Raw genomic sequence first — 49,751 nt, 5'->3', positions numbered from 1 at the left:
CCGGTGGCGCGGTCGCGCAGCCAGGCAACTGTCTCAGGATGATCATGCCAACCCTCCGCAATGGCACTGCCAGCTGTACGGCGAACGATCCAGTGCTTGTCGCGCACGGCGTGGTCACGAAGCCAGGGAAGAGTCTCGGGGTGATCAGACCAGCCCTCGGCAACGGACTCAAGGGCTGCGCTACGGACTAGCCAGTATCTGTCCTGGGCGGCATGGTCCCGAAGCCAAGAGAGCGTCTCGGGATGATCGCTCCAGCCATCGGCAATAAGTCGAGCTAGATCACTGCGGACGAAATCGCCCATTTCACTGGCAGCGCGGTCGCGCAGCCAGGAAAGCGTCTCAGGATGATCGCTCCAGCCCTCAGCGACGGCCTCTACGGCTCTGCCGCGGACGTACACGTCTCTGTCAGCAACGGCACGGTCGTGCAGCCAGGCAAGTTTTTCAGGATGATCAGGCCAGCCCTCGACAACAGCGTCAAGGGCAGTTCTGCGGACATACACGTCCCTGTCAGCAACGGCACGGTCGCGCAGCCATGCAAGTGTTTCAGGGTGATCCGGCCAGCCCTCAGCGACGGCCTCTACAGCTATAAGTCTTATGACCTTGTCTGCACTTGTGGTTGCGTGCTCTTTGAGAGAGTCCAGGGTAGGTGCAGTAAGGGTCAGTCGGAGGCGAGCTGCGGTGTACTTAATGGATTGGAATACCGCGACGGGCCTCCCTACTGCAAGACGCCATCGTTCGTGCTGGGAGTTATCGAGCCACACACTCTCATGGTTAAAAGGCGGCAGCGCCTCGGTGATTGCTTTGGTGAGGGTTAGATCGTACTCCTGTTCTCTGGCAGCGGCGGTTCTAGTCAGCTCGACGAGGAGTTGGGTGATGGTGGGTGCGAGTGATCTGAGTGTCTGTCGCCGGCGGATCTCGTTTATGGCGCTGAGGGCGAGGAGTTGAGGCATAGGGATTTGCCTATCCAGCCTCCCATAAGGGCCTGTAGCGGCGAGTTGGGAGATAGCTTTTGCGGCAAACGATTCAGGAATCATGCCGGTGAGGAGAAGGAGAACCTCTCGCCAGGCCGGGTCGGCAGCGTGGGTGTCGTAGAGGACGAAAAGCTCTTGATCGGTGAGCTCTCTTCCGGTGAGCCGCTGGCTAATGTCCTCGGCGGCTAGATATTCCAGAAAAGCGCGATGGACAAATCCATAGAGCCCTGCGCCGAAGTTGGACAAGATAAAGTTACGGTGCTGGAACTGGCGAAGCATTGCGCGCGCGGTGTGAACGGCGCGGTCTTTGGGCAGTCCAAATTCTTCAGTGAGATAGCTTTCGAAAGCGTCAGTAAGGTCTCGTGCGGGAAGATGATTGCCGGCGAGGCCGGCAGGTCCGTCTTGCATACGCCGGGCAATGCCGTGGAGCATGCGAAGCTTGTCGGCAGCGTTTAGCTGAGGTAGTGCGGTGTCGTGCGCGCGCAGGTGCTTGTTGACGTCCCAGTGCTCTATCAGAACGGTGACTGCATGCTGATAGACGGCACGACGATCGTGGGGAAGTTCTCGGCGGCGGCCGATGATGGCCAGGATGGTAAGGAGCATGGGATTACCAGCTATCTCGCCGACGGCCAGCGAAGCGCCTATCGCTTCCAATAATCGGTTCCGCATTCGTGCCGCAGTCGCAGGATCTTCAGGGCAACTACGCTGATACCAGGTGGTGATAAATGCGTCGATCTGGGGTGAGTCGAAGTCTTGGAGCATGAACGTGGTGAAGCCGGCCGCATCAAGTGTTGCGCGGTCATAGCCGATGACGCGCGAGGTGACGATAGTGCGCGCGTTCGGGTAGCGGGCAGCGAACCCCTCGATCTGCCCAGCTACGTCGGCTCTGATTTGAGGGTCGAAGATTTCGTCCAAACCATCGAAGATGACTAGAGCGTGTCCACCGTCTTGCAGGTACCGTTCCAGGCGATTTTTGGAGAGTCCGAGGTGGTGGCTGGACCGCATCTCGTCAATCAGGTCCAGGAATGTCTTGCCCCGCCAGGCCGGGTCGGCATAAGTACGTAGTTCCACCAGCAGTGGGAGCCGTCCCACCCACTCCGCTGGTACCTCAGTGGCAAGGGCCTCAGAGCCAGCTTGCTGTAGTTCAGTGACAGCCAAAGCCATCATCACGAAACGAGCTAAAGTCGATTTACCCGCGCCAGGGTCGCCGAGTACGACAGTCCGGCTCGTCCGGCCCAGCGCCTCTAAAACCGGCCGTGCCGGACGCTCTTGATATGTGCGGCGGGCCTCTTCCAATCGGGCGAGGTCGATGCTGTCTGGCAGTCCGGACAACTGCTCGTCCGCCACCAATCGGCGCAGCACTTCACGAGGCAAGTTCAGCAACTCCACCGGTGGCGGATCCTCCCGCACAGACTGCTGAAAATACACCTCATTCAGCAGCATCACCGGATGCTCACCTTGCTCGGTAAGCGGAGTAAGAATTTCCAGATCCACTCGCCGGTATCGGGTACTAACCCGCTCTAAGTACTCTTTCCGTTCCGACCCCAGCCCATCACCATCAGCGCTTTCGATGGAAACGCCTTCCGAGCCTCCATAAACGGTAATTTGCGTAAGCTTCAGATCTCCGGCGACGGTGTTGCCCGTCGCCTGCTGGCCAAGTTCGGTCTGCTGGATAACCCGCTTGCGGAATGGCCACCATCGGCGCCTTTCCCGTGGCTCATCCATGTTGGTCCTGATCGAGGTCACCGGTGACCTGGTTATTGGACGCCTCCTGGACCGTGCGCCCATTTGCCTGCTGACGGAGCGACCCACCAACCGTGTTACCGTCTGCCGTCTGCCGCGCGCCTGTCGCCGCCGTTCCCGCTACAGGAAGCCACCACTGCACAACGGTACCGACAGCCAGGAGCACGCCACCTGAGACCCACCAGGTGACAGCGTCGTGATCGGTGAAAAACCCCGTTGCCACATTCACTAATGCAGCGACCAGGACAGTGCCGACGGCACCTGCCACCCGCTGCATGACGTGACTCATCGCTGCCCCCCTACCTGAACAGAACGAACTCCCGAGTCAGAAAACTCATATCACAATAAGAGCCGGCACTTAGAAGAAATCAGCGCACTGACCGAGCCCTCGATATGACACGAGTGCCGAAGGCCCGCGCAACCCCGCGCAACCTAGTGCCTGTGCGTGCGGATGGCGGAGAGCTAGCCACAGAGAGTGTCCCTGCTGTCCCCATTGTCTCTAGACGTGCTTTGATCAGCCCAAACAGGCGCAACTCTGGGAGCCACGCCGCACAGCCGAGCGTCCCTGCTGTCTCTGAGACTGCGCGGAACGCCAGCTCTGCGTCCTATGGCTGATTTGGCGATGGACCACGCAATGCTTGTCGCGGGGACGGCGTACGACGCCCTCGTCACTGGTAGGTGAGATGCTTGCCGCCGCGGACCTACTTCGCACGCGTCCTGAGTGTGCTATGCGCGGAACACCAGCTGTAACACTTTGGGGGATGTTCCCAGTGTTGCAGCAAGCTTGCCGCCGACGTTGGCAACGCGACCGGGGCATGTAGGGGAGCTAGGGCGCGCTCACCTTGGCCCGCCGTCTGGGTGACGTAGTGAGTGACAACGAGGAAGTTCGATCATAGACGTTGGCGGACGCTGACGCACGGTTAAGGCAGGTCGCTGTCCTCGGTTGAGGAGGACGAGAAGATGCTTGATTTTGCTCGTAATGAAGGGGTCTCGGGTTCGAATCCCGAAGGCGGCTCGCAGTTCAAAAGGCCCTTCCGGGTGATCCGGAAGGGCCTTTTGCGTGGCCGTACGGCAACCGCCTCCAACGATCGAGGCTTTCGTTGACCGGCGCTCTGGCCGGGAACTATCTTCGGGCTCGTCAGCCTGGGGGCGGGCAAGGTTCCCTTCGCCGGGCAGCCAAGGAGTTCCGAGGAAACTGAATTGCGTCGGGGGTCATGGCTCATGTTGGCTCTGCAACATGTCTGAACGGCGGACCGATCGCCTGTTCCTCCGTCGATGGCGGGAGTCCGACTTCGGACCGTGGGCGGCGATGAATGCCGACCCTGAGGTCCGGAAGTACTTGGGCGACCTGCTTACCCGCGAACAGAGCGATTCCGTCGTGTCGCAGTTCCAGAGCGAGTTCGACCAGCGTGGCTACGGATGGTGGGCGGTTGAACTGCTTGCCACCGGCGAGTTCATCGGCTTCGCGGGCCTGGACCAGGTGGATGACGGCATGCCGTTCACGGGGGTGGAGATCGGTTGGCGGCTCGCCCGCTCAGCCTGGGGCCACGGTTACGCTACCGAGGCGGCTCTGGCCAGTTTGACCTTCGGCTTTGAGACTCTCGAACTCCCGGAAATCCTTGCGGTGACAACCGCCACCAACCTCCGGTCCCAAGCGGTGATGCGCCGAATCGGCATGACCTGGGATCCAGGCGACGACTTCGACGACCCCACAGTGCCCGAAGGGCCACTGCGTCGGAACGTGCTGTACCGGATCGCTCGTGATGCGAGGACCTGACGTTGTGCGGTGACCAGAATCGATCGCCGGGTTAGCCGCTGCGCTCGAAGATTCTGCCGACTGCTTGGGTGGGGTTCGAATCCCAGGCCTGATGCCGTTCAGCAACGTCGACCCGCTGTAAACCGTCGGCTACATCTTCATGCACCCGGACCCTTCCCCAGGGTTGTCGTACGCCGCGGCTACAGTCCGGTCGTGGATGACGATCTTAAGAACGGCCTCATCTGGTGGTCCACACACCGCGCCACCGCTGGACTGATCGTGCGTGACGGCGTCGTGGTCGAGTCTGCCCCGTACGTCCGGCGATGGGCACAGGGACGCGACGCCCGCGAGATCTACCGTAAAGGGGAGCAACAGAAAGGCGTAGCTCTCGCCTGGGTGCCGGCGACGGAGACTGAGCAAGCATGAGCCCGCTCTTGCTGACGGAGGTGCCAACGGCAGGCGGTGTGGCAGCCGGTCGAGCGGCCTTCGTCGTGATGACCGTCCCCCTCCGTGCTCCCGGTGGTTCGCCGGGCCATGTCCAGCCGTCGCTGAGAGTAATAGTGCGAGTATTCTCTGTAGCTATGTGGGGGCTGCTACCGGATACACGAGGTGAAGGCTTTGGCCGAGTGCGTGCGGGGTGAGCGCTCCCGCAGCGTCGCGGAGGCGCGGTGTGCGTAGCGATGCGCGGCTCCGGCTCCTGACTCGATGAGCACCGGCGTCCCCGCAGGTGGAGCACCCGGCCTGCGTGGGCGGAAGGCCGCAGACCCCCGCCGGTGGAAGGCGCTGACCGTCTGCCTGATCGCCGGCTTCGTCACGTGGCTGGACATCAGCATCGTCAACGTGGCGCTGCCCTCCATCCGCATCGCGCTGGACGCGCCGCCGAGCGACCTGCAGTGGGTGGTATCCGGATACGCGTTCGCCTTCGGGCTGGTGCTGATACCCGCCGGACGGTTCGGCGACACGCATGGCCGGCGGAACGTGTTCGTGTTCGGCGTGGCCCTGTTCACCATGGCCAGCGCCGCCGCCGGATCGGCCCCCGAATCGAACTGGCTGATCGTGGCACGGGTGGTCCAAGGGGCAGCCGCGGGAGTCGTCGCTCCGCAGGTCACCGGTCTGATCCAGCAGCTCTTCCACGGGGTGGAGCGGGGCCGGGCATTCGGATTTCTGGGCGCCACGATCAGCATCTCCACCGCGGTCGGCCCGCTGCTCGGCGGCCTCCTCATCCAGTTCAGCGGTGGACGGGAGGGGTGGCGCCATGTCCTGCACGTCAGCATACCGATCAGCATCGTCGTCATGATCTTGGCCTACCTGTACATCCCTGGGCGGGTAGGTGAGAAGGGGCAACGGCAGAGCAAGGACCCGGTGGGAGTGCTCCTGCTGGCCGCGGGCGTCCTGCTCCTGCTCCTGCCACTTGTGCAGGGGCGTGACTGGCCGGCACAGCGGACGTGGCTCATGGTGCTGGCCGCAGCGGTCGTACTCGCCGGCCTGGTGAGCTGGGAGCGCTGGTACGGCCGGCGCCACAACCCGATCATTGATCTTTCCCTGTTTCGCAGGGCGTCCTACGCCCTCGGCACGTTGCTCGCCACGCTCTACTTCGGCGGATTCACCGCGATCTTCTACATCGTCACCCAGTACCTGCAGGAGAGCATGCACTATTCCGCGCTGCAGGCGGGTTTGGTCAGTGCGGCATTCGCGCTGGGATCAGCGATGAGCGCCGCCCTCGGGGGCCGGGTCGTCGTCCGGTTCGGCCGCCCGCTGGTCGTGTTCGGGCTGGTACTGGTCACGGTTGGGCTGTCCGCCACGGAACCCACCGTACGTCTGTTGTCCGGCCAGGACACGGCCGTGGCGATCTCGGCGGCGTTGTTCGTCGCAGGGCTGGGCAATGGCCTGATCGTCTCGCCGAACCAGACGTTGACCTTGTCGGCGGTTCCTGTCGCCGAGGCCGGCGCCGCCGGCGGCATGCTGCAGACGGGACAGCGGATCGGTGCGTCCATCGGTATGGCGGCAGTGGGCTCGGCTCATGGGATCTATGCGGCAGCGTTCCAGCACGCACTCCTGGTCAACATCCTGTTCGTGCTGGCCGCGCTGGCCGCCGCGATCATCGACGTGTTCGTCGAGCGCCGCGCCGGCAGGCAGCCCGGATAAGGGTCCGGGCTGTGCGGCCGAGGAGGGTAATTGCTGGGCGAATCATCTACCGGACAGGGTGGTACGGCCTCTGGCGCTGGGACATGTCGTAAATACGGCATTTGAGCCTCGGCCGCGTCGCTCGCCAGGCCGCAACATACATCCGCGAATGATCGCCCGACCATGGACAAGTGATGGACATCATGATCGAGAAGGCGCAGCCGATCGCGTTGCTGCTCGCCCGCGTCGCCCTGGGCATAATTTTCATCGCGCACGGGTGGGAGAAGTTCGCGATGTCCGGAATCGACAGCACCACGGAGTTCTTCGAGTCGGTGGGTGTGCCACTTGCCCGGGCGACAGCCGTGGGGACCGCGACTCTCGAGCTGGTAGGAGGGGTGGCCCTGGTGCTCGGGTTGCTGCTGCCGGTGGTCGGCACGCTGCTGACCCTCGACATGGTGGGGGCGATCGTCTTCGTGCACGGCAGCAAGGGTCTGTTCATCGACAAAGACGGTTACGAGCTGGTCCTGGGCCTCGCGGCGGCCAGCCTCGCCATCGCCTTCAGCGGCGGAGGCGCCCTCGCTGCCGACAGCCTGTGGCAGGGTCACAGGGCGGACTTCGTTCACGGCCGGAGGTGACGACACTTCCGCCGTGATCTCGTGACCCTCTTTGGCTCGCCTCTGGCCGGGGGTCGCTCCGGGGCGATCGCCGTCAGACGATCTATCGCTGGTGGCCCTCCAAGGGCGCGGTCCTCTTCGACGCCTTCCTCATGCTCAGTGAGCAACCGGACGGCGGAGGGAGTGCCCTGCCCGACACCGGTGATCTGGAGGCGGAGCTGAAGACGGTCCTGCGGGCCACGATCACGGAGCTGAACGATCCGCGCTACGACGAGCCGATGCGCGCCCTGAACACGGAGATCACGCATGATCCGGCACTTGCCGCTCTCTACGCGGAACGCCTGGACAGGCCGATGAGGGAGCTGAAGAAGCAGCGGCTGCGCAGCGCTCAGCGGGCCGGGCAGCTTGCTGAGGACGTGGATCTCGACGTAGCCGTCGACAGGATGACCGAGTGGCGATCGGCTGACGGTCGGGTTGGGTGGTGCGCGAAGCCAGGCTCTGCAGGGCGCGTCAATCCATCCAGGTGACGCGAACGATCAGCGCCAGGTGCAGGTGCTCGGCGACGATGAAATTGAGGAAGCCACGGCCCCCGTACAGATCGAGTGTCCGGAGGCCTCCGCCGTGCAATGGGCCTCTGCCGGCCCGGGCGGCGTCCCTTCCGAGGGTTGCGAGTTGGTCGGCCAGCCGCTGGACCTCAAGGGTGACGGTCGAGGGAACCCGGCGATGACGTGTTCGGCGTCAGGGTTGTACTCCCAAGTCCAGGCGTCACTCACCGGCGGCCTCTTGGTGTGCGGCTGTCGTGATCTTGTTGATCTCGGCCAAGGCTGCATTCAGCTTGGCTCTGTCGGTGGTGGTGGCGACTTCCGTCTCCACGGCGTGCAGACGGGCCGCTCCGGCGGGGTAGCGCTGGATCGCCACGAATTCCGCCCATTGGCGCAGGAAGTTCTGCAAGGGTGCCACTGTGCTCTGCCGGGCGGCCTGCTCGGCTGCCTGGTCGAGGTGGTCGACGAACTGGTTGAGGTACGCGGGAGCGATCTGGGCGACTGCCGCCCTGAGCGCAGCGGTGGTCATGGGCGGCTGGGGGATCAGTGCCTCGCCGTTTTCGTGCGGGGTGGACATCGTCGACCTCCAAGCTGTACGCCTGCACGCGACCGCTGCAAGTGACCCTCGCAGCCTGAAAGCGCAGGTCAAAGCCCTCGCTATGGGTTGCTGGCGTGTTCAGGTCACGGGAGGCGGGTGCCGAGTTGCCTCGTCGTCAGAACAGACCGCTGTCGGGTGAGGAGCTCGAGGCTTGGGTGGAGCAGCGTGTCCGCCTTTGTTCCGCCTCTGGCGGGGTGCTGTGGGACAGTGGGCGCGTGGAGGCGGTTGATCAAAAGAGGTCGTGGTTCGACGTCCTGACCGTGGTGCAGCGGGTGGCTGTGGTCGCGGTTTCCGTGGTGGGGCTTGTGGGTGGGACGGCGTTGTTGCTGATGAACCCTCCGCAAGATCTGGCCGCGTTCCTCCTGATCTTGGTTTATGCCGTCTCGGCGGTGGGTGTTCTGGGGAGTGTCCCCTGGGTTCGAGTGCGCCTGGGGAGTGGGGCTCAGCTCTGGCTGGGGTTGGCGCTGACCTTCAAGTCCCTGTCCGGTGAGCTCACGACCCCTGCGTTTCAGGTCGGGGGACTGATCGTCGGGGTCGGACTGTTGGTCCACCTTCTTGTGCTTGCGGTGATCAGGGACAGGAGCTTGAGGCAGGGGCGTCCTGGCGTCGCGGCGTGATCGAGGAAAGAGGCTTGCCTGATCTGTAGGTAGTTCTTCTGGTGTACGAACAGTTGCAGCGGAAGGGCGAACGATGATCGAGCAGGCCAACGCTCCCGAGGGGTACACCACCGTCGCGCCCTGGGTGGTCACCGACGACACGGGAGCTTTTCTCGACTTCGTCGCGCAGGCGTTCGGTGGCGAAGAGCTCGGGCGGGTTCCGACCGAGGACGGCTTGATCGGTCATGGTGAGATCCGGGTCGGCGACACGGTGGTGTTGGCCTTCGACAGGCACGGGGACTGGCCTTACATGCCGAGCCTCCTGCGCGTCTTCGTCGCCGACGCCGACCAGACGTTCTCCCGAGCTGTCGCGGCAGGCGGCCAGGTCGTGACCCCGTTGATGGACGATGCCTTCGGGCAGCGCGGCGGACGTGTCAAGGACCCCTTCGGCAACATCTGGTGGGTGGTCAGCAGGGTGGAAACGGTCGCCGAGGACGAGATGTGGAGGCGACTGCAGCGTCCGGTGTACGCCGAGGCCATGCGGGTCGCTCAAGAGACCCTCGATGCCGAACTCAGCAGCCGACGCGTGGGGCGCAGCAGTGCGCCCGTCAGGACCACCGGCTGACTGACGCCCGCGCGGGGGTGATCGAGCCCGCCGACACCAGTACGGTCAGGGCGTGTCGAGTTGTTCCTTCGGGTACGGCGGGGGTGCAGCTCTGGCTGGGGTTGGCGCTGACTCGTCAGCCTTGGGCTGTGCGACGTTGGAGCAGGTGGAGGCCGGCTGTCACGAGGGTCCAGCCGAGGCGCGACTGCCAGGCGTCGTCGGCTGGGCCGGGGTTGAGGTCGCGTACGGTGGCGTGCAGCCTGCGGTTGGTGGCGGCGCGTAGTTCTCGGGCGGCGCGGCGGCGGTCGGCGGCGATACGCAGCTCGTCGGCTCTCAGGCTGGCGTGACGCAGGTGCAGTTCCGTGTTCATCGTTCCTCCTCGGTGGAATCGCTTGCAACGGGATGCTCACCTTTGAAGACGCGTACTATCGCGTATGAACACGATATGTCGCATCCCCCGCCACGGTCAAGATATGTCGCGTTATGGGTGCTGAAGGTGCGGGGGTGGAATGTGACGGAAAGGCCGCTGCGGCGCGGGCCCCGTCATGCTGCGGCCTCCGCCCGGGAGACCTCCGTCATGGCGCAGGCGAAGCCCGCGCCATGACGGAGCCGACGTGCTAGCGGAGTGCGGTCAGGGCGCGTTCGAGTTGTTCCTTCGGGTACGGCGTTGTCCTGCTGGTGCCGTACACGTCCCAGTAGAAGTGGTTCATGGCGACTGCCGCGGGGGCGTATCGGCGGATCGTCGTGGCGGCGGGCTCCGGGGCGCCCGCGGGCTCGGCGCCGTTCGCGACGGCGCTGATGTACGCGTCGAGCTCCGTCGGGATGCCGGTCGGTGGCGTCTTCACCCCGCAGACGCGCACGACGAGCCAGTTGACCACGCGCATCAGGGCGTAGCCGAGGTCGTGGGTGCGGTGTTCGGCGAGGAAGGCGCGCTCCTGCGCGGACAGGTCGAAGCGGGACGAGGTGGCCAGGCCGAAGTCGGCGATGTAGACGCGGTCACCGTCGGTGAGGAGGTTGGCGTAGTGGCCGTCGAAGTGCATCAGCCCCTGGCTGTTCATGAAGGCCACGTCCCTGAGCAGGCACGACTCGACCATGGCGCTCGCCGCCAGCGCCGCGTCCTGCCCGGCGGCGTGCTGGGAGGCGAGCCAGTTGTCGAGGCGGTGCGGGATGAACTCCTGGAACAGCACGATCGAGGACGAGGCGCCGGCGAGGGCGTGGAGACGGTCGCGTACCGCAGGAGAGCCCTTCCAGTACCGTACGACCGCCTCGACGTCGGCGTGCTCGTCGGTGGGCGCCGGCGCTCCGGGGAGCACCCGCCAGTGGTAGAGCAGCGGGAAGGCCGCGCTGCGGCCGGTGAGGACCCAGTTGGTCGCCATGACGTTGGCCGCGAGCTCCCGCCACGCGCCGAACCCCGGCCCGGCGTGCTCGACGATCCCGTACTGGCAGTACGGGGGCACGTCGAACAGGTTGGCGGTGGACATCACGTTGCCCGGACGGAGTTCCAGGTCGGTCAGCGGGACGCGCTTGGCGAAGACCGGCACGCCGTCGACGTCCAGGAGCACGGAGGTGCCGCCGACCCCCGAGCCCAGGGGCCTTGCCTGTTCCAGGGCCTCGCTCAACTGCCGGTCGCTGTGCAGGGCGAGCGCGCTCGAGACGTCGCCGTACCTGGTGACGCGCTTGTCCAGCCGGGTGTCGCGCAAGAAATGGCCCCCTTAGAGATCAATCGACGCTACACCCGCCGAGCCGGACTAAAGGTTGAAACCCCCCGAGACCTCGATGTTCTGGGCGGTGACCCAGCGGCTGTCGTCGGAGACCAGTGCGGCGATCATCGCGCCGACGTCGTCCGGTTCGCCGACCCTGCCGAGCGCGGTCCGCTCCGCGAGGGGCGCGATGAGCTCGGGGTGCCTGCTGAAGGCGTCGCCGCCGAGCCGGGTACGGGTCGGCCCCGGTGACACGGAGTTGACGCGGATGCCCCGCGTGCTGAACTCCTTGGCCATGTACCGGGTCAGCACGTCCAGACCGCCCTTCATGGCCGCGTAGACGGAGTAGCCGGGCACCAGGCCCGCCGTCGCCGTCGCGCTGCTGCTCGTGTTGACGATGGCTCCGCCGTCCGCCATCAGCGGGAGCAGCGTCCGGGTGAGGAAGAACGGTCCCTTGAGCAGGACGCGCGTGAGCCTGTCGAACGTCTCCTCGGTCGTGTCCTCGATCAACGACATCTCGGAGGACCCGGCGTTGTTCACGAGGCAGTCGAAGGTGTCGCGCTGCCAGTCGCGCAGCACGCCCGCGACCGTGTCGCGGAAGGCCGGGAACGAGCCGGAATCGCCGAGGTCGAGCGGCAGTGCGACGGCCTGGCCGCCGTCCTTCTCGATGGTGGCAGCCGTGTCCAGGCCGCCTTGCGCGTTCTTGCCGTACGTCAGGATGACCCCGGTTCCGCGCCGGGCGATCTCGACGGCGGCGCTCTGTCCGATGCCGGAGCTGGCACCGGTGACGATGGCGATTTTCATGATGTTCTCCTACGGGTGTTATGCGGACAGGGTTCGGGCGAGCCAGTCGGTACGCGTACGGCGGGCCGTGGCGGAGATTTGTGCCTTCGGGCACAGGGCGTCGAAGCCGTGGCAGCCGCCCGCCCAGACGTGCAGTTCGGCCTGGCCGCCCGCCGCCCAGATGCGGGTGGCGTAGTCGGTGTCCTCGTCGCGGAAGACCTCGGCGCTTCCGGTGTCGACGTACGTGGTCGGCAGCCCGGACAGGTCGTCCGCCAGCGCGGGGGACACGTACGGGGGCACGTCGGCGTCGGCGAGGTCGCCGAGTACGGAGCGCCACGCGAACGCGTTCGTCTCGCGGGTCCACACGCCGGGCTCGCCGGCGTACTGGCGGCTGGAGGTGCTGGTGTTGCGGTGGTCGAGCATCGGGCAGAGCAGCATCTGCGCGGCGATAGAAGGCGCGCCGCGGTCGCGGGCCAGCAGGGTGACGCCGGCGGCGAGCCCACCGCCGGCGCTCATGCCGGCGACCACGATCCTGGCGGGATCGATGCCGAGTTCGGTGGCATGCTCGGCGACCCAGAGCAGCCCCTGGTAGCAGTCATCGACCAGGGTGGTGCCGGTGGCCTCGGGTGCGAGCCGGTAGTCCACGGTGACCACGACCGCGCCGAAGCGGTCGAGCCACTCCAGGGGGATGTCGATCTGGGAGAAGCGGTCGCCCATCACCATGCCGCCGCCGTGCATCCAGTAGACGCACGGTGCGGCGCCGGTGGCGTTCGCGGGGCTGAAGACCGACAGCGGGATGGGGGTGCCGTCGGTGGCGGGCACGGTGACGTCCCTGCGGTGCGCGGGCGAGTCGACGGGCGGCGAGGGGAACTGGCGCACTTGCGCGAGCAGTTCCGGGGTGAGTTCCGACATGAGCGGCATGTCGGCCAGCAGGTCGCGGAGTTCGGGGTCCAGGGCGGGGCGCACGGGGGTCATGGGGACGGCCTTTCGTCAGATGGGGGCAGAAAAGGCAACAGAGTGAGCCAGGAGGCTGGGGGTAGGCGGCGGGATTAGAAGGTGGCTTTGCCGCGTACCGGGACGAGGTCTGAGTAGTCGGACTCCTTGGCGAGCAGGTCGCCGATCCGGGCGACGATCGCCTGGGCGGCCTCGCCGGTGAACTGCCGGTGGTGGTCCTCCTCGCTGGTCCAGCCCTCGATGACGTGGACGACGTCGGAGTCGGTTGCGGACCGCGAGACCAGGTAGACGACGCAGTGCTCGCTCGCGGCGGGGCTGCCCTCGTCGAGGCCGGTCAGCAGGAGGTCGACCAGCTGGTCGCCCAGCCCGGGCTTGGCGGTCATGGTTGCGCTGAAGCCGTACATCGTGGATTCCTTCTTCCTGTGGAGTGACTCCATTCAAGCGCTCTGACCTGCGGAAACGTTAGAACTATCCTCGCGCGTATTTGCACGATCCTCTCGCCGGTGAGAGTCAGGGCCGGAAAACGTGCTGCAATGGCGGGTATGCGACTCGACGAGCTCCGTGCCCTGCTCGACCGGCACGCCCGGCCCGACTGGACCACCGCCATCGACGGCGTCCACATCTCGAAGATCGACCGTTCTGAGCCGCCGGAGCTGTCGATGACCGGCATGGTCCTGGCGGTCATCGCGCAGGGCACCAAGCGCCTCGCGCTGGGCGACCGGATCTACGAGTACGGCGCCGGGCAGTACCTGGTCGCGTCGGTCGACCTGCCGGTCACCGGGCAGTTCCTCCAGGCGAACCCTGAGCATCCGGCGCTGGGCGTCGGTCTCACGCTGGAACCGTCCGTCGTCGCCGAGCTGCTGCTCCAGGCGGGGCCAGGGGACCTTCCTCGCGACGGCGGCGGCGCGGCGTCGGGGATCGTCGTCAGCGACACCCCCGCCGAGCTGATCGACGCGGTGATCCGGCTGGTACGCCTGCTCGACGAGCCGCGCGACCGCGCCGTGCTCGCTCCGCTGGTCAAGCGCGAGATCCTGTGGCGCGTGATCACGGGTGAGCAGGGTGCGACGGTCCGCCAGCTCGGCCTCGCCGACAGCAGTCTGAGCCACGTCTCCCGCGCCGTCCGCTGGATCCGCGAGCACTACGCGCAGCCCTTCAAGGTCGAGGACGTCGCGAAGCTGTCCGGTATGAGCGTCTCGGCGTTCTACCGCAACTTCCACGCGGTGACGGCGATGAGCCCCATCCAGTTCCAGAAGCAGATCCGGCTGCAGGAGGCCCGGCTGCTGCTCGCGACCCACCCGGGCGACGTCACCGGCGTCAGCCACCGCGTCGGCTACGACAACCTGTCGCAGTTCAGCCGCGAATACCGCCGCCAGTTCGGCCTGCCCCCCAGCCAGGACGCCACCCGCCTACGCCACACCCCCGCGAGCCTCGTCCCCTGAGGCTGCGGCGGAGTGGGTACGCGCCGCGGCAGTTCTGGAGGCGGCAGAGCGAGTGGCGCGCATTGTGTCCGGGTTCGGCACAATTGCCATGGTGAACGTCGGATTGCTGGGGCCGTTCGAGGCCCGGGACCGTGACGGGGCCGTGGTGGAGGTCCCTGGGGTCCGGTTGCGCGCGCTGCTCGCCGCCCTCGCCCTCGAACCAGGACGTATCGTCACGCGTACGAGGCTGGTCGACTGGATCTGGGGGGCGCGGCCGCCCGCCGACGAGGTCAACGCCCTGCAGGCGTTGGTGTCCAGGCTGCGCAGGGTGCTGCCGGACGGCGTGATCGAGGCCGACTCCGGCGGTTACCGGCTGGCCGTGAAAGCCGACGCCGTGGACGTGTGCCGCTTCGAGCAGCTGGTCGGTCAGGCCCGCGCCGCCGAGCCCGCCGCGCGGGCCGACCTGCTGCGTACGGCCCTGGCGCTGTGGCGCGGTACGCCCATGGCGGACATCGCGCTGCGCGACAGCGACGCGTTCGACGCCGTGGTCGCACGGCTGGAGGAGCTCCACGTCACCGCGCTCGGCGACCGGGTGGAGGCGGACATCCGCCTCGGCCGCGGCTCGGAACTGGTCGCCGAGCTGACCGAGCTGGCCGCCGCGTACCCGCTGCGGGAGGGGTTCGTGGCGGCGTTGATGCGAGCGCTCGCCGAGGCGGGACGCGGCGCGGAGGCGCTGACCGTGTACCAGCGGACGCGCGAACGGCTCGCCGACGAACTGGGCGCCGACCCGTCGGCCGAGCTGTCCGCGCTGCACACCGCGCTGCTCCGCGGCGAACTGGGCGAACGGGCGGACGACCGCAGGACGAACCTGCGCGCCGGGCTGACGAGTTTCGTCGGCAAGGACGACGACGTCTCGGAGGTCGCCGACCTGGCCATGAAGCACCGGCTGGTCACCCTGACGGGCGCGGGCGGCTCCGGCAAGACCCGCCTCGCCACGGAGACCGCGCGGACGATGCTCGCCGAGCTCCCGGACGGGGCCTGGCTGGTCGAACTCGCCACGGTAGGAGCGGGCGGTGAGTTGGCGCAGGCGGCCCTGTCCGCGCTCGGGCTGCGCGACCAGGCGGTGCTCGGCGGCGCGCGCGGCGGGGAACCGATGGATCGGCTCGTCACCGCACTGCGCGAACGCGCGCTCCTGCTGGTCCTGGACAACTGCGAGCACGTGATCGAAGCGGCCGCGGTCTTCGCCGACCGGCTGCTGGGGGAGTGCAGGAGGCTACGCATCCTCGCGACGAGCCGCGAACCGCTCGGCATCACCGGCGAGGTGCTGTGGCAGGTGGAGCCGCTCGCGCCGGCGCAGGCGGTGCGGCTGCTGCGGGACCGCGCCGAGCTCGTACGCAAGGACCTTGGCAACGACCCGGACACCACAGCGGCCATGGCCCGGATCTGCCGGGCGCTCGACGGGATGCCGCTGGCGATCGAGCTGGCCGCGGCGCGGCTGCGCAGCATGTCCGTCGAGCAGCTGGCGCGCCGGCTCGACGACCGGTTCCGGCTGCTGACCGGCGGCAGCCGTACGGTGCTGCCCCGGCACAAGACGCTGCGCGCGGTCGTCGACTGGAGCTGGGACCTGCTGACCGACGCCGAACGCGGCGTGCTGCGGCGGCTGTCGGTGTTCTCCGGCGGGGCGAGCCTGGAGGCTGCCGAGCGGGTGTGCGGGGACGACGACATCGCGGGGGAGCAGGTCTTCGACGTGCTGACCGCGTTGATCGACAAGTCGCTGCTGCTCGCCGACGGTCCGCGCTACCGGCTGCTCAACACGATCAGGGAGTACGCGGCGTACCGGCTCGACGAGGCGGGGGAGTCGGAGCGGACGCGCCGGGCGCACCTCGCGTACGTCACCGAGCTGGCCGAGCAGGCCGAGCCGCACCTGCGCCGGGCCGAGCAGCTGGAGTGGCTGTCCACGCTCCAGGCCGAGCACGACAACATCGGTACGGCCCTGCGCGGCGCGATCGCCGAGGGCTGGGCCGAGGAGGCGATGCGGCTGGTCGCGGCCGTCGGCTGGTACTGGTTCCTCACCGGGCACAGGGCCGAGGGCACCGAGCTGAGCATCGCCGCCGCGCTGATGGCGGGCGACGTGCCCGACGAGCTGCGCGCGATGGCGTACACCATCGTGACGGTGTTCGTCACGTCCGGACCCGGCCGCGACCAGTTCCAGGCGCAGGAGTGGATCCGCGGCGCGCACCGGTACGCCCGGCGCGGCGGGTACCGCCATCCCATGATCGGGTTCGTCGAGCCGCTGGAACGGATGCTGCGGGAGCCGACCGACTTCCTGTCGGCGTTCGAGCCGCTCATCGCCGACGACGACCCGTGGGTGCGCGCCCAGGCGACGCTCTCCCGTGGCCGGCTGCGGCTCACCATCGGCGGCGACGAGACGGACGTGGACGCCGACATCGAGAACGCCCTCGCGGAGTTCCGCACGCTGGGCGACCGGTGGGGGGTCTCGCTGGCGCTCACCTTCCTGGGCGATCGTCTCGCCGCGCGCGGCGAGTTCGCCCGCGCGTGCGAGCAGTGCGAGGACGCGGCCACAGCGCTGACCGAGGTCGGTTCCACCGAGGACGTGGTCGGCCTACGGGCGCGGCAGGCCCAGCTGTACTGGCTGGCCGGTGACGCGCGGTCGAGCGAGGCGGCCATGGCCGAGGCACGGCGGTGCGCGGGCGGGATGACCTGGCCGGAGACGCGCGCCGACCTGGCGCTGCACGAGGCCCAGCTGGCACGCTGGCGTGGCGAGCCCGACCGGGCGCACCAGCTCCTCGACACCGTGCGGGAACCCGGCGCCGCCTTCCGCGCCAGGGCGGAGAACCTGTACGCGTACCTCACCGACGACCTGGACAAGGCGCGCGCGCATCGCAGCGAGGCGCTGAGCGCGGCGGTGGAGCTCATGTATCCGCCGCTGATCGCCGAGGTGCTGGTCGGGGTCGCGGACCTCGCGCTGCGCCGGGGACAGCACGAGCAGGCCGCGCGCCTGCTCGCGGCGAGCGACGCCGTACGCGGCACCCGGGACCGTTCGCAGCCGGATGCCTCCCGGATCGCCGCGGCCGCCCGGGCCCACCTCGGCGAACCCGAGTTCGCGGCGGCCATCCGTACCGGCCAGGAGCAGGACTGGCGCGACCTGGCCGAGACGACTCTCGCCTCGTGACCGCCCTGACGCGCACGGCGTCGTGATCGGCGACTGTGCCGTTTCAGTGATCGCGGTCGGGCAGTCGCAGGTACGTGTCGGGTTCGGTGAGGGAGCGCCCGTCGGCGGGGCGCAGGCCCGCGCCGGCGAAGCAGTAGGCCTCGGCGTGCCCCTGGTAGAGGTACGAGAGCAGGATCTCTTCCGCCGAGTCGGTGGAGGCCGGGTTGCCGCCGCCCGGGTGCGTGTCCCAGGCGATGAAATCGCCGTCACGGGCGACGCTGCCCTGGTTGCCGCTCTTGGGGTTGGCGAACATGCCGTAGGCGATCGTGCCCGCGGACAGCAGTTCCACGACGACGGGAGCGGAGGCCATGTAGCCGAAGGTCTGGCTGACGACGCAGCCGCCGGGCACGTCGGTGAGGCCGATGAGTTCCATGGCCTCGTCGTCGGAGGGGTCTTCCATGATCTCCTCGGCCTCGTCCTCGTCGACAGGTTCGGCGGCCAGCCGACGGGCCGCCTCGGCGGCGCTGATGCCGCGTACGCAGGCCAGGCTGTAACCGTCGTCGTCGATGCCGTCGAACACGGCGGTCAGGCGGTCGGCCTCCGTCACGGCGGCGGCCTCGGCCTCGGTCAGGCCCTCGTGGCCGGGCGGGAACGGGAAGAACAGCCCGGGCGTGGGGCTCGCCAGGCTGAGCCGGCCGGGTGACCAGCCGTTCATCATCGGCCGCCACGGGTCTGCTCCGGCGGCGACCAGCGCGCGGACGTTCTCGGGCCGGTCGTTGAAGACCGCCTCCCAGAGCGCGGTGCGGCCCTCGTGCTCGGCGTCGACGTCGTCGACCCGGCCTGCCAGCTCGGCGACCACGTCGGGCGAGCCCTGCGCGGCCGCGAGGTGCAGGGGCTTGTCGTAGTGGTGCGTCTCCGCGTTGGGGTCGGCGCCCGCGTCGAGCCTGGCACGGACCCGAGCGACGTCACTCCAGGAATCCCACCCGAAATCGTTCCATCCGGCTGTTTCGCTCATGGTGACGGCCACTCCTTCATTCGTACTGGGGGGAAGAGTGGAGCCATCATGTCGGAAGGCACGGACATTTTTCGGCGCGCGTCCGTCAGGTGCCGCAGGGCCATTGTGGGAGCGCGCCCGCCAGGCGCCGCAGCCCCTGCCCTGCCGGGCGTCGCGGCCGAGCCGGGGCCGGTCCGGGACGCCGGTCAGCGCATTTTTGTGTACTAATACGCGTACAGCTCTTTGTGTGTACTCCTGCGCAGAAAAGGGCGGCAGGGCTGCCTAACGTATGCGGTGTTCGAGCGACAGACCGCGCTCGACAGGGAAAACCCGGCGTCCCGAGGACGCCCCGCACTACGGAGGAAACCATGCGTAAGATCGGCAAGCTGCTCGTCGGTACCGTCCTCGCCGGCGCCATCGCCACGGGGATCGCCGCCTCCCCGGCCTCGGCCGCCACCGCCACGACCGCCGGTGCCACCACCGTCGCCTCGACCGCCTCGCAGTCGTACTCGCCGAGCTGGACGTACTTCAACACCGGCGGCAACGACGGCCGCATCGGCTACCGGTGGGGCCGCCAGGGCGGCAAGTACTGGCTCGACTTCAAGCTGTGGGACCGCGACCAGCACGACCGCGGCTTCACCTACTTCGACGTCTACTACAAGCGTGACGGCCGCTGGTACCACTACAACCGCTTCTCCACCAAGAGCTTCTCCAGCAAGCGGATCGTCTTCGGCCACGACGTGGAGGACTTCCGCATCCGCGGCGGCTACGGCTGGAACGGCAACTACGGCTGGGGCGGCTACCACTACTCCCGCTGACCCGTGAAAGCGCACTCCGCCGACGCGACCGTACCGCCCACCCCTCGCCCGAACAGGCCGAACGCCCCCCGAGCCGAAGCGACTCGGGGGAGCGGCCATCACCACGCCGGACAGGTCGCGTCGCCAAGCCGCTCCCGACAAGTGGGGCCAGGGTTCACAGGTGCCTCACCAAGAGCGGCACCTTAGGCTGCGGAGATGACCTCCCGATTACTCGCCCCACGGCGGCGCCCGCGCGCCGTGACGTCGCCTCCGCCGGAGGCCGCCGGCGGCACCGCCGCCACGCCGATCCTCGACCTGCACCACCCGAACGTCACCGACCTGACCGCACACGTACGGACCGCTGCCGGCAGCATCACGCACGAGCGCGCGTTGCTACGGACCGCGCACCGGTTGATCGGTGAGCGCATCCGCCCGGTGTACGCCATGAACGACGAACAACCCGTCTCCGTGACGATCGCCCGTGGACGGGGTTCGTGCAGCCGGCGGATGGCAGTGCTGGAAGCAGTGGCCCGCGCGCACGGCATCGCCACCCGGGTGAGAGGCCGTCTGATCGACGGCGCCTTCTGGTATCCGCGTTTCCCCCGTCTGCAGGCCGTGGTGCCCACGGAGGTGGTCCTGGCCTGGCCGGAGTTCCGGATCGAGGAAGCCTGGGTGTCGGTCTCGGACCTCTACGACGGCCTGTGCGTGAGCTCCGGCTTCCGCAACGACGGTTCCGAGACCCTCTTCGACGCCGTCGCCCACACGGTCGTCGACTGGGCCGGCGCGTCGTCGTCCCCGACCTGCGACCTGTCGGCGCACGTACGTGAGGACCTGGGCTGGTTCGACTCCAGGGACGACCTGTTCCACGCGTACGGCCAGACGCTCTGCCCCGCCGCCCGCCTGCTGGTCGACCCCGTGCTGAGCCGGCACTACCTGGGGCAGGCGATCACGACATAGCGCTCGTCCTGGATGGGACGGCCCCACAGGGTGGGGTCGGTGAGCCGCTCGGAGTGGATCACGTCGGCCATGTGCTCGAGCGCGTCGACCAGTCGCGCGGCCGTGACGCCACCGAGCCACGGCAGGTGCGGGGAGCCGGGTGTGTACGTGCCACCGCCGGAGGTCTGCCAGCGGCCTTCCACGAGCACCAGCCGCCCGTTCGGACGCAGCAGGCCCAGCCAGCGGGCCAGCGCCTCTTCCGGAGCGGGGAGCGTCCACACGAGGTGACGGACGAGGACCACGTCGAACGGCCCGGCGACCGGCGGATCACCCGCGTCGCCCACCACGACCGGCACCCGGAAGCCCGACAGCTTCCTGGACGCGGCCTCGACCATGCGCGGCGACAGATCGACCCCGGTGGGCCGGTGCCCCTGCTCGGCCATGAGCAGGCTCAGCGAGCCGGTGCCGCATCCGAGGTCGAGCACCTCGGACGGCGTGTCGGGCAGCCACCCGGCCAGCCGATGCGCCCAGGCGGCGCGGACGCCCGGATCGGCAAGCCCGTGGTCGGCCTCGTCGTCGAAGGCGTCGGCGGATTCGTCCCAGTATGCGGCGATGGATGCCAGGTCTGCTGCGGCCATGGGCAGACTCTGTCAGGCCGCACCGACAAAACTATTCAGTGGATTCGCGGCATCCGGTGGGGCACGATCGGGGCCATGGTCTCGATGGTGCAGAACGTGGCGATCGACTGTGCGGACGCGTACGAACTGGCGAGGTTCTGGAGCGAGGTGACCGGCAGCCCCCTCCATCCGGAGGACCGGCCGGGTGACCACGAGACGCAGGTCCTGTTGTCCCAGGGCCTGGTGCTGCACTTCAACCAGGTGCCGGAGCCCAAGACGGGCAAGAACCGGCTCCACCTCTGCCTGCGGCCCGACGACGCGCGCGACGGGGAGGTCGACCGCCTGCTGCGGCTCGGCGCCACCCTCGTCGTCGATCGCCGCAATCCCGACTGCACGGGTTGGGCGGTGCTCGCCGACCCGGAGGGCAACGAGTTCTGCGTCCTGCGCAGCGAGTCGGAAAGGGCCGCGACATGAGCCTCACGACGAGCTCCGCCGGCCGAACACCACCGTCTGCGCGGCGAGGATGAGCGCGCACGCGGCCGCGAGGGCCGTCCACAGACCGGGCATGCCCCAGGCCGCCGCCACCGGCCCCGCCACCACGGCGAGCAGGCCGTAGCCGGTGGCCGACACGGCCAGATGCGAGCCCGAGATCCTGAGCCCCATCAGCGCGGCGGCCGTCACGATCACGGCGTTGTTGCCGAGCGCGTACACCACGAACAGCGGCAGCAGCCCCACCGCCACCGACACGACCGCGCGATCGGAGCTGAACAGGCCGAGCACCTCCTCGCCGAGCAGCAGCAACGCCAGCCCGCCGGTGGCGACCGCGCCGGTCACGACGGTCAGGGCGGCCCGGCGCAGCCGGCGGGCCTCCCGGGAGGAGGTCGTCCGGGCCATCTCGGGCGCCAGCGCCTGCCCGACGGCCATGGACGACAACCCGACGAACGCGTCCAGCGCGATGAGGACGGCGTGCGCGGCGGCGCCGTGCGCGCCCGTCCTGGCGGCGGCGTACGTGACGCTGCCCATCACCGTGAACTTGACGACCGCGTCGCCGACATCGGGACGCCCACCCGCGCCATGCGCGCGATCCGCCGCGGACGCGGACGTCCCGGCCACACGGACTGTCCGGACCATTCGGGCAGGCGCAGCAGCAGCGTGTTGGACAGCACGAGCGCCACGACGGTGGCGGCCAGGAGCGCGACACCGGTGCCCTGGACGCCCATCGACGGCACGAGCACCAGCAGCAGCACCACCTGGACGCCGGTCGCGGGCAGGCTGGAGCGCAGGACGAGACGGCTGCGTCCCAGGGCGACCAGCATGCCGTTCGCGCCGCCGCCCGCCGCCGACAGCAGCACGTGCAACGCGAACAGCACCGGCAGCGCGCCGAACTCCGCGGTCACCTCAGGAGGGGCCCCGCCGATCCGGGCGATCAGCGGCACGCACAGCATGACGCCCGCGCCGGCCACGCCGAGCCCGAGGGAGAGCCGGCGCGCGTCCTTCAGCACGGCGAGGGCCTCGGCGGGACGGTCGCGGCAGGCGGCCACGAACGGGGCCATGCCGCGCAACCCGCCGGACACCGCCGCAGTGACCGGGTTCAGCACCGCGCCGACGAGGGCGAAGGCGGCGAGCTGGACGGTCGCCTGGTGTCCGAGCAGAGAGGCGCCGACGAGTTGGGCGACCACGCCCGCGCTCGCCGACACGAGAAGGGGGATCGCGGCGGTCAGCAGCACGCGATGGGGAGAGCTCATGGAACGCAGAATCCCGGGCGGAGAACCGCTCGGGATCACCATCATTCTACCAGTGGAGGATCATGAGCCGCAGGTATCACGAGATCATCGACGACCTCCGCACCGCCTACGACGCCGGCGCGAGCCGGCGTGACGCCATGGGCAAGTCGCCGTGGAAGCTGGCCGAACGGGCGGCGTTCCTGGAGCGGCTGCCGGCCCGCGGCCGCCTGCTGGAGGTGGGTGCGGGGACGGGCCAGGACAGCGTGTACTTCCAGGACAACGGGCTCGACGTCGTCGCCGTCGACCTGTCGCCCGCCATGGTGGAGCGCTGCCGCGCCAAGGGCGTCGAGGCCCACGTCATGGACTTCCTCGATCTCGACTTCCCACCCGCCTCGTTCGACGCGGTCTACGCGTGCAACTGCCTGCTGCACGTCCCCGACGCCGACCTGCCCGCCGTCCTCGACCGCATCGCCGCGGTGCTGCGGCCGGGCGGGCTGTTCTTCCTCGGTGTGTACGGCGGCGGCACCCTCACGGGTGAGGGCACGTTCGTCGGCGACTCGCACGACCCGCCCAGGTTCTTCTCCTTCCGCGGCGACGAGCAGCTCCAGGAGTTCGCGCGCCGCTCGTTCCAGATCGTCGACTTCCACGTCGTCGGCCTCGACGAGTCCCGTTTCCAGTCCCTGACCCTGCGCCGCCCGGCCTGACCTCTGAGACGACAAAGCGAACATCCCGCCATAAATCCAGATAAAGGGGATGGCTACGCTTCGACGGTCGACATAGCGACACATGTCCGTGCCGAGCGGACACCCGTGGACGAGGAGTCGATCGTTGCTCACCACCCGGCTGCTGCCCGCGCTGCCGGCGCTCCTCGGCGGCACGCTGCTCGCCGTCGTCTGCTTCGTGCCGTTCGTCTTCCACAGCTACCGGCGGCGCGGCGAGGTGGGGTTCGGTCCCGCGCTGCTCGCGTTCGGCTTCCTCGTCTACGGACTCGCGCTCGTCGCCTACACCCTCCTCCCCGTCCCGCGGGTCGACGACGGCTGGTGCGCCGCGCACCCGGCGTTGAGCCACCCGCAGCTCGACCCCCTGCGCTTCCTCGACGACATCGCCCGAGAACAGCGCACGCCTGGCCTGGCCGCGCTGCCGGCGAACGCGGCGGTGCAGCAGGTCGCGTTCAACGTGGCGTTGTTCGTCCCGCTCGGCGCGTACCTGCGCCACTACTTCCGGCGCGGCGTGGTCGCCGTCGTGCTGACGGGGGCCGGCGTGTCGCTGCTGATCGAGCTCGCCCAGGTCACGGGCGACTGGTTCGTGTTCCCTTGCCCGTACCGGCTGTTCGACGTGGACGACCTGCTCGCCAACAGCCTCGGAGCGGCCATCGGCGTGCTGTTCGCGCCGCTGCTGCACCTGATCGACGGACGGCACGCCGCGCTCCCCGCCGACGCCGCCCGTCCGGTCACCGCCAGGCGGCGGCTGCTCGGGATGCTGGTCGACCTGGTGGCGGTCGTGTTGCTCGGAGGGCTCCTCACCACCGCCCTCGACCTGGTCGTCCGGTACGGCTTCGACGCCAGGGTGGCCGAGCAGCCGTGGGTCACGCCGGTGACCTCGGTGCTGAACTCCTGGCTGCCCGCCGTGGTCCTGCTGGCCCTGCCCTCACTCGGCGCGGACGGCGCCACGATCGGCCAGCGCGCCGTCCGGCTGCGCCGTACCCGCCCGGACGGCTCCCGCGCGGGCGCCCGGATCGTCACGGCGCTCCTGGCCGGCGGCTTCGGATATTTCGGGCTCGTCGGCCTCGCCCCCTTCGTGCCGGCGGCGGACGGCCTCGCCGACCTGATGCTCCTCGCCTGCGCGGTCCCGGCCCTGCCCGGACCGCACCGAGGCCTGTCGGGTCTGCTCTCCGGCCTGACCATCACCGACGCGCGCGCTCACGTCCCAAGCCGGACTGTGCGATCATCCGCCGATGTCCCCCATAGCGATACGCCCGGCCGCCGTCGCTGACGCGCCCGTCCTGGCCGAGCTGAACGCCATCGTGCACACCCTCCACGTCGAGGCCCGCCCGGACGTCTTCCGGTCCCCGTCGGACGGCGAGCAGCTCGCCGCGATCTTCGCCGACTTCCTCGCCCGCGACGACTCCCTCGCCTTCGTGGCCGAGGACCAGGACGTCCCCGTCGGCTACGTCACCGCCACCGTGCACCGCCGTACGGGCGGTCCGATGCACCAGCCGCGGGCGTTCGTGTACGTCGACCAGATAGCGGTGCGCCACTCCCGCGGTGGTGTCGGGACGGCGCTGGTGGAGGCGGTGTGCGCGGCGGGCAGGCAAGCCGGGTGCACGGACGTGGTCACGGAGGTGTGGGAGTTCAACGAGCGGGCGCGGAGCTTCTTCGGGAACCGGCTGGGGTTCACCCCGATGCGCCACATCCTCGAACGCCCGCTGTGACGCGTTGAGTCGCGGGGGCGCCGCGCCTTCATCGGCGACCGGTCCCGTGACATCGCCGGCTCCGCTACGCGGTCGGGTGAGGGGGCTCTTGCGTCGACGGGGGAAATCGGGAACTCTCGAGAAGGTTGCCTGTTGGCGTGGGAGCGGCCGGTGCGCGGTGGGCATGTCCTGGCGGTTGTCGCCCTCGTGTGGTCGGCCGCGTGCGGCCAGGCCGGTGGAGCTGAGGTTCCGGTCAACGCCGACGACGTGATGTTCGTCCAGATGATGGTCCAGCACCACCGGCAGGGCATCGAGATGGCCGGGATCGGCGCCTCCCGCGCGGAAGACCCCGAGGTCAGGACGCTGGCATCGGCCATCGTGAGCACCGAGCAGGACGAGGTCGAGATGATGCTGCGCTGGCTGCACGCCTGGGACCAGCCGCTCACCGCCCCCACGGGAGCGCACGACCATCACGGTGGCATGCCGGAGACCGACGTCAAGCGCATCCAGGAGTTACGCGCGTCGGACGATCTCGACTACGACCTGCTCTCCCTGCTGATCGACCACCAGGACGGCGCCGTCAGGATGGCCGCCGACGTGGTGACGCGCGGAGCCAACCCCGAGGTGCAGCGGTGGGCGGCCCAGGTACAGACCTCCCGGAGGGCGCAGATCGCCATGATGACGGACCTCGTCAGAAGGTGAGGTCCCGCCGTAGAGAAAAAGGGGAAAAGGCGGATAATGCTGCGATATGTCTGAAGAGTCGAAACCCGCCATCCCCGCCGACAACCTCGTCACCACCTCGCACACGCTGCCGTCAGGCGAGGCGTACACCGCGACCACCGGGACCATGGTGCTGCGCGAGGAGGTGTTCACCGACGGCAGGTTCGAGGGTCTGCGGCCCAAGGCCGAGATGTTCGTGACCGCGTACACGCTCGACGGCGCCGACCCGCTCACCCGGCCGGTGACGTTCGCGTTCAACGGCGGGCCGGGTTCGTCCAGCGTGTGGCTGCACCTCGGCGTGCTGGGGCCGCGCAGGGTCGTCATGGGCGACGCAGGGGCGCTGCTGCCGCCGCCGTACGAGCTGGCCGACAACGAGCAGACGTTGCTGAAGGAGAGCGACCTCGTCTTCATCGACCCCGTCTCCACCGGCTACTCGCGGGCGGCCGAGGGCGAGAAGCCGGAGCCCTACCACGGGTTCACGGGCGACCTGGAGTCGGTGGGCGAGCTGATCAGGCTGTGGACCACCAGGAACGGACGGTGGATGTCGCCGAAGTTCCTGGCCGGCGAGTCGTACGGCACGGTCAGGGCGGCCGGGCTGGCCGAGCACCTGCAGTCGCGCTACGGCATGTACCTCAACGGCGTCATGCTCATCTCGTCGGTGCTCGACTACATCACCGGCGAGTTCAACGAGGGCAACGACCTCGCCTACGCCCTCTATCTCCCGACGTACGCGGCCATCGCGCACTATCACGGGCTGCACGGCGACCGCCCGCTGGAAGAGGTGCTCCGCGAGGCGGAGGCGTACGCGGAGAAGGACTACCCGTGGGCACTCGGCCGCGGCAACCGCCTGACCCCCGAGGAGCGCACCGCCGCCGTCGCCAAGGTGGCCGCGCTGACCGGGCTGAGCGAGGACTACGTCGACCGGGTGAACCTGCGCATCGAGCACATCCGGTTCTTCACGGAGGTGCTGCGCTCGCGCCGCCAGGTCGTCGGCCGCCTCGACGGCCGCTTCATCGGATGGGACCCCGACGCGGGCCGCGAGCACTTCACGGCCGACCCCAGCATGAACGCGATCATGGGGCCCTACAGCGCCGCGCTCAACCACTACCTGCGGGCCGAGCTGGACTACAGCAACGATCTGCCGTACGAGATCCTCACCTCGCGCGTGCGGCCGTGGTCGTACAAGGAGTTCGAGAACGCGCACCTGGCGGTGGTCGATCGGCTGGCCACGGCCATGCGCACCAACCCGCACCTGCGCGTCCACGTGGCCTGCGGCTACTACGACGGCGCGACGCCGTACTACGCGGCCGAGCACTCCTTCTCCCGCCTGCCGGTGCCCGCCGAGCTCGTACGCAACATCGAGTTCACCTACTACGAGGCGGGACACATGATGTACGTGCACGAGCCCAGCAGGCTGCGGCAGTCAGCGGACCTCGCGGCCTTCGTCCGCGGCGAGAACGGCTGAGGCGCGCTGCAGCCGGTGCTTGAGATTGGCCCGGAAGGCGGCGAAGCGGGAGGGATTCTCGTCGATCACCTTCTGCTGCAGCTCCGAGTCGGCCGCGTACCAGGTGAGCACGAGGCCCGACGACCACTTGCAGGTCGTGTCGTCGGTCGCCGCCCGTTTCTCCGGCGCGCCGACCTCCGGCTTGTCCAGGGTCCAACGGCTGTCGCCGATGGCCATCTCGGGTGAGACGTAGTCGTGGCCGGCCTTGCTCATGCACTCCCGCCAGCGCTTGACCGCCGCGACCACCTCAGGGTTCTTGGCGGACTGCTCCAGCGAGGCGGAGTCCTGCTTGGCCAGCCACGGCCAGTCGGCCTTGCGCGCGCCCTTCTCCAGGGAGAGGGAGGCCTGGTCGAGGCAGCCCCGATCGGCTGAGGTGCCGTACAGCCGGTCGCGGGTCTGCTCGGGAAGGTTGGCCGCCCACGCCTCGGTGGTGTCCGGGGACGCCGGCCTGGCGAGGTGGTAGCCGTGGGTACGGGCCGCCTCGATGTCGGTGACGCCGTACCTGCGGGAGTTGCCGGGGTCGATCGCCGCGAGGGTCTTCGGGTCCTCGGTCGGCGGGGTGACCGTGATGTCGTGCTTGCGCATGCAGGCGACGACAAGGCGGTTATGGGCGTTGCCCAAGGTGGCCTGCTGCTTGGGAGTGGCCTTGTACGCGTCGAACGGCAGCACCAGCTTCTCGACCACGGTGACGCCCTCGGTGGGCGCCGGCGGCGCGGACGGCTGCTGGTTCCGCTGCGGCTCGGCGCCACAGGCGGCTACGGCGACCGCGAGCACCAGCGTGCTCGCGAGCAGACCGCGGCGGCCGGTTTCCGGCGGCCAAGGCCGGAAACCGGCACTCCCCGCGTCGGTCAACGGCACCAGATGTCGATCGAGCTGGTGCGGTCGTTGCCGACGGCGTTGTTGGACAGCAGGCCGTCGTTGGAGTTGTGCGTGAACGTGCTGTGCGCGCCGGTGAAGCCCGGGTGCTGCCACAGGGTGACGCTGCAGCCGATGCGGTTGCGGACGGAGCTGATGTCGTTGTCCATCGACTGCCAGGAGTTGCTGAAGTCCCAGTTCAGCCAGTTGTTGTCGGCGAGGTTGGAGTCGTCGGCGACGAGGTCGCGCCAGTGGTCGACCTGGCCGCGGTTGTAGTCGAAGCCGGCGTACACGCAGACGCGGCCGCCGTAGCAGGTCGAGCGCGGGCTGGCCACCGCGGCGGCAGCCGGGGCGACGACGGTGAACAGCGTGGCCGCGGCGACGATGCCGGCGAGCTTCTTGGACAGCTTCACAGGGTCTCTCCTCAGATCGGTGAGTCGAATTTCGACCTCGGTGCGTGGCGTGCCGAATCGAACACGAGTCGCGGTGACCCGCCGATCCCGAAGGCTGTGCGCCCATGCCTGGGTCGCGTGCCCCGGCCCGCCGACCCACAGAGGTACCAGCCACGCGACGTGCGACCTCGTGCCGTTGACGCAACGCTTGCCAGCTGCGGTGTGCCGCTGGAGGAACCCGTGGGCTCTGCTCGACCTACGGCGGAAATCCATGTGACGGCCGCACCGGCGAGTCGATAACCTCGTTCCGGCTGCGGAGGGATGAGTCGTGGGACATGTGGAAGTCGGGCATCTGACGTACGTACTGCCCGACGGCAGGCCGCTGCTGAACGACGTGTCGTTCCGGGTCGGTGAGGGGGTCAAGGCGGCCCTCGTCGGCCCCAACGGCGCGGGCAAGACCACCCTCATGCGCCTGATCGCGGGCGACCTGCAGCCGGTCGAGGGCAGCGTGGCGAGCTCGGGCGGGCTGGGCGTGATGCGGCAGTTCATCGGCAGCGTCCGCGACGGCAGCACGGTCCGCGACCTGCTGCTCGGCGTCGCCCCGCCGGCCGTGCGCGCGGCCGCCCGGCGGCTCGACGACGCCGAGCTGGCCATGATGGAGCGCGACGACGAGAAGACGCAGATGCGTTACGCGCAGGCCATCAGCGACTACACCGACGCCGGCGGCTACGACGTCGAGGTCCTCTGGGACACCTGCACGGTCGCCGCCCTCGACATCCCGTACGAGCGGGTGAAATATCGCGACGCGGCCACGCTGTCGGGCGGCGAGCAGAAGCGCCTGGTCCTGGAGGCCCTGCTGCGCGGCCCCGACCAGACCCTGCTGCTGGACGAGCCCGACAACTACCTCGACGTGCCCGGCAAGGAATGGCTGGAGCAGCGGCTCAAGGAGACGCCCAAGACCGTGCTGCTGGTCAGCCACGACCGCCAGCTGCTCGCGAACGCGGCCGACCGCATCATCACCGTCGAGTCGGGCAACATCTGGATCCACGGCGGCGGGTTCGCCACGTACGCCGAGGCCCGCAAGGCCCGCAACGAGCGCCTCGACGAGTTGCGCCGCCGCTGGGACGAAGAGCACGCCAAGCTCAAGGCCCTGGTCAACATGCTGAAGAACAAGGCGAGATACAACGACGGCATGGCCGCGCCCTACCACGCGGCGCAGACGCGGCTGCGCAAGTTCGAGGAGGCGGGCCCGCCCGAGCTGGCCCCCGCCGACCAGAACATCACGATGCGCCTGCGCGGCGGCCGTACCGGCAAGCGCGCGGTCGCCTGTGAGGGGCTGGAGCTCACCGGCCTCATGCGTCCCTTCGACCTCGAGATCTGGTACGGCGAGCGGGTCGCGGTGCTCGGCTCGAACGGCTCCGGCAAGTCCCACTTCCTGCGCCTGCTCGCCGGCGAGCAGGTCGCCCACGAGGGGGTGGCGAAACTCGGCGCCCGCGTGGTGCCGGGCCACTTCGCCCAGACGCACGCCCGTCCCGACCTGCTCGGCCGCACCCCGGTCGAGATCGTCATGAGCGAGCACGCCCGGCTGAAGAACGAGGCGATGAAGGCGCTGGCCCGCTACGAGCTGGCCGGGATGGTCGCCGAGCAGCGGTTCGAGACACTGTCGGGCGGCCAGCAGGCGCGCCTGCAGATCCTGCTGCTGGAGCTGTCCGGGGCCACGCTGCTGCTGCTCGACGAGCCGACCGACAACCTCGACCTGGCCAGCGCCGAGGCGCTGCAGGCGGGTCTCGAGTCGTTCGACGGCACGGTGCTGGCGGTCACCCACGACCGCTGGTTCGCCGCCGACTTCGACCGCTACCTGGTCTTCGGCTCCGACGGCGCGGTCTACGAGTCGGCCGAGCCGGTCTGGCGCGAGGCCCGCGTCGCCCGCCCCCGCTGACGACGCTTCGAGGCAGACCTCCCTTAAAGAGTTGGTACGCCGGGCGCGTGTCCCCTGCTTGACGTGCTCGAGTTCGGGTTATCACGGCAAAGTGATCCTGCGTAGCCGAACCGTCAGCCTCCTCGCACTCGGGGCGATCTGCCTCACCGGGTGCACGAGCGAGGAACAGCCCGCACAGCCAGCGCTCAAGCCGCTCGCTCTCAAGGAACAGGCCTGGAGCAGCGTCAAGTCCGCCGACGGCTATGTCGTCAGCTGGGCCGGCGTGCTCAGCAACGCCAACCCGTGGCACTTCGGCGAGCACGTGGTCGCGACGATCGTGGGCCACGACGCCAAGGGGGCCGAGGTCATCAGGTTCCCGCAGCCGCTCGACGCGGTCTCGCCGGGCGGGCAGCTGGCCTTCGCCGGTCAGCGGAACGTCCCGAGGAAGCCGGCCAAGGTGGCGATCGAGTACCGCACGGCGAAGTGGCGGCTGGCCGGGCGGATCCCGTCGGCCTTCCACAAGTTCCCGGTGTCGCGCGTGCAGACGCTGCCCCAAAAAGATGGTTCGTACGTGGTCAAGGGATTTGTCGATAATCCTTATGCCTTGCCGGTCGGAACTCTTGTCGTGAACGCCTTGCTGCGCGACAAGTCCGGCAAACTCGTCGGCGGCGGCAGCACGTTCGTGGACGACGTACGGACGGGCCGGCCGCCGCGTTTCGTCCTCACGGTGAGCGGGTTGCCGAAGTCGGCGAAGGTCGCCACGGCGGAGGTCACGGCCCGGACGTGGGGATCCACCGGCAAGCCGTACGAGGAGCTGGCGTTGGCCGGGATCGCGCCGGTGCACACGGCCAAGCCCACGACCGAGCCTTTCACCGAGGACCGCAGCACGCAGCTGATCTCTGAGTATAAGCAGTAGTTTTCTGCAATAAATCGCTAAATTTTGGGCGATGCTGCTCGACTCCCTGCAATATCAGCACGGGATTCGGGCGCGCCGCCCGAAAAGAGCAGCCATCGGCGCTGAAACGGTAGAACTACTTGTTACCGATCCATTACCTTCGGTTACATGAATGACCGCGTCCTGGTAGAAGCTCTCCGCGCCCGTGATCGAGGCGCTCTCACCGCGCTCTACGACGCGTACGCGGAGAGTCTCTACCGCTACTGCTGGTCCCTCCTCCTGAGTGCCGACAGCGCCCAGGTGGCCCTTCGCGACACCCTGATCGCCGCCGAGGCGCACGCGGGCGCGCTGACCGACCCGAGCCGGCTGCGCACCTGGCTGTACGCGCTGGCCAGGGCCGAGTGCCTGCGCCGCCGGGCCGCCGCGCCGCCGGGCGCCCGCGAGGCCCTCGCCGAGGCGCCCCCGCTCGACGACCCCGCCGACGCCGACCTGCGCGTCATCGCGTGGAACGCGGTGCAGAGCCTGCCCGTCGCCGACCGCGAGATCCTCGAACTCGTCCACCGGCACTCCGTGGCGGCGGCGGAGCTGGCCCAGGTGCTCGGCATCCCGGCGCGGCAGGTCGAGCCGGCCATGGAGGAGGCGCTCGAGCGGCTGCACGACGCGATCACGGCCGAGGTCCTGGCGAGGAAGGGCAGCTACGACTGCCCGCGGCGGGCCCGCATCCTGTCCGGGTTCTCCGGCGAGCTGACCCAGGAGATGCGCGAACACCTGGTCAGACACCTGACCAGGTGCGAGACCTGCGCGCCCCACCGCACCCGCCAGGTGTCGGCCGCCAAGGTCTTCCAGCTGCTGCCGCAGGTCGCGCTGCCCGAGGCGCTGCGCATCCGGGTGATGAGCTGCTTCATCGACCCCGAGCTGCTGCCGTACCGCCGCTACGTCGCCCGGCGCACGAGCGCGCTCGGAGCAGCCGGATTTCCCGTTCCCGTCAACCCGCACCCTCGGCGTTGGCCTCAGGCGGTGGCGGGCGCGCTGGCGGCGGTCGCGACCGTGGTGGCGATAGCGCTCATCTTCGACCAGATCGGGCGGGAGAACGGCGGCGTGGCCGGGGTGGCGACGGCCGCGTTCCCGCCCACGGGAGAGCCGCCCGGCATCCGGCTGCCCTGGCAGGCCGACCCGCACGACATGCCGCTGACCGTGGTCCCGATCGTCGACCGGGCCGGCGCCAAGCCGACGGAGACGCACCCTGGCGGGGTGGCCGCCGCCGGGGCGCGGGCGGGACAGGGGGCGTCCTTGGAGACCCACCAGATCGACAACGGGGCGCGTCCCGCGTCGCCCAGCGGGCACCCTCCGCTGCCGACCTCGTCGTCGCCGCAGCCGCCGGTGACGGAGACCCCGCAGCCCACGACATCCCCGACGCGCACGCCATGGCGGCGGTGGCAGGGCGGACGTCCGAGGGGTGGCACGTCGGTGTCGTGCCGGCGCGCCGACCGTCGCCACTGCGTCCACCGCCCGCGTCGGCCCTCGCACACCGAGAGCCCGCCGCGGCTCTGGCCGCCGCGCACGCACCGGCCTCCGCACTCGCATCGGCCCCCGTACAGGCCGCCGCACACGAACCGGCCCCCGTACCCCCACAGGCCGCCGCACACGCAGCCCCCGCAGACCCAGCGCCCCCTACAGACTCATCGGCCCCGGCAGACCCAGCGTCCCCCGTTCACCCCGCGGCCGCCGCGGTACACCCCCAGGCCGCCGGTCCCGCATCACCCGCAGCCGACGCCCACGCGGCACACGCCACCCGCACCGCCACCCGCTGAGCCGCCCTCCGACGGTCCGCCCGCCGGGCCTCCGCCCGACCCGCCCCCGCAGCAACCGCCTCGACAGGACCCGCCCCCGCAGCAACCGCCTCGACAGGACCCGCCCCCGCAGAACGATCCGCCGCCCGGGGGCGACCCCGGCCCGCCCGACCCGTCGGGCGGGCCGATGAGCTGAGCCGCAGTGCCTGGCCGACCGGGGATCAAAGGTCTGTCCAGCACTGTGTTAACCACGTTACGTGAGTGAATTGCCGGGAACTGTGTGCATAGAGTGACCATCTGTTGTCGGGGGACCTATGCGCGCATTCCGGGCGGGGCTCCTCGTGTGCTGCGTGCTCGCCGTCTTCTGTCCGCCCGTCGTGGCGGAGCCCCGTCCTTCCACGCGCGATGTCGAGCGGGCCCGCCAGGCCGTGCACCAGCGGTCGAAGGAGCTGGGCCGGACGAACGCCGAACTCGCCACCGCCCAGGCCCGGCTGGACGAGCTCGCCGCCGAGGCGGGGCGGCTGGTGGAGGCGTACAACGGGGCCCGGGTGCTGCTCCGGCGGGCCGAGCAGACTCACGAGCAGGCGAAGGCGAGGCTCACGGCGGCGGACGCCGAGGTCGAGGCGGCCCGCCGGGACGTCGCCGTCCTGGCGGCCGAGAGCTATGGCGGGCTCGGGCTGATGGGGCCGATGGTCGGCATGCTCGTCGACCGGGGAACGACGGACGGTTACCTGCACCGGGCAAGCATCCTCGGGCACCTTCAGGGCCAGCGCGCGGCGATTCTCACCAGGATGCGCGACGCGCAGGAGGTGGCGGCGATCCTGCGTACCCAGGCGGCGGGCGCCCACGTCGCCCAGCAGGCGGCCGCCGAACGCGCCCGGCAGGCCGAGACCGCCGCGCGCGAGGCGGTGGCCCGGCAACGCCGCGAGACCAGAGCCCTGCGCGACCGTAAGGAGACGCTCCAGCGCAAGCTGGACGCCGCCCGCAGCCGGGCGGAGCGGCTGGCAAGGAAACGGGCCGCGAGCGTTGCGGGGCTGCTCGGCCGCGGGTCCACCAGGGGTGACGTGGCCGCGAACTGGGCGCTCAGCCAGCTCGGCAAGCCATACGTGTGGGCGGCCGACGGCCCGTCGTCCTACGACTGCTCGGGGCTGACCATGCGGGCCTGGGAGCGGGCCGGGGTGCGCCTCGACCACTGGACGGGCACGCAGTGGACCTCGGGCCCGCGCGTACCCCTCGACCAGCTGCGCCGCGGCGACCTGCTGTTCTTCGGGCGGATCACCGACGACCCCGGGAGCATCCACCACGTCGGGATCTACGTCGGGCGCGGCCAGATGGTGCACGCCCCGCAGACCGGCGACGTGGTGCGGGTGGCCTCGATCTGGCGGGGGGACCTGGTGGGCGCCACCAGGCCCCGGTGACGGGCCCGCGAAGGGGCCCGTCAGATGAGCTCAGTGGTGGCCGTGCTCCTTGGCCCGCCGGTACGACCGCTCGATCTCGGCCTCGGCCTCGATGCGGCCCACCCAGTTGGCGCCCTCGACCGACTTGCCGGGCTCAAGGTCCTTGTAGACCTCGAAGAAGTGCTGGATCTCCAGGCGGTCGAACTCGGAGACGTGGTGGATGTCCTGGATGTGGTGCATCCGCGGGTCGGTGGACGGGACGCAGAGGACCTTGTCGTCACCGCCCTTCTCGTCGGTCATCCGGAACATCCCCACCGCGCGGCACGTGATGTAGCAGCCAGGGAACGTCGGCTCCTGAAGCAGCACCAGCGCGTCGAGCGGGTCGCCGTCCTCGCCGAGGGTGTCCTCGATGAAGCCGTAGTCGGCGGGGTACTGCGTGGAGGTGAACAGGAGCCGGTCAAGCCTGATCTTCCCGGTTTCGTGGTCCACTTCGTATTTGTTCCGTTGCCCCTTGGGAATCTCAACGACAACGTCGAACTCCACCGCGGTTCCTCCGCTCAGGCCCCCGGGAACCCCCGGTTGGGCGTTAATGTCTCGTAGGCGAACACAGGAGAGAGGGCAGGCGACGTGGCGCGGCGCGACCGGTGGGTGATGCTGACCACGCTCGCGGTGCTCCAGGCGGTGACGGTCGTCATCGCCGTCTACGCGATGATGACCGGCCTCACGCTGGACGCCCTGACGGGGTCTTCACCGACCAGTCCGGCGGCGTCGTCCCCGGCGGAAGGGTCTTCCCCCGTCCCCGTGGTCACCGCCGGGCCTGTGCTGGCTCGGCTGACGGCGAAGTCGGGGGACGGACCTCTCCCCACCAAGAGTACTTTGACGCGGCAGCTCACCGACGCGCTGGGTGACCCGGCGCTGGGCGACCGGGTGGGGGCCGTGGTGATCGACGCGACCACGGGGGAGCGGGTCTTCGGCTCCAACCCCGATCTCCCCGTCACGCCGGCCTCCACCACCAAAGTGGTCACCTGCGCCGCGGCGCTGGCCGCGCTGGGTCCCGACACCAAGCTGGCGACCAGGACGGTGCAGGGCGCGACGCCCGGCTCGGTCGTCCTCGTCGGCGGCGGCGACCCGATGCTCGCGGGCCCGTACGCCAAGCCGACGTACCCGAAGCAGGCGAGCCTGCGGACGCTGGCGGCCCGTACGGCGGCCGCGCTCAGCGCCAAAGGCGTCCGAAAAGTCACGCTTTCGTATGACAGCTCGCTCTTCGTGGGGCAGACGAAGGCCGACGGGTGGAAGACCAACTACATCCCCGACGGCGAGGTGTCGCCGGTCCACGCGCTGGCCATCGACGAGGGCCGCCAGAATCCCCGTATGCGGGCGCCCCGGGTCGCCGACCCGCCCCAGTACGCCGCGGACGCGTTCGCGAAGCTGCTGGCCAGGCGGGGCATCAAGGTGTCCGGCTCCGTACGTCCGGCCAAGGCGGCCGCCGGGGCCGCCGAGCTGGCGAGAGTCGAGTCGGCGCCCCTCTACGCCCTGGTCGAGCACACCCTCACCCACAGCGACAACGACTTCGCCGAGGCCCTGCTGCGGCACGTCGCCATCAAGGAGGGTCAGGAGGCGTCCTTCGCGGGCGGTGCGAAGGCGGTCGGCGCGGTGCTTCAGCGGCTCGGCGTCACGCAGCCGGTCAAGCTGTCCGACGGCAGCGGCCTGTCCATCCGCAACCGCATCACCCCCAGCACGCTCGCCGAGGTCATCGCCATGACGGGCTCCTCGCAGCACCCCGAGCTGCACGCGCTCGCCTCCGGCATGCCGATCGCGGGCTTCACCGGCACGCTCGGCAAGAGCACCCGGTTCGCCCTGCCCGACAGCAAGGGCCAGGTCGGGCTCGTACGCGCCAAGACCGGCACGCTCAACAACGTCAACACGCTCGCCGGGTTCGCCACCACCAAGGACGGGCGGCTGGTCACCTACGCGTTCATGGCCGACAAGGTGCCGGTCACCGCCGAGCCCGTGCTCGACCGGCTGGCGGCCATCGTGTCCCGTTCGTAGGGAGGTCGTACGGGAAGGGCCGTACGTGAGGGTAGGTAGCAAGATGACCCTTCGCGGCTTTACCTCAGAGCACGTACGGTGGACATCATGCAGGTGATCGACTGGGATCTGGCCGTCACGACCGGTACGCGCCTGGTGCGCCCCGGTCCTCAGGTGAGCCGGGAGGAGGCCAGACAGGCCGTCACCGAGCTCCGTACGCTGTCCCGCGAGGCCGAGGGCCACGTGCGCGAGTTCACGAAGATCGACACCGACACCGCGCCGCAGACCGCGACCGTCGTCGACCGGCCAGGCTGGATCAAGGCGAACGTCGCGGGCTTCCGTGTGGTGCTCGAACCTCTCACCGAGCGCATGGCGCGCGGCGACAACCCGCCGCCGGCCATCGTCTCGGCCGTGGGGTCGCGCATCACGGGCGTCGAGGTCGGGGCCGTCCTCGCCTTCCTCGCCTCGCGGGTGCTCGGCCAGTACGAGCTGTTCCTGCCGCCCGACCCCACGGGCCAGGAGCCGACCGGCCGGCTGACGCTGGTCGCGCCCAACATCGTGCACGCCGAGCGCGAGATGGGCGTCAACCCGCACGACTTCCGCCTGTGGGTCTGCCTGCACGAGGAGACCCACCGGGTGCAGTTCACGGGTGTGCCGTGGCTGCGCGAGTACGTCCGCTCGCAGATGACCGAGTTCCTGCTCGCGTCCGACCTCGACCTGCCCACCCTGCTCGAACGCCTGCGCAGCGCCGCCGACACCGTCGCCGACGTGGTGCGCGGCGGCGAGGGCAACCTCATCGACGCCATCCAGTCGCCCGGGCAGAAGGAGATCCTCGACCGGCTCACTGCTGTGATGACCCTGGTCGAGGGCCATGGCGACTACGTCATGGACGCGGTTGGCCCGTCCGTGGTGCCCACGGTGGGCGAGATCCGCGGCAAGTTCGCCCACCGCCGCGAGGGCGGCTCCCGCCTCGACCGCACCGTCCGCCGCCTGCTCGGCATCGACCTCAAGATGAAGCAGTACGCCGAGGGCTCGGCGTTCGTCCGCACGGTCGTCGACCGCGTCGGCATGGACGGTTTCAACCGCATCTGGACGTCGCCGCAGACCCTCCCCACCCACCAGGAGATCTCCGACCCGACCTCCTGGATCGACCGCGTCATCGGCACCCCGGCGCTGCCCGCCTGACCTTTTCGCCGCACCCCCGGTGCAGTCGCCGGGGGCATGGCGGCACGGGAGAATGCAGGCGTGGGCCCACATCCAGCCGTAGCCGACGTGCGCAGGGCCGTGCGCGAAGCGCTGGCCGACGTCCCGCAGGGGGCGTCGGTGCTGGTGGCGTGCAGCGGCGGCGCCGACTCGCTGGCGCTGGCGGCGGCGCTCGGTTTCGTCGCGCCCCGCGCGGGGCTGCGTGCCGGGCTGCTCACCGTCGACCACCAGTTGCAGCCGGGTTCGGCCGAGCGGGCCCGTACGGTCGCCGAGGTGGGGTCCGGCGAGCTCGGGCTCGATCCGGCAGAGGTCCTCACCGTCGAGGTCGGCACCGCGGGCGGGCCGGAGGCGGCGGCGCGCGAGGCCCGCTACGGCGCGCTCGCGGCGGCCGCCGACCGGCTCGGCGCCGACGCGGTGCTGCTCGGCCACACGCGCGACGACCAGGCGGAGACCGTGCTCCTGGGGCTCGCCAGGGGCAGCGGGCCGCGGTCGCTGTCGGGGATGGCCGCCGTGTCGGGCCGCTACCGCCGGCCCTTCCTCGACCTTCCGCGGGCCACCACCGTCGCCGCGTGCGCGGCCCTGGGTCTTGCCCCCTGGGACGACCCGCACAACGACGACCCCCGCTTCACGCGGGTGCGCGTCCGGCGGAAGGTCCTGCCCGTCCTGGAGGCCGAACTCGGCCCCGGAGTCGCCGACGCGCTCGCGCGCACCGCGAGGCTGGCCCGCGAGGACGCCGACGCGCTCGACATATGGGCCGGATCGGCCTATACCGATTGCGCTCTAAGCGATATCGCCGCGCCGGGAAAGCCGGTGGAGTTGAGCGTCGCGAAGCTCGAGAAACTGCCCGACGCCGTCCGCAGGAGGGTCCTGCGGCGGGCCGCCCTCGCCGCCGGAGCGCCGTCCGGGGCGCTTTCCGCCACCCATGTGCTGGCCGTCGACCGGCTCGTCACGCGGTGGCGTGGGCAGAAAGCCGTTGACCTGCCCGGGGGTCTGACCGCTGTGCGGCGATATGGCACTCTGATACTCGCCATCACTCCCATCCCGTAAGGAACCACAGGTGGACGCTGCCGACATGGGCCGTGACCTTGAGAAAGTCCTCATTCCCGAGGCCGAGCTCCAAGGCAAGATCAAAGAGCTGGCCGCCCGGATCGACGAGGACTACGCGGGCAAGGACGTGCTGCTCGTGGGGGTGCTGAAGGGCGCCGTCATGGTGATGGCCGACCTGGCCAGGGCCCTGCACGTGCCGGTGCAGATGGACTGGATGGCGGTGTCGTCGTACGGCGCCGGCACCCGGTCGTCCGGCGTCGTGCGCGTGCTGAAAGACCTCGACACCGACATTCTGAACCGCCACGTGCTCATCGTCGAGGACATCATCGACTCCGGCCTCACCCTGCACTGGCTGCTGGAAAACCTGAAAGCGCGCAATCCTGCGTCGCTGGAGATCTGCACCGCGCTGCGCAAACCCGATGCGGTGAAGGTGCCCATCAACGTCAAATACGTGGGCTTCGACATTCCCAACGAGTTCGTCATCGGTTATGGCCTCGACTACGCGGAGCGATACCGCAACCTGCCCTTCATCGGCACCCTGGCGCCGCACGTTTATCAGTAGCGATTGGCACAGGACCGGGAACACCGCGCAACGTGACGTACGTTGAAAGGGCAAGGCCGGTGCAGCGGGCGGGTCCCTCCGTGCGCTCTGCCGGTGTACCTTCAGACTTCTGAAGGGTGACCGCGTGTCGCCTTCGGGTAGTCAGAAGTCGCGGTGTCGGATGCCGCGGCCCCGGGGCAGCCCGGGGTTCCAGGCCATGGTCAGGAAGGGACGGGCCCGCAAGGGGTTCCGCATCGGATGGATCTCAAGCGATTTACACGTGGGCCACTGCTGTGGATCCTGGGCATCGTCGTGCTGCTCCTGCTCGTCACGCAGTTGTTCGGTGGCGGCGGAAATTACAAGACGGCCGACACGTCCTTGGTCCTGCAGCAGATTCGCGCCGGAAACGTCAGCAACGCCAAGATTGTCGACAAGGACAACCGCATCGAGGTCACCCTGGTCAAGCCGGTGGCGGTCAAGCCCGGTGACCAGCCGACCAAGCTGATCCAGTCCGACTGGGTCAGCGGCTACGGCAGCAAGCTGACCGACGAGCTGCAGGCTCAGGTCGACGCCGGCAAGACCAAGAGCTTCACCATCGAGGTTCCCCAGGACAACCTGCTGGTCAGCATCCTGGTGAGCTTCCTGCCGTTCGTCGTCATCGTGCTGCTGTTCCTGTTCATCATGAACCAGATGCAGGGCGGCGGCTCGCGGGTGATGAACTTCGGCAAGTCGAAGGCCAAGCTCATCACCAAGGACACCCCGAAGACCACCTTCGCCGACGTCGCGGGCGCCGACGAGGCCATCGAGGAGCTCCAGGAGATCAAGGAGTTCCTCCAGGCCCCGGCCAAGTTCCAGGCGATCGGCGCCAAGATCCCCAAGGGCGTGCTCCTGTACGGCCCGCCCGGCACCGGCAAGACCCTGCTCGCGCGCGCCGTCGCGGGCGAGGCAGGCGTGCCCTTCTACTCGATCTCCGGTTCCGACTTCGTCGAGATGTTCGTCGGTGTCGGCGCCTCGCGCGTTCGCGACCTGTTCGAGCAGGCCAAGGCCAACGCCCCGGCCATCATCTTCATCGACGAGATCGACGCGGTCGGCCGTCATCGCGGCGCCGGCCTCGGCGGCGGTCACGACGAGCGCGAGCAGACGCTCAACCAGCTGCTCGTCGAGATGGACGGCTTCGACGTCAAGGGCGGCGTGATCCTCATCGCGGCGACCAACCGGCCCGACATCCTCGACCCCGCGCTGCTGCGTCCCGGCCGCTTCGACCGGCAGGTCACCGTCGACCGTCCCGACCTCGAGGGCCGCAAGGGCATCCTCAAGGTCCACGGCCGCGGCAAGCCGTTCGCGCCCGACGTCGACCTCGACGTCATCGCGCGCCGCACCCCCGGGTTCACCGGCGCCGACCTGGCCAACGTGATCAACGAGGCGGCCCTGCTCACCGCGCGGGCCGACCAGAAGCTGATCACGATGGACGTCCTCGAGGAGTCGATCGACCGTGTCATGGCAGGGCCCGAGCGCAAGACGCGGGTCATGTCCGACAAGGAGAAGAAGATGATCGCCTACCACGAAGGCGGTCACGCTCTGGTGGCGCACGCGCTGCCCAACTCCGACCCGGTCCACAAGATCACGATCCTGTCCCGCGGTCGCGCCCTCGGCTACACGATGACGCTGCCGATGGAGGACAAGTTCCTCGCCACCAGGTCCGAGATGATGGACCAGCTCGCGATGCTGCTCGGCGGCCGCGCGGCGGAGGAGCTCGTCTTCCACGAGCCCACCACCGGCGCCTCCAACGACATCGAGAAGGCCACGGCGGTCGCCCGCCGCATGGTGACCGAGTACGGCATGAGCGAGCAGCTCGGCGCCCGTAAGTTCGGCACCGGCCAGGCCGAGGTGTTCCTCGGCCGCGAGATGGGCCACGAGCGCGACTACTCCGAGAAGATCGCCTCCACGATCGACGAGGAGGTCCGCCGGATGATCGAGTCGGCGCACGACCAGGCCTGGGACATCCTGGTCCAGTACCGCGACGTGCTCGACAACCTGGTGCTCGAGCTCATGGAGAAGGAGACCCTCTCCCGCGACCAGGTGCTGCAGATCTTCGCTCCCGTGGTCGTCAAGGAGCACCGTCCGTCCTACGCGGGCTACGGCAAGCGGCTTCCGTCCGACCGTCCGCCGATCCTGACCCCGAAGGAGCGGCAGTCGGCCAACGGCTCGCTCACCGGCGGCCACCAGGAGGCCCTGCCGTCCGGAGACGGCGCGTGACCCAGTACGACGTCGACCTGGCGCGCATCGAGAAGGCCGTCCGCGAGATCCTCTACGCCATCGGCGAGGACCCCGACCGTGACGGCCTCGTCGAGACGCCCGCCAGGGTCGCCCGGGCCATGGCCGAGCAGTACTCCGGGCTCGGCCAGGCCCCCGAGGACGTCCTGACCAAGGTCTTCGACGTCGACCACGACGAGATGGTGCTCGTCCGCGACATCGAGGTGTACTCGACGTGCGAGCACCACCTGGTGCCCTTCCACGGGCTGGCGCACGTGGGCTACATCCCCAACGAGCGCGGCCAGGTGACCGGCCTGTCGAAGCTGGCCAGGCTGGTCGACGTCTTCGCCCGCCGTCCGCAGGTGCAGGAGCGCATGACGTCGCAGATCGCCGACGCGCTCGTACGGGTGCTCGACCCGCGCGGGGTGATCGTGGTGGTCGAGGCAGAACACCTGTGCATGACCATGCGGGGCGTACGCAAACCGGGAGCCAAGACGGTCACCTCGGCCGTCCGTGGCAACTTCCGTACGAGCGACAGCACCCGATCCGAGGCGATGGCGCTGATCCTGGGCCGGTGACGATCGAACGGGGTACCCACGATGTCAACAAGTGTGGGGAAGCGCCTAGGCTTGCCCCATGACTAGCGTGCCCATGAACGCGCCGGGGGGTGCGGAGCGGTGCCTTGTCATGGGCGTCGTCAACGTGACGCCCGATTCGTTCTCCGACGGCGGCAGGTGGTTCGACGAGAAGGCCGCCATCCGCCATGGCCTCGACCTGATCGCTGAGGGCGCCGACATCGTCGACGTGGGCGGCGAGTCCACCCGGCCGGGAGCGGCGCGGGTGTCGCTCGAGGAGGAGCTGGCGCGGGTCGTTCCCGTCATCCGGGCGCTGGCCGCGGAGGGCGCGGTCGTCAGCGTCGACACCATGCGCGCCGAAGTGGCGCGGGCCTCGGTCGAGGCGGGCGCCCGCATGGTCAACGACGTGAGCGGCGGCCTCGCCGACCCCGAGATGCCGCGCGTGGTGGCCGCGACCGGCGCCACCTACGTCGTGATGCACTGGCGCGGCCACAGCCACGACATGCAGAGCCGCGCCCTCTACGACGACGTGGTGGCCGAGGTCACCACCGAACTGACCAAAAGGGTCGACACGGTGCTCGCCCAGGGCGTCGCGGAGGAGCAGATCGTTCTCGATCCCGGCCTCGGTTTCGCCAAGAACGCCGAGCACAACTGGTCGATCCTGGCCGCGATCCCGCGGCTGACCGAAATGGGTTACCCCTTGCTGATCGGCGCGTCGCGTAAGCGGTTCCTGGGGCGGCTGCTGGCCGACCCCGACGGCACACCCCGGCCGTTCGACCGCAACGACGACGCGACACTGGCCGTGACGGCACTCGCCGCGCACGCCGGAGCCTGGTGCGTACGTGTCCACCAGGTAGCCCCCAACGCCGATGCCGTGCGCGTGGCCGCCGCATGGAAGAGAGCCGGAGCAGCCACATGAGCGTCGACACCGCCGCCATCGAGACGGTCAACCAGGAGTTCTACGCCGCGATCGAGAGCGGCGACCTCGACAAGATGACCGAGGTATGGGCCGAGGACTCCGCCGCCGACCAGGTGAGCTGCGTGCATCCCGGCTGGACCCTCCTCCAGGGCCGCTCCGAGGTGCTGCGTTCGTGGGCGCTGATCATGGCGAACACCACGTACATCCAGTTCGTACTCACCGACGTCAACACCACCGTGCTCGGCGACGTGGCCGTCCTGACCTGCGTCGAGAACATCCTGACCGCCGGGGAGGAGGGTGAGGCCAGCTTCGCGGCGGGCAAGGTGGTGGCCAGCAACGTCTACATCCGCACCTCGCAGGGCTGGCGGCTGTGGATGCACCACGGGTCGCCGGTGCTGCAGGGTGACGACGACGAGGAGGAGGAAGGCGAGCTTGAGCGCTGATCGCATTGCCCTCAAGGGCCTGCGGGCCCGCGGAAGACACGGCGTGCTCGACGCCGAACGCGAACTCGGGCAGGAGTTCGTCGTCGACGCGACGCTGTTCCTCGACACCGCGCCGGCCGCGGCCGGTGACGACCTCGCCAAGACCGTCGACTACGGGCGGCTGGCCCAGCGGCTCACCGAGGTGGTGGAGGGCGAGCCGGTCCAGCTGATCGAGACGCTCGCGCAGCGGCTGGCCGACGTCTGCCTGGCGAGCGAGCTGGTGCAGAAGGTCGAGGTGAGCGTCCACAAGCCGGCGGCGCCGATCCCGCTGCCCTTCGGCGACGTCGTCGTGACGATCGAGCGGAGCCGCGCATGAAAGTGGTGCTCTCCCTCGGCAGCAACCTGGGCAACCGGTTCCAGACGCTGCAGGGCGCGGTGGACACGCTGTTCGACGCGCCGGGCCTCACGTTCGTCAAGGCGTCCCCCGTCTTCGAGACCGATCCGGTCGGCGGGCCGGGCGGGCAGCGTCCGTACCTGAACGCGATCGTGGTCGCCGAGACCACCCTGGCGCCGCGCACGCTCCTCGAGCGCGCGCAGAGCGTCGAGAACGCCTTCGGCCGTGTACGCGAGGAGCGGTGGGGGTCGCGCACCCTCGACGTCGACCTCATCGTGGTGGGCGAGACGGTCAGCGACGAACCAGACCTCACGTTGCCGCACCCGAGGGCGCACGAGCGGGCGTTCGTGATGGTGCCCTGGGCGTGGATCGACCCGGATGGCGAGCTGCGCGGGCGCGGCCGGGTGGCGGAGCTGGCGGAAGGGCTCGACCGGCAGGGCGTGCGCCTGCGTGACGACCTCAAGCTGCAGAGGCCCGATTGAAGCCCACCCATCCAGGCCATCTCGTCGCCCTGCTCGTCGTCGTCGGCCTGATCACGTGGGCGGCGACCAGGTACTTCTACGGCGGGTTCTACATCCCGTGGACGGCGATCCCCACGGTGCTGTTCCTCGCGCTCGGCGAGGGCTACAGCGGGTGGGTGACCAAGGCCCGCATCGCCCGCAAACCCGGCACCAAACCGGTGGAGCCGCTGGCCGTGGCCCGGCTGACCGCCCTGGCCAAGGCGTCGGCGTACGCCGGGGCAGCGTTCGGTGGGGTCTTCGCCGGGTTCGCGTTCTACACGGCGCCGATGCTCGACCGTGACACGCCGCGCGCCGAGTTCTTCATCGCGTCGGGGTCGCTCGTGTCGTGCGTGCTGCTGGTCTGCGCGGCCCTCTATCTCGAGCACGCCTGCCGGGTGCCGAAGGACCAGGGCGAGGCCGGCAAGCGCGACTGAGCGCGCTACTTGTCGATGTCGCCCACGACGAAGAACATCGAGCCGAGGATGGCGACCATGTCGGCGACCAGGTGGCCGGGCAACATCTCGCGCAGCACCTGGATGTTGCTGTAGGACGCCGAGCGCAGCTTGAGCCGCCACGGCGTCTTGTCGCCCTTCGAGACCAGGTAGTAGCCGTTGATGCCGAGCGGGTTCTCCGTCCAGGCGTACGTGTGGCCCTCCGGCACCTTGAGCACCTTCGGCAGGCGCTGGTTGATCGGGCCTGGCGGCAGCGAGCGCAGCCGGTCGACGCAGGCCTCGGCCAGGTCGAGCGAGACCCGCAGCTGCTCGAACAGCACCTCGAACCGGGCCCGGCAGTCGCCGGCGGTGCGGGTGACGACCTTCACCGGCAGTTCGCCGTAGGCGAGGTACGGGTCGTCGCGGCGCAGGTCGAGGTCGACGCCGGAGGCCCTGGCGATGGGGCCGCTCACGCCGTACTGCAGGATCTGCTCGCGCGTGAGGACGCCCACGCCCTTGGTGCGGGCGATGAAGATCTCGTTGTGCAGGATGAGGTCCTCGATCTCGGGCACGCGACGGCGGGTCTCGGCGATCGCGTCCGACACCCGGTCGAGCCAGCCGTACGGGAGGTCTTCCTTGAGGCCGCCGACCCGGTTGAACATGTAGTGCATGCGCCCGCCGGAGATCTCCTCCATGACGGCCTGGATGCGTTCGCGCTCGTTGAAGGAGTAGAACAGCGGCGTCATCGCGCCGAGCTCCAGCGGGTAGGAGCCGAGGAACATCAGGTGGTTGAGCACCCGGTTGAGCTCGGCCAGCAGCGTACGCGCCCACACGGCCCGCACCGGCGGTTCCATGCCGAGCATGCGTTCGGCGGCGAGCACCACGCCCAGCTCGTTCGCGAACCCCGACAGCCAGTCGTGCCGGTTGGCCAGCATGATGATCTGCCGGTAGTCGCGGACCTCGAAGAGCTTCTCCGCGCCCCGGTGCATGTAGCCGATGATCGGCTCGGCGGCGGTGATGCGCTCGCCGTCGAGGGTCAGCCGGAGCCTCAGCACACCGTGCGTGGACGGGTGCTGCGGGCCGATGTTGAGGATCATGTCCTCGGTGGCCAGTTCTTTCGCGCCCGCGCCGATTCCCACCACGCGTTCCGTCATACGGCCATGCTGCCACCGTCCCGTTCGGCGGGCCAGCGCGGGGGATAGGTCAAGACATGGCATGACCCGCTTCCTTATGCCGTCCAAGGGGAGGAATACCAGGAACGGGGGGAGAAAGCACCATGAAGCGAGTGGTCTTTGACATCGCGTCGCTGATCGCGCGAGTCGCCACTGGCGTGATCTTCGTGGCACACGGCTGGCAGAAGTGGCAGGCCGGACACAGTGCCACGGCCCAGGGGTTCTCGGAGATGGGGATCCCGATGCCCGACCTGGCCGCGGGCTACGCGATGACGGTGGAGACGATCGGCGGCGTCCTGCTGATCCTGGGGCTGCTGGTGCGTCCGGTGGCGCTGCTGCTGTTGGCCGACATGCTCGGCGCGATCACGTTCGCGCACTGGGGACGGGGTGTGATGGTCTCCGAGGGCGGCTGGGAGCTCGCGGGGGCGCTGGGGGCGCTCTGCCTGCTCTTCCTGGCCCTGGGTGGCGGGCGCCTCAGTCTGGACGGCATCTTCCACGCGGTGTTCCGCAGGCGTACGGAGCGGCGCGTCATGGAGCAGGAACTGGCCGCGCACACCCCGAGCCGGACGACGGCGGGCACCACCTGGAACTCCGGCGCGAACACGGGGGAGGGCGCGCCGCCCGCGCAGGCCGAGCGCACAGGACCCGAGCCCACACGAGGTGAGTCCACACGAGGTGAGTCCACGCAGCCGATGCCCATGCAGCCCGAGCAGCCTTCGCAGCCCGGGTCCGGGCATCCGCGGGTGCCGCGGCAGCCGTCCGATCGGGACGCGGGCAGCAGGCTGAGCGATGAGGACATGCGGGACATCGACGCCCTCATCGCCGACGAGCCGCCCCAGCACCGCAAGCCACCCAACCGCTGAGGCGGTCGGGTGGAGGTGGCCGGGCGTCAGCGGGTGCGGGCGGTGAGGTCGCGCAGGGCCTCGACCAGGCGGTCCACGTGTTCGTCTGTGGTGCCGATGCCGATGGAGGCGCGGACCGCCGAGGCGGTGCCGTCGGCGCAGCCGCCGTCGCTCTCGCCCAGCAGGTGCCGCACGAACGGGTGCGCGCAGAACTTCCCGTCGCGCACCCCGATGCCGTACTCGCCGGACAGTGCCTCGGCGACCTCGCGGGCCGTGTAACCGGCGACGGTGAACGACACGATCCCCACCCGCGGGTGGGCGTCGCCCCACAGCGCCAGCTCCCGCACGCCCTCGATGGCGGCGAGTCCGGAGCGCAGCCGCCCGATCAGCCGCTCCTCCTCCTCGACGAGCGCCGTCCAGCCGGTGGCGCTCAGCGCGTCGCAGGCCGCGGCGAGGGCGATGGCGCCGAGCACGTTCGGGGTGCCGGCCTCGTGGCGCGGCTCCGGGTCGTCGTGCCACTCGGTGGTCTCCGCGACGGAGCGCACCGCGCCGCCGCCCTTCAGGTACGGCTCACCGTCGGCCAGCCAGTCGCGCCGCCCGATCAGCGCCCCCGCCCCGAACGGGGCGTACAGCTTGTGCCCGGAGAAGGCCACGTAGTCGAGGTCGAGCGCGGTCAGGTTGAGGCGCCGGTGCGGGACGTACTGGGCGGCGTCGACGAAGATCCGGGCGCCGTGCCGGTGCGCGATGTGCGCGAGTGCGGCGATGGGCCACAGCTCGCCGGTGACGTTGGAGGCGGCGGTGACCACGAGCAGCTTCGGCCCGTCGATCGCGGCGAGCGCCTCGTCGGCCGCGCGCACGGCCTCGCCGGGGAAGGCGGGCGGGGCCAGCCGTACGGCGTTCTTCCAGGGGAGCAGGGAGGCGTGGTGCTCGGTGTCGAAGACCACGGTGGTGGTGCCCTCGGGCAGGCAGCCGGCCAGCAGGTTGGTGGCGTCGGTGGTGTTGCGGGTGAAGATCACGGCGTCGTCGGGGCGGGCGCCGACGAAGGCCCGTACGGTGTGGCGGGCCTGCTCGTAGCGGGCTGTGGTGAGCTGCGAGGCGTAGCCCGCGCCGCGGTGGACGCTGGAGTAGGCCGGGAGGGCCGCGGCGACGGCGGCACTGACCGGCTCCAGACAGGGGGCGCTGGCGGCGTAGTCGAGGTTGGCGTACCCGACGAGCCTGCCGCCCTTGACCGGCACCTCGAGGTCGGCGCCGAGCACGGCGGGGATGGGACGTTCCTCGGCCGGGCTCGGCTGGTGGGCGGCCTGGGTCGGAACGGAGTTGAAGATCGTCAGCGTGGACACGGCATACCTCCTCAGGGTTCATCGGACCCCTGGAAAGCAGCCACGGAGCCCGCGCTTGCCCGCCACACCTCGTGACGGACCAGGTCTTCACCCGGGGCACCCCGCCGCGGACGCGAGGGTTGCCGGCCAGCTAGCCGGGGCTTGTCGCTGGCACTCATGACCTACGGGGGGACTATAGCAAGCGAAAATCGGTGCACAACACCGTGTACCGATATGCGAGACGTACTTGGTCACCAACCTCGTGATCGCGAACTTCCGCCGTGTGGGGCTCGTTGCTACCGGAGACCTGTCAGCAACTAGAGCCATGGAGGTGCGCCGATGTTCGACTGGGTGGCTGACCCACAGATCTGGATCGGTTTCTTCACCCTGGTCGCCCTGGAGATCGTGCTCGGGATCGACAACATCATCTTCATCTCCATCCTCGCCGGGAAGCTGCCGCCCGAACAGCGCGACAGGGCGCGGGTGCTGGGGCTGGCCGCCGCCCTGGTCAGCCGGCTCCTGCTGCTGCTCGGCCTGTCGTGGGTGGTCCAGCTGACGGAGCCGTTGTTCGAGGTCTTAGGTCACGAAATTTCCGGACGCGACCTGATTCTGCTGCTCGGTGGCCTGTTCCTGCTGGGCAAGAGCGTCACGGAGATCAGCCACACGATGGACACGGCGCACGGCGGGGACGGCAAGAAGGCCGCCGCCGTCTCCTTCACCTCGGTGATCGTGCAGATCATGGTGCTCGACATCGTGTTCTCGCTCGACTCCGTGATCACCGCCGTCGGCATGGTGGAGCAACTCGGCGTGATGATCGCCGCGGTCGTGGTCGCCGTGGTGGTGATGCTCTTCGCCTCCGGGCCGATCAGCCGCTTCGTCGACCGGCACCCGAGCGTCAAGATGCTGGCCCTGGCGTTCCTCGTGCTCATCGGCGTCGTGCTCGTCGCCGAAGGGCTCGACCAGCACATCCCGAAGGGCTACATCTACTTCGCGATGGCGTTCTCGGTCGTCGTCGAACTGCTCAACATCCGCGTACGCACCAAGAAGGCTGTCAAAAGTGAGTAATCCACTTCTAAGATGAAATAGTGCTTTTTGATCCTTGGAATCCGGATTTCGTGGCGTCCCCGTACGGGGCCTACGACGTGCTGCGGCGCGAGGCGCCCGTCAGTTACTACGAGCCGACCGGACAGTGGCTGATCGCGCGGCACGCCGACGTCAACGCGCTGCTGCGCGACCGCCGTCTCGGCCGGTCCTACCTGCACGTGGCCACGCACGAGGAGTTCGGCAGGACGCCGGAGCCGGAGTTCCAGGAGCCGTTCTGGCGGGTGATCAGGGCGGGCATGCTCGATGTCGAGCCGCCGGTGCACACCAGACTGCGCCGGCTGGTCTCGAAGGCGTTCACCCCTCGCATGGTCGAGTCGCTGCGTCCCCAGGTCCGCGCCATCGCCAGGGGCCTGGTGGACGCGTACGTGGACAAGGGCGGCGGTGATCTGATCGCCGAGGTCGCCGAGCCGCTGCCGGTCACCGTCATCGCCGAGATGCTCGGCATCCCCGAGTCCGACCGCCACCTGCTGCGCCCGT

At 69.4% G+C, this 49,751-nt stretch carries 51 protein-coding genes and 1 riboswitch (1 of these 52 only partly in view); of the genes, 35 read left to right on the top strand and 16 right to left on the bottom strand.

Translation table 11 applies throughout. The features are described from left to right. On the bottom strand, positions 1-2,717 hold a 2,717-nt coding region (locus tag BLR04_RS18980), incomplete at its 3' end, for an NACHT domain-containing protein (RefSeq protein ID WP_176903170.1). 1,234 nt (positions 2,718-3,951) lie between these two features. On the opposite strand from BLR04_RS18980, the gene BLR04_RS18975 reads away from it, so the two are divergent. The 5 genes from BLR04_RS18975 to BLR04_RS18960 all read left to right on the top strand — a co-directional run bounded on the left by BLR04_RS18975 (position 3,952) and on the right by BLR04_RS18960 (position 7,735). Then, complete coding sequence (locus BLR04_RS18975; protein WP_090766666.1) at positions 3,952-4,491, top strand: GNAT family N-acetyltransferase; 540 nt, start codon at positions 3,952-3,954, stop codon at positions 4,489-4,491. Between the two features lie 192 nt (positions 4,492-4,683). Further along, the gene (locus BLR04_RS39780) at positions 4,684-4,896 is read left to right on the top strand and encodes a hypothetical protein (protein WP_143022101.1); all 213 of its coding nucleotides are present in this window, start codon (positions 4,684-4,686) and stop codon (positions 4,894-4,896) included. A gap of 279 nt (positions 4,897-5,175) precedes the next feature. Next, a complete protein-coding gene (locus BLR04_RS18970; RefSeq protein WP_090766662.1) occupies positions 5,176-6,615 on the top strand; it encodes an MFS transporter in 1,440 nt (479 codons plus the stop codon). Positions 6,616-6,788: 173 nt separating this feature from the next. Next, entirely contained in the window at positions 6,789-7,229 is a 441-nt protein-coding gene (locus BLR04_RS18965) for a DoxX family protein (protein WP_176903169.1), read from the top strand. 131 nt (positions 7,230-7,360) lie between these two features. Next, positions 7,361-7,735 (top strand): TetR-like C-terminal domain-containing protein, encoded by a 375-nt coding sequence (locus BLR04_RS18960; protein ID WP_090766659.1) that lies wholly within the window; start codon positions 7,361-7,363, stop codon positions 7,733-7,735. Between the two features lie 238 nt (positions 7,736-7,973). Here the strand turns inward: BLR04_RS18960 and BLR04_RS18950 are convergent, their stop codons facing one another. Next, positions 7,974-8,327, bottom strand: a complete 354-nt coding sequence (locus BLR04_RS18950) for a DUF6247 family protein (protein WP_090766656.1) — start codon at positions 8,325-8,327, stop codon at positions 7,974-7,976. A 176-nt stretch (positions 8,328-8,503) separates the two neighbouring features. Between BLR04_RS18950 and BLR04_RS18945 the strand changes: the two genes are divergently transcribed. Next, positions 8,504-8,965, top strand: a complete 462-nt coding sequence (locus BLR04_RS18945; protein ID WP_090766655.1) for a hypothetical protein — start codon at positions 8,504-8,506, stop codon at positions 8,963-8,965. 73 nt (positions 8,966-9,038) lie between these two features. Beyond that, positions 9,039-9,569 carry a VOC family protein gene (locus tag BLR04_RS18940; RefSeq protein WP_090766652.1) on the top strand — a complete coding sequence of 177 codons (531 nt, stop codon included), beginning with the start codon at positions 9,039-9,041 and terminating at the stop codon, positions 9,567-9,569. A gap of 115 nt (positions 9,570-9,684) precedes the next feature. Here BLR04_RS18940 and BLR04_RS40740 read toward each other — a convergent pair whose 3' ends face one another. From BLR04_RS40740 to BLR04_RS18915, 5 genes are all read right to left on the bottom strand, one after another. Next, positions 9,685-9,918, bottom strand: coding sequence for a hypothetical protein (locus tag BLR04_RS40740; RefSeq protein ID WP_090766649.1), 234 nt, complete (start codon positions 9,916-9,918; stop codon positions 9,685-9,687). A 247-nt stretch (positions 9,919-10,165) separates the two neighbouring features. Continuing rightward, positions 10,166-11,248 (bottom strand): serine/threonine protein phosphatase, encoded by a 1,083-nt coding sequence (locus tag BLR04_RS18930; RefSeq protein WP_176903168.1) that lies wholly within the window; start codon positions 11,246-11,248, stop codon positions 10,166-10,168. A gap of 48 nt (positions 11,249-11,296) precedes the next feature. Then, entirely contained in the window at positions 11,297-12,052 is a 756-nt protein-coding gene (locus tag BLR04_RS18925) for an SDR family NAD(P)-dependent oxidoreductase (RefSeq protein ID WP_090766646.1), read from the bottom strand. A gap of 18 nt (positions 12,053-12,070) precedes the next feature. Further along, positions 12,071-13,006 (bottom strand): alpha/beta hydrolase, encoded by a 936-nt coding sequence (locus tag BLR04_RS18920; protein WP_090766644.1) that lies wholly within the window; start codon positions 13,004-13,006, stop codon positions 12,071-12,073. Positions 13,007-13,080: 74 nt separating this feature from the next. Further along, complete coding sequence (locus tag BLR04_RS18915; RefSeq protein WP_090766743.1) at positions 13,081-13,389, bottom strand: putative quinol monooxygenase; 309 nt, start codon at positions 13,387-13,389, stop codon at positions 13,081-13,083. 138 nt (positions 13,390-13,527) lie between these two features. Here BLR04_RS18915 and BLR04_RS18910 point away from each other — a divergent pair, with 138 nt between their 5' ends. Together BLR04_RS18910 and BLR04_RS18905 are read left to right on the top strand one after the other, a co-directional pair. Continuing rightward, complete coding sequence (locus tag BLR04_RS18910) at positions 13,528-14,424, top strand: AraC family transcriptional regulator (protein WP_090766641.1); 897 nt, start codon at positions 13,528-13,530, stop codon at positions 14,422-14,424. 91 nt (positions 14,425-14,515) lie between these two features. Then, positions 14,516-17,596, top strand: coding sequence for an AfsR/SARP family transcriptional regulator (locus tag BLR04_RS18905; protein WP_090766740.1), 3,081 nt, complete (start codon positions 14,516-14,518; stop codon positions 17,594-17,596). A 43-nt stretch (positions 17,597-17,639) separates the two neighbouring features. Here BLR04_RS18905 and BLR04_RS18900 read toward each other — a convergent pair whose 3' ends face one another. Further along, on the bottom strand, positions 17,640-18,590 hold the full coding sequence (locus tag BLR04_RS18900; protein ID WP_090766737.1) for an ankyrin repeat domain-containing protein: 951 nt from the start codon (positions 18,588-18,590) through the stop codon (positions 17,640-17,642). Between the two features lie 347 nt (positions 18,591-18,937). Between BLR04_RS18900 and BLR04_RS18895 the strand changes: the two genes are divergently transcribed. Together BLR04_RS18895 and BLR04_RS18890 are read left to right on the top strand one after the other, a co-directional pair. Beyond that, a complete protein-coding gene (locus tag BLR04_RS18895) occupies positions 18,938-19,387 on the top strand; it encodes a hypothetical protein (protein ID WP_090766638.1) in 450 nt (149 codons plus the stop codon). Between the two features lie 195 nt (positions 19,388-19,582). Next, positions 19,583-20,323 carry a transglutaminase domain-containing protein gene (locus BLR04_RS18890; RefSeq protein WP_090766636.1) on the top strand — a complete coding sequence of 247 codons (741 nt, stop codon included), beginning with the start codon at positions 19,583-19,585 and terminating at the stop codon, positions 20,321-20,323. On the opposite strand, the gene BLR04_RS18885 is transcribed toward BLR04_RS18890, so the two are convergent. After that, positions 20,296-20,940 (bottom strand): class I SAM-dependent methyltransferase, encoded by a 645-nt coding sequence (locus tag BLR04_RS18885; RefSeq protein ID WP_090766632.1) that lies wholly within the window; start codon positions 20,938-20,940, stop codon positions 20,296-20,298. The genes BLR04_RS18890 and BLR04_RS18885 overlap by 28 nt on opposite strands. A 75-nt stretch (positions 20,941-21,015) precedes the next feature. On the opposite strand from BLR04_RS18885, the gene BLR04_RS18880 reads away from it, so the two are divergent. Next, positions 21,016-21,393: a VOC family protein gene (locus BLR04_RS18880; protein ID WP_090766629.1), complete on the top strand. Its 378-nt coding sequence runs from the start codon at positions 21,016-21,018 to the stop codon at positions 21,391-21,393. A gap of 3 nt (positions 21,394-21,396) precedes the next feature. Here BLR04_RS18880 and BLR04_RS18875 read toward each other — a convergent pair whose 3' ends face one another. Further along, positions 21,397-21,942 (bottom strand): MATE family efflux transporter, encoded by a 546-nt coding sequence (locus tag BLR04_RS18875; protein ID WP_176903167.1) that lies wholly within the window; start codon positions 21,940-21,942, stop codon positions 21,397-21,399. Next, positions 21,942-22,664 (bottom strand): MATE family efflux transporter, encoded by a 723-nt coding sequence (locus BLR04_RS18870; protein WP_176903166.1) that lies wholly within the window; start codon positions 22,662-22,664, stop codon positions 21,942-21,944. Before BLR04_RS18870 ends, BLR04_RS18875 begins: the two co-directional genes overlap by 1 nt. 62 nt (positions 22,665-22,726) lie before the next feature. On the opposite strand from BLR04_RS18870, the gene BLR04_RS18865 reads away from it, so the two are divergent. From BLR04_RS18865 to BLR04_RS18845, 5 genes are all read left to right on the top strand, one after another. Further along, positions 22,727-23,347 carry a class I SAM-dependent methyltransferase gene (locus BLR04_RS18865; protein ID WP_090766620.1) on the top strand — a complete coding sequence of 207 codons (621 nt, stop codon included), beginning with the start codon at positions 22,727-22,729 and terminating at the stop codon, positions 23,345-23,347. 124 nt (positions 23,348-23,471) lie between these two features. Then, positions 23,472-24,635 carry a VanZ family protein gene (locus BLR04_RS18860; RefSeq protein WP_218129053.1) on the top strand — a complete coding sequence of 388 codons (1,164 nt, stop codon included), beginning with the start codon at positions 23,472-23,474 and terminating at the stop codon, positions 24,633-24,635. Beyond that, on the top strand, positions 24,598-25,074 hold the full coding sequence (locus BLR04_RS18855) for a GNAT family N-acetyltransferase (protein WP_090766614.1): 477 nt from the start codon (positions 24,598-24,600) through the stop codon (positions 25,072-25,074). The genes BLR04_RS18860 and BLR04_RS18855 overlap by 38 nt, the downstream gene beginning before the upstream one ends. A gap of 150 nt (positions 25,075-25,224) precedes the next feature. Beyond that, positions 25,225-25,755: a DUF305 domain-containing protein gene (locus BLR04_RS18850; RefSeq protein WP_143022098.1), complete on the top strand. Its 531-nt coding sequence runs from the start codon at positions 25,225-25,227 to the stop codon at positions 25,753-25,755. 46 nt (positions 25,756-25,801) lie between these two features. Further along, the gene (locus BLR04_RS18845; protein WP_090766608.1) at positions 25,802-27,238 is read left to right on the top strand and encodes a S10 family peptidase; all 1,437 of its coding nucleotides are present in this window, start codon (positions 25,802-25,804) and stop codon (positions 27,236-27,238) included. On the opposite strand, the gene BLR04_RS18840 is transcribed toward BLR04_RS18845, so the two are convergent. Both BLR04_RS18840 and BLR04_RS40735 read right to left on the bottom strand, forming a co-directional pair. After that, a complete protein-coding gene (locus tag BLR04_RS18840) occupies positions 27,197-28,135 on the bottom strand; it encodes a hypothetical protein (RefSeq protein WP_143022097.1) in 939 nt (312 codons plus the stop codon). The genes BLR04_RS18845 and BLR04_RS18840 overlap by 42 nt on opposite strands. Then, complete coding sequence (locus BLR04_RS40735) at positions 28,126-28,545, bottom strand: peptidase inhibitor family I36 protein (RefSeq protein WP_176903165.1); 420 nt, start codon at positions 28,543-28,545, stop codon at positions 28,126-28,128. Before BLR04_RS40735 ends, BLR04_RS18840 begins: the two co-directional genes overlap by 10 nt. A gap of 307 nt (positions 28,546-28,852) precedes the next feature. Here BLR04_RS40735 and BLR04_RS18830 point away from each other — a divergent pair, with 307 nt between their 5' ends. The 4 genes from BLR04_RS18830 to BLR04_RS18815 all read left to right on the top strand — a co-directional run bounded on the left by BLR04_RS18830 (position 28,853) and on the right by BLR04_RS18815 (position 34,545). Then, positions 28,853-30,463 carry an ABC-F family ATP-binding cassette domain-containing protein gene (locus BLR04_RS18830; RefSeq protein ID WP_090766600.1) on the top strand — a complete coding sequence of 537 codons (1,611 nt, stop codon included), beginning with the start codon at positions 28,853-28,855 and terminating at the stop codon, positions 30,461-30,463. Between the two features lie 91 nt (positions 30,464-30,554). Next, a complete protein-coding gene (locus tag BLR04_RS18825; protein ID WP_090766598.1) occupies positions 30,555-31,358 on the top strand; it encodes a hypothetical protein in 804 nt (267 codons plus the stop codon). Between the two features lie 147 nt (positions 31,359-31,505). Beyond that, the gene (locus BLR04_RS18820) at positions 31,506-33,323 is read left to right on the top strand and encodes an RNA polymerase sigma factor (protein ID WP_090766596.1); all 1,818 of its coding nucleotides are present in this window, start codon (positions 31,506-31,508) and stop codon (positions 33,321-33,323) included. 118 nt (positions 33,324-33,441) lie between these two features. Further along, positions 33,442-34,545 (top strand): C40 family peptidase, encoded by a 1,104-nt coding sequence (locus BLR04_RS18815; RefSeq protein WP_090766593.1) that lies wholly within the window; start codon positions 33,442-33,444, stop codon positions 34,543-34,545. A 30-nt stretch (positions 34,546-34,575) separates the two neighbouring features. Here BLR04_RS18815 and BLR04_RS18810 read toward each other — a convergent pair whose 3' ends face one another. After that, a complete protein-coding gene (locus BLR04_RS18810) occupies positions 34,576-35,067 on the bottom strand; it encodes an inorganic diphosphatase (RefSeq protein WP_090766590.1) in 492 nt (163 codons plus the stop codon). Positions 35,068-35,151: 84 nt separating this feature from the next. Between BLR04_RS18810 and dacB the strand changes: the two genes are divergently transcribed. The 11 genes from dacB (at position 35,152) to BLR04_RS18755 (ending at position 44,840) form a co-directional block, all read left to right on the top strand. Next, positions 35,152-36,573, top strand: coding sequence for a D-alanyl-D-alanine carboxypeptidase/D-alanyl-D-alanine endopeptidase (dacB, locus tag BLR04_RS18805; protein ID WP_090766587.1), 1,422 nt, complete (start codon positions 35,152-35,154; stop codon positions 36,571-36,573). 87 nt (positions 36,574-36,660) lie between these two features. Beyond that, entirely contained in the window at positions 36,661-37,737 is a 1,077-nt protein-coding gene (locus BLR04_RS18800) for a zinc-dependent metalloprotease (protein WP_176903164.1), read from the top strand. A gap of 60 nt (positions 37,738-37,797) precedes the next feature. Then, positions 37,798-38,802, top strand: a complete 1,005-nt coding sequence (gene tilS, locus BLR04_RS18795; RefSeq protein ID WP_245740330.1) for a tRNA lysidine(34) synthetase TilS — start codon at positions 37,798-37,800, stop codon at positions 38,800-38,802. 10 nt (positions 38,803-38,812) lie between these two features. Further along, a complete protein-coding gene (gene hpt, locus BLR04_RS18790) occupies positions 38,813-39,364 on the top strand; it encodes a hypoxanthine phosphoribosyltransferase (protein WP_245740329.1) in 552 nt (183 codons plus the stop codon). 237 nt (positions 39,365-39,601) lie between these two features. Next, positions 39,602-41,599, top strand: a complete 1,998-nt coding sequence (gene ftsH, locus BLR04_RS18785) for an ATP-dependent zinc metalloprotease FtsH (RefSeq protein WP_090766581.1) — start codon at positions 39,602-39,604, stop codon at positions 41,597-41,599. After that, complete coding sequence (gene folE, locus BLR04_RS18780; protein ID WP_090766578.1) at positions 41,596-42,174, top strand: GTP cyclohydrolase I FolE; 579 nt, start codon at positions 41,596-41,598, stop codon at positions 42,172-42,174. Before ftsH ends, folE begins: the two co-directional genes overlap by 4 nt. A 58-nt stretch (positions 42,175-42,232) precedes the next feature. Then, positions 42,233-43,090: a dihydropteroate synthase gene (gene folP, locus BLR04_RS18775; protein WP_449291512.1), complete on the top strand. Its 858-nt coding sequence runs from the start codon at positions 42,233-42,235 to the stop codon at positions 43,088-43,090. Beyond that, positions 43,087-43,533 carry a nuclear transport factor 2 family protein gene (locus BLR04_RS18770; protein ID WP_090766572.1) on the top strand — a complete coding sequence of 149 codons (447 nt, stop codon included), beginning with the start codon at positions 43,087-43,089 and terminating at the stop codon, positions 43,531-43,533. Before folP ends, BLR04_RS18770 begins: the two co-directional genes overlap by 4 nt. Continuing rightward, positions 43,523-43,888, top strand: coding sequence for a dihydroneopterin aldolase (gene folB, locus BLR04_RS18765; RefSeq protein WP_090766569.1), 366 nt, complete (start codon positions 43,523-43,525; stop codon positions 43,886-43,888). The genes BLR04_RS18770 and folB overlap by 11 nt, the downstream gene beginning before the upstream one ends. Beyond that, on the top strand, positions 43,885-44,388 hold the full coding sequence (gene folK, locus BLR04_RS18760) for a 2-amino-4-hydroxy-6-hydroxymethyldihydropteridine diphosphokinase (RefSeq protein WP_090766568.1): 504 nt from the start codon (positions 43,885-43,887) through the stop codon (positions 44,386-44,388). Before folB ends, folK begins: the two co-directional genes overlap by 4 nt. Next, positions 44,385-44,840, top strand: a complete 456-nt coding sequence (locus BLR04_RS18755) for a DUF3180 domain-containing protein (protein ID WP_090766565.1) — start codon at positions 44,385-44,387, stop codon at positions 44,838-44,840. The genes folK and BLR04_RS18755 overlap by 4 nt, the downstream gene beginning before the upstream one ends. Positions 44,841-44,845: 5 nt before the next feature. Here BLR04_RS18755 and BLR04_RS18750 read toward each other — a convergent pair whose 3' ends face one another. Continuing rightward, positions 44,846-45,991 carry an NADH-quinone oxidoreductase subunit D gene (locus tag BLR04_RS18750; protein ID WP_090766563.1) on the bottom strand — a complete coding sequence of 382 codons (1,146 nt, stop codon included), beginning with the start codon at positions 45,989-45,991 and terminating at the stop codon, positions 44,846-44,848. Positions 45,992-46,113: 122 nt separating this feature from the next. Here BLR04_RS18750 and BLR04_RS18745 point away from each other — a divergent pair, with 122 nt between their 5' ends. Beyond that, complete coding sequence (locus tag BLR04_RS18745; protein WP_090766560.1) at positions 46,114-46,872, top strand: DoxX family protein; 759 nt, start codon at positions 46,114-46,116, stop codon at positions 46,870-46,872. A gap of 26 nt (positions 46,873-46,898) precedes the next feature. On the opposite strand, the gene BLR04_RS18740 is transcribed toward BLR04_RS18745, so the two are convergent. After that, positions 46,899-48,182: an aminotransferase class V-fold PLP-dependent enzyme gene (locus BLR04_RS18740; protein WP_425413443.1), complete on the bottom strand. Its 1,284-nt coding sequence runs from the start codon at positions 48,180-48,182 to the stop codon at positions 46,899-46,901. Between the two features lie 55 nt (positions 48,183-48,237). Continuing rightward, a riboswitch (SAM riboswitch) is annotated at positions 48,238-48,353 on the bottom strand. 156 nt (positions 48,354-48,509) lie between these two features. On the opposite strand from BLR04_RS18740, the gene BLR04_RS18735 reads away from it, so the two are divergent. Both BLR04_RS18735 and BLR04_RS18730 read left to right on the top strand, forming a co-directional pair. Further along, a complete protein-coding gene (locus tag BLR04_RS18735) occupies positions 48,510-49,235 on the top strand; it encodes a TerC family protein (RefSeq protein ID WP_090766554.1) in 726 nt (241 codons plus the stop codon). Positions 49,236-49,255: 20 nt separating this feature from the next. Then, positions 49,256-49,751, top strand: partial view of a cytochrome P450 gene (locus tag BLR04_RS18730; RefSeq protein WP_090766551.1) — the 5' end (the start) only. Its footprint extends 698 nt past the window's final position; 496 of the gene's 1,194 nt are visible here — the first part of the coding sequence; its start codon is at positions 49,256-49,258; its stop codon lies beyond the right edge, outside the window.

The sequence above is a fragment of the Nonomuraea maritima genome, assembly GCF_900100395.1.
GTDB classification, from domain to species: Bacteria; Actinomycetota; Actinomycetes; order Streptosporangiales; family Streptosporangiaceae; genus Nonomuraea; species Nonomuraea maritima.
This window is presented reverse-complemented; position numbering and strand designations above follow the sequence as displayed.

Coding starts and splice junctions, on each gene's coding strand:
- BLR04_RS18975 (WP_090766666.1), top strand. CDS start 3,952: ATGTCTGAACGGCGGACCGATCGCCTGTTCCTCCGTCGATGGCGGGAG.
- BLR04_RS18970 (WP_090766662.1), top strand. CDS start 5,176: ATGAGCACCGGCGTCCCCGCAGGTGGAGCACCCGGCCTGCGTGGGCGG.
- BLR04_RS18965 (WP_176903169.1), top strand. CDS start 6,789: ATGGACATCATGATCGAGAAGGCGCAGCCGATCGCGTTGCTGCTCGCC.
- BLR04_RS18960 (WP_090766659.1), top strand. CDS start 7,361: ATGCTCAGTGAGCAACCGGACGGCGGAGGGAGTGCCCTGCCCGACACC.
- BLR04_RS18950 (WP_090766656.1), bottom strand. CDS start 8,327: ATGTCCACCCCGCACGAAAACGGCGAGGCACTGATCCCCCAGCCGCCC.
- BLR04_RS18940 (WP_090766652.1), top strand. CDS start 9,039: ATGATCGAGCAGGCCAACGCTCCCGAGGGGTACACCACCGTCGCGCCC.
- BLR04_RS40740 (WP_090766649.1), bottom strand. CDS start 9,918: ATGAACACGGAACTGCACCTGCGTCACGCCAGCCTGAGAGCCGACGAG.
- BLR04_RS18925 (WP_090766646.1), bottom strand. CDS start 12,052: ATGAAAATCGCCATCGTCACCGGTGCCAGCTCCGGCATCGGACAGAGC.
- BLR04_RS18920 (WP_090766644.1), bottom strand. CDS start 13,006: ATGACCCCCGTGCGCCCCGCCCTGGACCCCGAACTCCGCGACCTGCTG.
- BLR04_RS18915 (WP_090766743.1), bottom strand. CDS start 13,389: ATGTACGGCTTCAGCGCAACCATGACCGCCAAGCCCGGGCTGGGCGAC.
- BLR04_RS18910 (WP_090766641.1), top strand. CDS start 13,528: ATGCGACTCGACGAGCTCCGTGCCCTGCTCGACCGGCACGCCCGGCCC.
- BLR04_RS18900 (WP_090766737.1), bottom strand. CDS start 18,590: ATGAGCGAAACAGCCGGATGGAACGATTTCGGGTGGGATTCCTGGAGT.
- BLR04_RS18895 (WP_090766638.1), top strand. CDS start 18,938: ATGCGTAAGATCGGCAAGCTGCTCGTCGGTACCGTCCTCGCCGGCGCC.
- BLR04_RS18890 (WP_090766636.1), top strand. CDS start 19,583: ATGACCTCCCGATTACTCGCCCCACGGCGGCGCCCGCGCGCCGTGACG.
- BLR04_RS18885 (WP_090766632.1), bottom strand. CDS start 20,940: ATGGCCGCAGCAGACCTGGCATCCATCGCCGCATACTGGGACGAATCC.
- BLR04_RS18880 (WP_090766629.1), top strand. CDS start 21,016: ATGGTCTCGATGGTGCAGAACGTGGCGATCGACTGTGCGGACGCGTAC.
- BLR04_RS18875 (WP_176903167.1), bottom strand. CDS start 21,942: ATGGGCAGCGTCACGTACGCCGCCGCCAGGACGGGCGCGCACGGCGCC.
- BLR04_RS18870 (WP_176903166.1), bottom strand. CDS start 22,664: ATGAGCTCTCCCCATCGCGTGCTGCTGACCGCCGCGATCCCCCTTCTC.
- BLR04_RS18865 (WP_090766620.1), top strand. CDS start 22,727: ATGAGCCGCAGGTATCACGAGATCATCGACGACCTCCGCACCGCCTAC.
- BLR04_RS18855 (WP_090766614.1), top strand. CDS start 24,598: ATGTCCCCCATAGCGATACGCCCGGCCGCCGTCGCTGACGCGCCCGTC.
- BLR04_RS18845 (WP_090766608.1), top strand. CDS start 25,802: ATGTCTGAAGAGTCGAAACCCGCCATCCCCGCCGACAACCTCGTCACC.
- BLR04_RS18820 (WP_090766596.1), top strand. CDS start 31,506: ATGAATGACCGCGTCCTGGTAGAAGCTCTCCGCGCCCGTGATCGAGGC.
- BLR04_RS18815 (WP_090766593.1), top strand. CDS start 33,442: ATGCGCGCATTCCGGGCGGGGCTCCTCGTGTGCTGCGTGCTCGCCGTC.
- BLR04_RS18800 (WP_176903164.1), top strand. CDS start 36,661: ATGCAGGTGATCGACTGGGATCTGGCCGTCACGACCGGTACGCGCCTG.
- ftsH (WP_090766581.1), top strand. CDS start 39,602: ATGGATCTCAAGCGATTTACACGTGGGCCACTGCTGTGGATCCTGGGC.
- folP (WP_449291512.1), top strand. CDS start 42,233: ATGACTAGCGTGCCCATGAACGCGCCGGGGGGTGCGGAGCGGTGCCTT.
- BLR04_RS18770 (WP_090766572.1), top strand. CDS start 43,087: ATGAGCGTCGACACCGCCGCCATCGAGACGGTCAACCAGGAGTTCTAC.
- folK (WP_090766568.1), top strand. CDS start 43,885: ATGAAAGTGGTGCTCTCCCTCGGCAGCAACCTGGGCAACCGGTTCCAG.
- BLR04_RS18750 (WP_090766563.1), bottom strand. CDS start 45,991: ATGACGGAACGCGTGGTGGGAATCGGCGCGGGCGCGAAAGAACTGGCC.
- BLR04_RS18745 (WP_090766560.1), top strand. CDS start 46,114: ATGAAGCGAGTGGTCTTTGACATCGCGTCGCTGATCGCGCGAGTCGCC.
- BLR04_RS18735 (WP_090766554.1), top strand. CDS start 48,510: ATGTTCGACTGGGTGGCTGACCCACAGATCTGGATCGGTTTCTTCACC.